Below are 56,655 nucleotides of genomic sequence, written 5' to 3'. Positions count from 1 at the left end.
GCCGGTTGTGCGGAGCGACTCGTGGTCGGCCCGTTCGGGCGGGCGGGCGGGCCGGAAGTCGGCTGGGTCTACTTCTCACCCGTGCCCGTTGTCGGCCGGTGGGTCGGTGCCGTGTCCGGGGAGGCCGGAGCGGCTCGTGGGTGGCTCGCTCGTACGGGTGGGCGCAGGAAGTCGGAGGGGTCGACTTCTGCCCCGTTCCTGGCCGGGTGGCTGAGCGGGGCGCCCGGTGGGCGCAGGAAGTCGGTGGGGCGACTTCCTGCGCGGGTCAGGCGGCCTGGCCGCGCCAGCGGCGGTAGGCGGGTTCGAGGCCCGACAGGATGGTGTCGAACCGGCGCGTGCTGGTCGTCGAGTCGACCTGGAGCCGGCTGATCTGGAGCGGGTGGGAGGGGAGCCGCGGGCCGAGGCGGTGGTCGGAGAGGAAGCCGAGCCGGTAGCCCAGTTCCTGCAGGACGCTCTCGGCCCGGTCGTCGTGGCCGCCGTCCGGGTAGGCGAAGGCGATCGGAGGCTCGCCGAGCCAGCGGGTGAGGGCCTCGTGGGCGCCGGTGATCTCCGCCCGGACGGTGTCGTCGTCGCAGCGGCCGAGGCACGGGTGCCCCTGGGTGTGGTTGCCGATGGCGACCCCGCCCTCGCGGAGTGCGAGGAGGTCCGCGGGGGTGAGCTGCTGCTGGCCGGGCGGACGGCGGTCCGCGCTGACCCGCAGTTCCTGGAGGCTGCGCCGGCGGTCGGGGTCGGGCATCGCCTTGAGCCGGCGGAGCAGCTGCGAGGGGTGGCCGCAGTCGAGCGAGCGGGCCCGCCCGCCGTGCCGGGCGAGGAAGTCGGCCTCGTGCCACCAGAACGGCCGCTCCGTCCCGATCAGCTCGGAGATGACGAAGGCGGCGGCCGGGATGTCGCGTTCGATCAGCGCGGGCAGCGCGTGCGTCAGGACGCTGCGGTCGGCGTCGTCGAAGGTCACCAGCACACTGCGGGCGGGCAGCGGGCGCTGCTCGGCGACGGCCTCCTGCACGGCGGTCAGTGAGACGGGTGTGGCGAGTCTTCGCAGCCGGTCCAGTTGCGCGCCGAACGACCGCGGGTCGGTCACCCCGTGGTAGGCGAGCACGGCGAGCCGCTGCGCCGCCCGGGCCCGGAACAGCGGCTGGACGGGGGCGAACCGCAGCCAGGCGCCGCGCGCGTCGGCGGGGCAGTCGGCCGGCTGGTCGGTCGGCTGGTCGGCCCGGTCGGAGGGCCGCCGCCCGGGCGCCCTGGCCGGGGCCGGCGCGGGCACCGACGCGGGGGCCGGCGCCGGAGCCGGTACGGGTGTCGGCGCCGGCGCCAGGGCCCGCGCGGGCCGGGAGCAGATACGGGTCGCCGGAGCCCGCAGCCCCCGGCCGCCCGGCTGGGTGCCGACCGGCTGCCCGTCGGTCGGCACGGCGGGCGCGGCCGTCGGGCGCGCGGTGACGGGCCTGTGCGGCGGCACGGCGGTCGGCGGTGGCCGCAGGTCCGACAAGGCGGTCACCACGGCCCTGGTCCGGGCCGTGAGGTTGGAGGTCGATGTCGTGGAATGGGACTGCGGCACGGTTCCCCCTCGGTCGCCGATGCGGCGTGGCGGTACCGCCGGAGGACGGAGCCCGGCCTCCGACTCCAGGGCACGGCGGCTCCGCCCCCTGGGTATTTCCGGTCCACGGCGGGGACTCCCAACCCGCACCGCGGACGGCTCCTGGATCGCTCAATGTAATGGAGACAGCTACGCCCCGTTGATGGTTGTACCGGACCGGCAAGGTTTTTTCGGATGGTGGGAACAAAGCCGGGACCAAGCCGGAACAGAGCCGGGACGACGCCCGATCGGGCCCCGGAACGGGCGCTCCGGCGCACGCCGGGAGCGCGCCGGAGCGGGGCACGTCCGGACCTCGGACAGCCGGACCGGCGGTGGCCGAGAGTGGTCGCCCGGTCACGCGCTGCGGGCTGCCCCGGCGGCGGCTCCGGGGTACCTTGGGCTCATGGCAGACGCGGAACGTGATCACCACCATCTGCACGGTGCGACCCGGATGCGGCGGTTCTGGCACGGTGGTGCGCTGGTCACCCACCAGGTGCCGCTGGCACTGGTGGGGCTGGGCTGCCTCGCGCTGGGCATCGTAGTGGCGGTCGTGGTTCCGGACAGTGACGGTCCGGCCTGGGCGATGGCGGTCGCGGGCTGTCTCGCGGCCGGGGTGCTGCTGCTCGGCCGGATCGCCGTCGCGCTGTTCCGCCGGCACCGCCGCGCGGCGACCTGAGCGAACCCACCCGAGCACACCCGCCCGAGCAAGCCCGCCTGAGCGAACCCGCCGGACCCGACGGCCCCGCCGAACGCACCGTCGACGGCTTCGCCCGCCGCGCGCGTTTCGCCGAATTCCGTCGGAACCGATCACACGCTGATCGCCGGTCGAGTTCAACCGGTCAGATCGGCCGATTTTCGGCCCATCCGCCAACTCCTTCTCGCTTCTTTCACAATTCCGGGGCACCAGCCCCACAGTTCCCCCTACTGTGATGACCGTCCGGGTCGCCGACCGCGCCGGATGCGAGGCCGTACGGAGGCCATGCGAGGCCACTTGCCGGCGCCGGGGAGGGCGCCGCAGAGGGGGGAACGATGAGCGGCACCGCCGCGCCCGGAACGGCCCCGGTCGCCGGGGGGATCCGGGCCCAGGTGAAGCGCCAGCTGGCGCGCGGGGTCGGGCGCAGTCCCGGCGAGGGCGCCACCGTGCTGATCTACCACCGGGTCGGCGGCGGGAGCCCGGACGAGCTGGACGTCGCCACCGCCGACTTCGCCGCCCAGGCCGACCTGCTCGCCGCCCTGCCGCCCGGCCGGGTGGTCTCGCTGGACGAGGCCACCGACCGGATCGAGGCCGGCCGCCGCACCCCGGGCGTCGTCCTCACCTTCGACGACGGCTTCGCGGACGTCTACGAGAACGCCTGGCCGCTGCTGCGCGAGCGCCGGCTGCCGTTCACCGTCTACCTGGCCAGCGGCCACGTCGGCGGCGAGATGCGCTGGGAGGGCTCGACCGCCAAGGCGGCCGGCGCCCCCGCGCTCAGCTGGGAGCAGCTGCGCGAGATGACCGCCTCCGGCCTGTGCACGGTCGCCAACCACACCCGCACCCACGCCCGCCCCGAGCTGCTCTCCGTCGCCGAGCTGGACGCGTGCAACGACGAGGTCGAGGAGCACCTGGGCGTCCGCCCCAGCCACTACGCCTACACCTGGGGCGTGCCGGTCCCGCACATGGAGCCCGCACTGCGCGCCCGCTTCCGGACCGCCGCGACCGGCGAGGTCGGCCGCAACCTCCCCGGCGTGGACCCGGTACGGCTGCGCCGGGTGCCGGTCCGCCGCACCGACCCGATCGACTTCTTCCGCGCCAAACTCCACGGCCGGCTGATCCCCGAGCGCGCCTACGCCCGGATCGTCGCCACCGCGAAGGCGGTGGGCGCCCGTGCCTGAGCACCCGCCGCCCGCCGCCCCCACGCCCCGGCTGCGCGGCCCCGGCGGCCGGCCGCTGCGCGTCGCCCACCTCACCACCGTCGACATGAGCCTCCAACTGCTCCTCGCCACCGAGCTCAAGGTCGACCTGGAGGCCGGCTTCGAGACGTACGGGATCAGCGCCCCGGGCCCGTACGTCCCCGAACTGGCGGCGATCGGCGTACGGCACGAGCCGCTGCACGCCCTCACCCGGGCCTGGGAGCCGCGGGCCGACGCCGCCGCGGCCCGCGAACTGCTCGCCGTGCTGCGCCGGATCCGCCCCGACGTGCTGCACACCCACAACCCCAAGACCGGCGTGCTCGGCCGGGTCCTCGGCCGGCTGGCCCGCGTCCCGGTCGTGGTCAACACCTGCCACGGACTCTGGGCGCAGGCGCACGACCCGCTCGGCAAGCGCGCCTTCGTGCTCGGCGCCGAGGCCCTCGCGGCCCGCTTCTCGCACGCCGAGCTCTACCAGAACGGCGAGGACCGCCGGACCCTGGCCCGCGCCGTCCCGGCCCGCCGCTCGCGGGTGGTGGGCAACGGGGTGGACCTCACCCGCTTCGCCACCGACCCCGGCGAGCGCGCCCACACCCGGGCCCGGCTGCGCGGCGAACTCGGCCTCGGACCGGACGAACTGCTGGTCGGCGGGGTCGGCCGCCGGGTCGCCGAGAAGGGCATCCGGGAGTACGCCGAGGCGGCCCGCGCGCTGGCCGGCAAGGCCCGGTTCGTCTGGATCGGCCCCGACGACCCGGACAAGCCGGACGCCCACGGCGCCGAGTCCGGGGTCACCTTCCTCGGCCCGCGCGCCGACATGCCCGCCGTCTACGCGGCGCTCGACGCCTTCGTCCTCCCCTCCTACCGGGAGGGGTTCTCCCGCTCCGCCATGGAGGCCGCCGCCGGCGGCCTGCCGATGGTGCTCAGCGACATCCGCGGCTGCCGCGAGATCGGCACCCACGACGAACACCTGCTGCTCGCCCCGCCCGGGGACGCCCGGGCCCTCACCGGCGCGCTGGACCGGCTTCTCACCGAGCCGGGCCTGCGCGACCGCCTCGGCACGGCGGCCCGCCGCCGAGCCGAGGCGACCTTCGACCAGCGGGCGGTCGCCGCCGTCTCGCTGGCCACCTACGCGGCCGTCGCCCGCGCCAAGGCACTGCCCTGGACGGTCGGCTGAACCCACCCACGACCACACCACCGCATCAGGGGGAAGGACCGTCATGAAGCGAGGGGGGGACCTCGCGATCACCGCGCTGACCGGGATCGTCGCGATTCCGCTCGGTCTGCTGATCGCCCTGCTGATCCGCTGCACGATGGGCGGACCGGTGCTCTTCCGGCAGACCCGGACGGGGCTGCGCGGCAAGGAGTTCGAGATCCTCAAGTTCCGCACCATGCGGGACAAACGTTTCCCCGAGGAGCCGGACGCTCCCCGGATCACCCGGCTCGGGGACCTGCTCCGCCGGACCAGCCTGGACGAGCTGCCGCAGCTGTGGAACGTCGCGCGCGGCGAGATGGGGGTGATCGGGCCCCGGCCCACGCTCCCCGAGCAGGTCGTCCACTACTCCCGCCGGCAGCGCGGCCGGCTCGACGTCCGGCCCGGCCTCACCGGCTGGGCCCAGGTCCAGGGCCGCAACTCCATCACCTGGCCCGAGCGGATCGAGCTCGACCTCTGGTACGTCCGGAACCGCTCGCTCCTGGTGGACCTGCGGATCCTCCTGCTGACCGTCAAGGTGCTGCTGCGCCCGGCCGGGATCACCGCCGCCGGCGGCGTCAACCCGGGCTTCCCGGCGCCGACCGAGCCGATCGAGAGCACCCCGGCGGCGCCCGCGGCACCGGTCGGGCCCGCCGCCCCGGCGGCGCCCGCGCCGGAACCCTTCCGGACCCTCAGCCTGCCCCGGCAGGCCGCCGGGGCCCGGCTGGCCCCGCCGGTCCCAGTCCGCGCCGCCGTCGAGGAGGCGTCCTGACTCACGAACCCGGCAGGATGGCCCCCATGCCCTCCGCAACGGACCCGTCCGCAACCGAGCCGCCCGCGCCGGACCCGTCCGGACTCTGGATCGCCGGCGCCGGGGGCGTCGGCCGCGAGGCGCTGGACACGGCGCTCGCGCCCGGCGTCCCGGTCGCGGGCTTCCTCGACGACCGGCAGCACGGCGCCACCGTCCGCGGCCTGCCCGTCCGCCGGCCCGCCGAGCTCGAACCCGGCGCCCGCTACCTGGTCGGCATCGCCGACCCGGCCGTCCGGCAGCGGCTCGCCGCCCTGCTGGACGGCCTGGGCGCGGAGCCGGTCACCCTGGTCCACCCCCGGGCGCTGATCGCCCCGGAGACCCTGCTCGGCCCGGGCTGCCTGGTGATGGGCGGCGCGTACGTGTCCAGCAGCGTCCGGCTCGGCGCGCACAGCCAGGTCCACTACAACGCGACCGTCGGCCACGACGCGGTGTTCGGCGAGCGGGTGACGGTCTATCCGGGCGGAAACGTCTCCGGCGCCGTACTGCTGGCGGACGGCGCCACCGTCGGCTCCAACGCCGTGGTGCTCCAGGGCCGCAAGATCGGCGCGGGCGCCTTCATCGGCGCGGCGGCCGTGGTGACCAGGGACATCCCGCCCGGCGCGGTGGTGGTCGGCTCCCCGGCCCGCCCGCTCCGCGGCGCCTGACCGCGCCGCCCCGCCCCGCCCGGGGCCGGCGCGGCGCCCGTGCCCCGATAGGCTGCGGCGCATGGCGATTCCGAAGTTCCTGGCCGACCTCCGCGCGGTGGTCGGCCCCCGCAAGCTCTGGCTCAGCGCGGCCGCGGCCGTCGTCCTGGACGACGACGGCCGGGTGCTGCTCGTCCAACGCGCCGACGACGGCAACTGGGCGCCGCCCGGCGGCATCCTCGACCCGGGCGAGCAGCCGGCCGACGGAGCGGTCCGCGAGGTCCTGGAGGAGACCGGGATCGTCACCGTTCCCGAGCGGCTCGTGACGCTCACCGTCTCGCCGGACATCACCTACCCCAACGGCGACGTGACGCAGTACCTGGAGGTCGTCTTCCGCTGCCGCCCGGTGGGCGGGGAGATCCGGGTGGACGAGGACGAGACGCTCGCGGTCGGCTGGTACGCGCTGGACGAGCTGCCGCCGATGGGCGAGCGGGAGCTGGCCTGGATCGACCGGGCGGTGTCCGGCCCGGCCGAGACGGGCTTCGCCTGGGAGGGCGCGCAGCTCCCGTAAGGCAGGCCGCAGGGCCCTAGAGGCCGCGGAACCAGTCCGCCGTCCGCTCCAGGCCCTCGCGCAGCGGCACCGGCCGGACGTCCGGGAACAGCTCGCGCAGCCGCGCGTTGTCGGCCTGCGAGTCCCGGACGTCGCCGGGCCGCGACTCGGTGTGCGCGACCTCGACGGGGTGGCCGAGCACCGACTCCAGCTCGCCGACCAGCTCCAGCAGCGAGGTGCGGGTGCCGAAGGCCAGGTTCACCGGGTCGGCGTGCACGACCCGGCGCAGCACCGCGTCGGTGATCACCTGGGTGACGGTGCCGACGAAGGTGAAGTCCCGGCTCTGCCCCCCGTCCCCGTGCACGGTCAGCGGCCGCCCGGCGAGCGCCGCGTCCAGGAAGGCCGGGACGACGGCCGCGTAGGCGTGCCCGGCGGGCTGCAGCGGGCCGAACACGTTGAAGAACCGCAGCGGCAGCACGCCCAGCCCGTAGCAGTGGTGGTAGGCCGCCAGATAGGCCTCGGTGGCGAGCTTGCTGACCGCGTACGGGCTCATCGGCGCGGTGCGCATGGACTCCCGCTTGGGCAGCTCCCGGTTGGCGCCGTAGACCGAGGAGGAGGACGCGGCGGCCACGTAGAGGCCGCCCGCGCGGCGGGCCGCCTCCAACACCTCCAGGGTGCCGGTGGCGTTGGCGTGGTGACTGGCCAGCGGGTCCGCCACCGAGCGCGGCACGGAGGGCAGCGCGGCGAGGTGCACCACCGCGTCGGCGCCGGCGAAGGCCTCGTCCAGCAGCGCCGGGTCGAGGATCGTGCCCTCGTGGAGCACCGCCTCGGTGCCGGCCAGGTTGGCCTTCCGCCCGGTGGAGAAGTTGTCCACGACCCGGACCTGGTCCACCTCGGGCCGGGCCAGCAGGGCCCGGACCAGGTTGGCCCCGATGAAGCCGGCTCCGCCGGTGACGACGACGCGCATGGTTGAGGTTCCCCCCTCAGGACGACCCGGCCCGCGCGGCCGGCCCAGCGCCGATGGTAGCCGCGCGGTCACCCGCCGTGGGGCGGAACTCCGAGAACGGCCGGAAGCGGCCGCGCGGGGCCGTCGTGGGACCCGCCGGCCCGGTCAGCCCTTGGGCTGGCGGTAGGCCTCCTCGGCGGCGTCCAGCACCGCCGAGAGGTCGCCGCCGGCCGTGGCGGTGGCCACCGCGGCCACCGCGCCCTCGACGAACGGCGCGTTCGCGAACCGGACGGGGAACGGCAGGCCGTGCTCGTCGGCCTCGGCGAGCAGCGCCCGGACGGTGGTCACCGCGCCGCCCAGGTCGGCCAGCACGACCACGCCGTGCCCCTGGTCGACCCGGCGGGTGGCGGCGGCGACCAGTACGGCGCTGATGCCGGGGCCGGAGACGAGGTCCCCGCCGGTGCCGGCCACCGGGGCGGGGGAGTCGGAGCCGGCCAGCGCGAGCGTCAGGGCGCGGACGGCGTTGGCGAGTTCCTGGCTGTGCGAGACCAGGACGACCCCGACCCGGCCGTGGGCGGGCGGCCGGCCGGGGGTGGGCCGGGGCCGTGGGGCGGGCTCGGGCGGGGTGCGGGGCGCCGGGGGGTGCGCCGAGGGGGCCTCGGAGATGGGGATGACATCGGCGCGGGTGCCGTCCCGGCGGCTCATCGGCTGCTCCTCGGGGCGTTCGGTGGGGGGCTCCCCACACTCTGGCAGTTCGCCCGCCGCGCGCCCGCGCGGGACACGCGCCCCCGGGGTCGCGCCGGGGCGCGCGACGGACCCGCACGGGCGCTCCACAGGCCCTCCAGGCGTGCGGCGGGCGTTGACGGCCCGTCGGTCCCCGGCCGGGGGGTAGTCCTGGTGATCCCGCTGACCGGCGCGGCAGCGGTGACTAGGCTGGGACCGTTCAGGCCGTCGGGAGGAGAGACCAACAGTGGCAGCCAACAGTGGGACCGGGGTGGAGTCGACCGAGGTGGTGGAGCTCGCCGCGAGCGGGAAGCCGAAGGTGGACTTCACCGGGGCGACCTGGCTCTGCAGCAGCCAGGGCATCGGGGACGTCCAGATCGCCTTCGTGGACGGGTACATCGGCATGCGGGACGGCCGTCAGGAGGACGGCCCGGTCCTGGTGTTCACGCCGGGGGAGTGGCGGGCCTTCGTGCTCGGCGCGCGGGACGGCGAGTTCGACCTCACCTGAGGCTCCGGACAGCGGGTGCCGGTCCGGACCGCCGGGCCGGCACCCGCGGCATTCCCGGCATTCCCTGCACTTCCGGCGTTCGGGAGTGCCGTTCAGGGGGTCCGGAGGCGCCCGTACGGCTCCGAAGGTCTCCGCCGGTCATCGTTCCGATCACATTTGAGCGTGCGCAGTCATAATTTCTGTTGACTGCTGGACAAACGCAGCTCAGAGTATGAACACAGGCAGACGCCGTGCCCACCGCCCCCACGCGGCCAGACACGGCGCCTGCTGTGCAACCCGGCAGCGTTGCCGAGTCTCCTCCCAGTCATCCCTCTGCGCACCGGGGGTGCGTCGGCCGGTCCCGGCCCACGAGGGGCCGGCAGTCGCCGGGAGGATGGCACCGCAACCGAGAGCGACTCGGAGGCGACGCCGTGCTCGGGACCCGCACGCCCCCACGCGGCGGCGTCCCGAGCAGATCCGCGGGAGCGACGGGCCGGGGCCCCGCGGACCTTGCTTGTGATGCGTGGAACTGTTGGCTTCTGTGCTGTGCGGTGTGCGTCGGCGAAGCTGGGTGCTCGGCACGGCGGTGTGCACAGTGAGGGAAACGCGTGTAGGGCCGCGTTGCGACAGGCCGTCCCCCCGAAGGGTGAAACCCAGAACGGCTGTCGTGCTGAACCGAACGTAGCCCGGACGGTTGCTCAGAGTCAACATTGGTCTCTGAGCGTGGATCTCCGTCCGGTGCCCCACCCACCCCGCGAGCGCGGTGTGCCGGGCACGTACGATGTTCCCATGTCTTTTCTCCGCCGTCGCTCCGGTCAGCCCGCAGGCCCGGACTTCGACGTCCTCGCCATGGACCCGGGCGACTGGCCCGGCGACTTCGGTGCAGCCATGATGACCGGCCCGGACGGCTCCTGCCAGGGGATTTTCCTGCGCTACGACCTGTTCGGCGGCAGAGGCCCGGCGATGTTCATCGGCAACCTCCCCGAGGGTTCGCCGGCCCGCGAGACCGGCGACAGCGTGCCCTTCGAGGTCCGCCAGCTGCTCGCGGCCCTGGAGAACGAGGAACCGGTCGAGTTCGTCTCGGCGGAGGACTTCCCGGTCATGCTCGGGGACGACCTGCTGATCGTGAAGAAGGTCAAGGTCAGTGAGGGCCGGGTCTTCTGTGCCCAGTTCGGCCGGAGTGACGGCGTGCAGGTCACCATCGCCTCCTGGGACCGGCCGATTTCGGACGATCTCTACCAGCTGCTGAAGCCGCTTCCCGCGGACATGTTCCAGCAGGGCTGACGAGGCCGGAACCAGGGGCCGGATCAAAGGGCCGGATCCGGGCCCCGGAGGGCGGCGTTCCGCTCCCGGCTCTGCCGCTCGCCCGGGTTCCGCGCTCCGCCCGTTCCAGGCCTCGGGCACTGCTTGACGGTTTCGATCACAGGTTCGTAAGGTCGCGAACATGCCGTGCCGTCTCCCGCTGCTGACCCGTCGCAGCTACCTCGACCTGCGGCGCACCGCCAGCGCGGCGTGTCCGGGCCACTGAGGGGATTCGTCCCCGAGGGCGGCGGGCCGCCGACCGAAGGGTCGGCGCCGATCCGGGGGCGGCCGTTCCGCCGTACCCGGGTGCCGGGGGCGGGCATCGAGCCGAATTCCCGGGCCGCCGTCCGTCCCGCGCGCCCGTCCCGGCGCGCCGCCCGCAGAGCCCACGCTGCCGCCCGGAGGCCCCAGCCCGATGAGCATCACCGACCAGTCGCCCGCCACCCCGTCCCCGGTCGCGGCCGCCCTCGCCGGACTGCCCCGGGTCGTCGACCTGCTGGCCGCCCGGGCCGAGGAGCACGACCGCGACGCGACCTTCCCGTACCAGGGCATCGAGGCGGTGCACGAGGCCGGACTGCTCACCCTGACCGTGGACCGCCGGTACGGCGGCCCCGGCGGCACGCTCGCCGACACCGTCCGGGTGCTGGCCCAACTCGGGCGCGGGGACGCCTCGGTGGCGGTGGTCACCGCCTTCACCCTGCTCCAGCACGCCGAGCAGGCCCGGACTTCGGCCTGGCCGACGGCCGGTTACCGGCGGCTGCTCACCGAGTCCCGGCGCGGTCCGGCCCTGGTCAACACCCTGCGCGCGGAGCCCGGGGGTCGCGGCGGCGAACCGCCGGCCACGGTGGCGCGATGGGACGGCGAGGCCTGGCGGTTGACGGGCCGTAAGACGTACTGCACCGGCGCCGAGGCGCTCGCCTGGATGGCGGTGACCGCCCGGACCGAGGAACCGCAGCCCCGGATCGGCACCTTCCTGGTACGCGGCGAGAGCGAGGGCCTGGAGGTCGACCCGACCTGGGACCAGCTCGGCCTGCGGGCCAGCGCCAGCCACGACGTGGTCCTCGACGGGGTGCGGGTGCCGACCGAGCTGGCCCTCGGCCTGACCCCGCCCAGGGGCGGGGCCGGAAAGGGCACGGCCGGTTCCGCCGCCGCTGCCGCCGCTGCCGCCGCTGCCGCCGCTGCCGCCGCTGCCGCCGCTGCCGCCGAGACCGTCCCGCCGGCCGAACTGGCCAGGGCCTGGCACGATCTGGCGCTCTCGGCGGTGGCCGTCGGGGTCGCCCGCTCGGCCCAGGACTGGCTGGTGCGCTTCCTGCACCAGCGAACTCCGGCCAATCTGACCGAGCCGCTCGGCAGCCTGCCCCGCTACCGCTGCGCGCTGGGCGAGATCGAGGCCCAGCTGATCGGCGCCGAGGAGTTGGTCGACGGGCTGGCCGCGCGGGTGGACCGGGCCGATCCGGCGGCGGTGGCCCGGACGGGTCCCGCCCATCTGCTGGCCACCCGGGCGGCGACGGCCGCCGTCCAGCAGGCCGTCTCGCTCACCGGCAACCCGGGGCTGAGCCGGCGTCACCCGCTGGAGCGCTACCTGCGGGACGTGCTCAGCAGCCGGGTCCACCTGGCCCCGGACGAGACCGTCCTGGAGGCCGCCGGCCGAGCCGCCCTGGAGCGCGGCGCCCGGCACTGAGCCGCGCCACCCCCCCCGCCGGCCGGCCGGAGGGGCCGTCAGGGACGGGCCCCCGCCGGGCCGGACGGGGCGGCGCTCACCTGGTCCCGACCGCCGCCCGGACCGCGCGGCGGGCCAGCGCGGCGTCGTCGTACAGCCGGCGGATCATGATCCGCTGCTCCTCGCCGGCGCCCGGCACGTCGTACAGCCGGATCTCCCGCATCAGTACCAGCACCAGGTTCACCAGGAACGCGTCCCGGGCCAGCGTGCCCCCGCTCTGCGCGAGCTGGCTGATCTGGCGACGGGCCGCGGTGTCCCCGGAGAGCACGCTCCAGAGCACCGCCAGGTCGTAGCCGGGCAGGTACCAGCCGGCCTGCTCCCAGTCGACCAGCACCGGCCCGGACGGCGCCAGCAGCATGTTGCTGAGCAGGGCGTCGCCGTGGCAGAGCTGGAGCGGGCCGTGGCCGAGGCCGTGCAGCAGACCGCGCAGGTCGCCGGCGTCCCGGTCGGTGAGCTGGCCCACCGAGTGGTAGCGGGCGATCTCCAACTGGTAGTCCAGCCGGGGCTGGAAGACGTCGGTCGGCGGGCGCCACAGGTTGAGCGTCCGGACGGCGGTGAGCAGCGCCCGTACCTCGCCCGGGGTCGGCGCGTTGACCGGGTGGCGCTCCCGGGCCGCCGGCCGGCCGGGGACGCGCTCCATGACGAGCACGCAGCGGTCGTGGTCGGCCGCCACCAGCCGGGGCAGCCGCACCGGCGGACGGTGCCGCACGAACGCCCGGTAGACCGCGACCTCGTGGTGGAAGTCGGCCACCAACTGCTCGAAGTACTCGCTCCGCACGGCCTGCGGGGCGAGGCACTTCGCCACCACCGGCGCCCGGCCGATGGTGCCCGCCACCAGGATGTGGCGGCTCCCCTCGCGCAGCACCTGGCGGGGGGTGAAGGCGGGGCATATCCGCGAGACCCCGGCGAGCGCGGCCCGCACGGCCGGCGTCTGCAGCGCCGAGGGGTCGATCCGTTCCTGGGTGACGGGCTGGCCCGGCCGGGTCGGCGGGCGCAGCAGCCGGCCGTCGCCGGGGCGGACGGCGGGGATCCGGGCTCCGGGGAGGCGGTTGCCGGCCGGAGCGGCCTCGGGCGAGCGGAGCCCCAGCGCCGTCCGGGCCGCCTGGCCCCGCGGGTCCACGGGCCGGCCGTCGGCGGCGCCGCGCGGGGCGACGGGCCGGGATGGCGGCGGGACCTGCTTCGGACCGGGACGGCCGACGGCTGCGGTGGGGGGGCGCAGCGCGGTGCGGGTCGTGGTCGGCGTCGGGGAGGTCGCTGAGGAATACATGGGGTGAGGGAGGTCCCTTCCTGTGTCCGTCTGCGGATGCGGCCCCGCGGGGGGTGCGGGGAGGGCCGGTGCCGCGTGGTTCCTGGCGTGACGGCGGCCCTTGCTCGGTCTGGCGGTCTGGCGGTCTGGCGGTCGGTCTGTCGGCCGGGTGGTGCGCGGGCGCCGGGCACGGACGCCGGGGCCGGAACCCCGTGCTGCGGCGGTTTACCGGCCGTCCGCACCCTGGGGAATGCGGTCGGCCGGTACTGCCGTGGCCGTGCCCGGCGCCCCCGCGCCACCCGGCCGCGCCACCCCCTCGGGTGAGGACCGGGGACGCCCCGTCGACCCGTACGGGGGAACCCCGAACCGGCCTGGGACGCCGCCCGACCCGGGGGGCGAGGTGGCGCACCTCTACATCACACCCGGATGCCGGTGGTTGGTAATGTGGCGGACCCTGGCGAAGCCTGGCGAATGCTCGCCCGGCACATGACGGACCCTCTAGCCTCGAACCAGCCGAGGAACCTGGGGGCTTCACGTGAGCAGGGGACCCAACACCCGACTCGCCGATCTGTTCGTCCTGACCGGATGGTCCAAGGGCGAACTCGCACGGCTGGTCAACAGACGGGGTGCCGCGATGGGCCAGCAGCAGCTGTCCACCGACACCTCGCGGGTGCGGCGCTGGATCGAGCAGGGGGAGATCCCGCGCGATCCGGTGCCGAGGGTACTGGCAGCCGTGTTCACGGAGCGGCTCGGCCGTGTCGTCACCACTGAGGACCTCGGTCTGGAACGACACCGGCCCACCAGGACCGGAGCGGCGCAGTCAGCCACCTCGTCACGTTGGGAGCCGGATCGAACGGCCGCGGTCCTCACCGAGTTCACGGGAATGGACCTCATGCTGAACCGACGTGGATTGGTGGGCGCGGGTGCCGCGCTCACGGCCGGGGCGGTCATCGCCGACTCGCTGAAGGGCTGGCTGGGCGGGGACGCGGTCGCGTACGCGGCCTCGGCGCCCGGCCCGAGGCCGGTGCTCACCCAGGGCGGTGCCGGCCCGGTGGTGGACCTGTACGACGCGGGCCCGGTCGGGCTCGACGAGGTGGAGGCGCTGGAGCGCTCGGTGCTGGTGTTCCGGGCCTGGGACGCCGCCCGCGGCGGCGGCCTGCAGCGCAAGGCGGTGGTCGGGCAGCTCAACGAGGTGGGCGGCCTGCTGACGCACCGGCACAGCCCGGCCGTGGAGCGGCGGTTGTGGATGGTCGCCGCCGACCTCGCGGTGCTGGCCGGCTGGATGTCGCACGACGTGGGCCTGGAGCCGACCGCGCAGAAGTACTTCATGCTGGCGGCCGAGTCGGCCAAGGAGGCCGGCGACCTGCCGCGCGCGGGGGAGGCGATCTCCCGGGCGGCGCGTCAGATGGTGCACCTCGGGCGGGCCGACGACGCGATCGACCTGATGGCCGCGGCGAAGGCGAGCGGCGGCCGGATGCTGCCGAGAACGCGGGCCATGCTGAACACCGTCGAGGCCTGGGCGCACGCCTCGATCGGGCAGTCGCAGGCGACCTGGCGGCTGCTGGGCGAGGCGGAGGACCTCTTCGCCGAGGGCCTGGACGGCCCGCCGCCGTCCTGGATGCAGGTCTTCGACGAGGCGGAGCTGTGCGGGATGCAGGCGCTGGTGCTGCGGACGCTCGCCGAGCACGACCTGGCGGCCGCCGAGCCGGCCCGCCGGCACGCCGAGCAGGCCATCCGGATGCGGGAGGGGACGGGGCAGCTGCGGTCGGCGCTGTTCGACCGGATCACCCTGGCCTCGGTGCACTGGATCACCGGGGAGCCGGACGCGGCGGATACCCAGTGCAAGCTGGCGATGAGCGCGATCGGCCAGAACTCCTCGCACCGGACGTGGGACCGGCTGCGGGAGATGTACCGGCTGACCGCCCGCTACCGGGGGGTGCCGGTGGTGGACCAGCTGCGGGACGAGCTGGGGCGGGAGCTGCGGGCGGCGGGTGCGAAGAACCGGCCCGCGCGCGGCTGACCCGGGCGCGGTTGATCCGGGCGCGGCTGACCCGGGCCCGGTGGGGTCAGCCTGCTAGGAGGGGTTCGCCGGGCGCAGCAGCATGCGCAGCGCGGTGACGGTGCCGTCGGTGCCCAGGACGGGTTCGCCGGCGCACTCGACCATGCCGTGCCCGCCGTCGGGCCGACGCACCTGGAGGGTGCCGAAGGCGTACCGGCCGTGCACCAGTGCGTCGGTCATCATCCGGCGCAGCTGCGGCCGGTCCGCCTCGCTCAGCCGGTCGGGCAGCCGGTCCAGGCTGAGCGGTCCGTGCCCGGGGTCGCAGCCGAGCAGCCGGTAGGCCTCGGCGGACCAGCGGACGTCGTCGGTGAGCAGGTCCCACTCGGCGGAGCCGATCACGGCGGCGCCGGTGGTGGTCCGGATCGTGCCGTCCACTCTGTCGCCCACCGGCCCCTCGCCGTCCGTCGCGTCCTCGGTCGGGGACGCGGCGGGTGGTGGGCCTGACGTGGGCGATTCGAGCATGCGGGTCCAGTGCTCCGTTCGTGGAGAGCGGCCGGTGCGTGGTGGGATCGACTGTGGCACAGCGGTGTCACCCCTGTGGGCGATTTGGACAGATCGCCGACAAAGTTCCCCCGGCATATGCCACTGCGCACAAAGGGTCGGTCGCCCTGTGTGCGACGGGCTGCCCGAGGCGGTAACCTTCGGTAATTCCGGCGCCCGGGCGCCCACCGCAGTACCCACCAGAGACCCCGGCGACGGAAATCCCGTTGCCACTACGACCGCCGCAACGGATGCTGACCTCATGTTCGAGCCAGTGATAGCACCCAGTGCCAGCCTCCTCGGCCTCCTGCAGCGAGGTCGCGGTGACGGGCAGCTCCATGCGCTGGCCGCCGACCGCACCGAGGCCATCGCCGCGTTGGAGGAGTGTGTCACCAGGGACCCGCGGGCCGACTGGCAGGTCGAGAACCGTTCCCTCTACTACGCGCGCCTCTACATGGAACTGGAGGCGCCGCTCGACGGCATCGAGGACCATCTCCACTCGCCGGAGGACCTCCTTGAGGAGGACGAGGCCCGCACCGGCCTCGCGCTCTCCGTCCTGGGCCACCTCGCCGCGTACGGCCGGCGGGACGCGCTCCTCATGCTCCGCGAGTACGCCGCGACCGGCACCAACTGGGCCTGGGCCCTGGACGAGCTCGCGCTGCGCGACGACGACCGCGGCCTGCTGCTGCTCGGGATGGCCGTGCTGGACCGCTTCCCGCCGGGCCCCGAGGGCGACGCCGAGCTGCGCGAGACCATCCGGAGCGCGTACGAGCCCCGGCCCTGGCGGCTCTGGGCGACGTACCACCCGAGAGTCGCGGCCGCCGCCGAGCAGTCCCCCTTCGACGTGTGGCAGCGCCAGCTGAACCGCAGCGGCGCGACCCCGGGCTGGTCCACCGCCGACGTACTCGCCTGGGCCGACCAGGGCGAGCTCGGCGGCCTCGGCGCCACGGCCTTCGCCGGCGGCCCGGTCCGCCCCGAGGCGTCCCGGGACGGCGTACCCGGGCCGGGGCCCGACGCGGTGGACCGCCGTGCCGCCGCGGCCGCCCGCTGCCTGGCCGCCGTGGTCCGGCCCGAGGACCGCCCCGCCGACCTGGAGGCGGCCCGCACCGGGGTGCTGGGCGCCCGCCGGGCGGCCCGCTTCCACCTCGTCGACCGGCGCGACCCGGCCGCGGCCGAGCTGATCGAGGCCGCCGCGGCCGAGGTCGACGACCGGCTGGTCCGGTTCGCCCTGGAACTGCTCGGCCGGATGCGCGGCCCCGAGGCGCTGGCCCAGGCCCGCCGCTGGGCCGACCCGGCCACCGGCGGCGCCGACAGCGCCCTCGGCGAGGCCGCCGTCCGGCTGCTGGCCGACGCGGGCGAGCCCGGCGACGGCCCGCTGGTGGTGGCCGGGCTGCGCCGCTGGGTCTCGCTGCACGGGGTGTCCGGCGCCGACGCCGGGCTCGGGACGCTGGTCGACGGCGCGGGGCGGCTGACCGCCACCGAGGCCGTCCCGGTCCTGCGCCACATCTACGGGGAGGCCGTCTCCTCGGAACTGCGCGGCCGCGCCGCCCGGGCGCTCGCCGCGACCGACGTGCACTTCCCCGAGGGGCCGGCCGTCGAGTGCCTCTGGGACTGCGAGGAGTCCACCCGGGAGCTCGCCGCGAGGCACGTCGCCACCACCGGCGACGCCCGCGTGCTGGAGCGCCTGCGCCGCCTCGCCGCCGACCCGGCCGAGGAGGCCGAGGTCCACGCCGCCGTCCGGGGCCGCCTGACCGCCGTCCGCGAGCGGCGCCGGTAGCCGCCGCCGTTCGGGAACGACGAAGCGGGCCGGTCCACCACGGGGGTGGATCGGCCCGCTTCGTCGTTCGCATCGTTGGTGCGGGGTGGTGCCGGTGGTGCTGGTGGTGGAACGCCGTTCTACTTGGCGACCACACCGGCGTCCGGGGCCAGGGTGCCGACGGACACCAGGGCGATGATCAGAACGCCCAGCGCGATGCGGTAGATCACGAACGGCATGAAGCTGTTGTTCGAGATGTACTTCAGGAACCAGGCGATCGCCGCGTACCCGACCACGAAGGCGATCAGGGTGGCCAGGACGGTCGGCCCCCAGGCCGGCGCGGGGCCCTCGCCGATCTTGAACAGCTCCAGCAGGCCGGAGGCCAGCACCGCCGGGATCGCCAGCAGGAACGAGTACCGGGCCGCCGCCTCGCGGCTGTACCCGAGCAGCAGACCGGCGCTGATCGTGCCACCGGAGCGCGACACGCCCGGGATGAGGGCGAGCGCCTGGGCCATGCCGTACGTGGCCGCGTGCGGCAGGGTCAGATCGCTGATCGGCTTGGCGTGCCGGACCGCCCGGGTGCGGTCGGCGACCGCCAGGACGACGCCGAAGACGATCAGCGTGGTGCCGATGATCCGCAGGTCGCGCAGGTCGTGCTCGATGGTGTCCTGGAACAGCTTGCCGAGGATGCCGATCGGCAGGGTGCCCATGATCACGAACCAGCCCATCCGCGCGTCCTGGTGCGAGCGGAGCGCGGGCCGGAACAGCGAGAGCGTCCAGGTCTTGATGATCGAGGCGATGTCGCGGCGGAAGTAGATCAGTACGGCGGTCTCGGTGCCGAGCTGGGTCACCGCGGTGAACGCCGCCCCCGGGTCCTTCCAGCCCAGCAGGGCGGGGAAGACCCGGAGGTGGGCGCTGGAGGAGATCGGGAGGAACTCGGTGAGCCCCTGGATCAGGCCGAGGACGGCTCCGTGGAACCATTCGATCACCGGACACCCGCCCGGGGTATCCGTCGGTCGATGCGCATGAAGTGTTCCTTGGTGGTCGGTGCGGGAACAGTCCTGCGAACCGGCCGACGCGGTCCAACGGCGCGGCCCGATGGCAGGCGAACCACCGGCCCCGCCCGGCGCTCGGGCCGCGCGCGGGCCCGGCGTCCGCCTGATGCTACGCCGTTCGGGTGAAGGCCTGTCCTCCGCCCCCACCCCGGGCGCACCGTCCCGCCACCTGCTCCTTCCCGTTCCTTCCCGTTCCTCCCCGGTTCTCCCCGGAGTGCTCAGCCGGCCACCGGGCGGGCCCGCACCCAGGTGCGGTCCTCGGTCAGCCAGGCGTCGACCGCCAGTCCGGCCTCGGCGAGCGCCCCTTCGAAGTCAGCCTGGCTCATCGGGCGGGACGGGAAGGACTGGGTCCACTTGGCGTCCGGGAACTCGTACACCACGTGGACCAGGTTCACCCCGTCGCCGACGGGTGTGGCGGATTCCACCCGCACCAGGCCGTCCTCGCCGAGCGGTCGCTCGCGCGGCAGGTCGGTCTGCCAGTCCTCGCCCTCGCGCTGGATGAGCACGCAGCCGTCCGGGGTGACGTGCCGACGGCAGGTCTCCAGCAGGCCCCGGCGGACGTCGAGGCTGGGGGCGTGCACCAGGAAGGAGGCGAGCAGGACGACGTCGAAGCGCTCGTCGAGCTCCAGCCGCTCGATCGGGGAGCGCACTGTACGCGCCCCGCGGACCCGTGCCAGCATGTCGGCCGACTCGTCCACGGCCGTCACCCGGAAGCCCAGCTCCAGCAGCGGGCGGGTCATCCGGCCCACGCCGCAGCCGAGTTCGAGCAGGCTCGCGCCGGGCGGCACCGCGCCCGCGATTACCTCGGGCTCGTCGCCGATCGGCAGTCGTTCGTACACCTCGACCGCGCAGCCGTCGGGGGTGATCGCCCCCGGGCCGGTGCCGTCGTATCCCTCGCGCCGTTCGCCGGCCGGTCGTGCCTCGGTCACTCGATCGTCAGTCATGCGAACCATCGGAGCACGGCGGGGCCGCGAGCGGAAGACCGCGTGGTGATCCATGCTTGGAAGATACCCCCTGGGGGTATACAGTCATCGACAAGCCGGGCAGCACGGCGAAGGATCGAGTACGTGGAGGACGACATGGCACACCCCGCGCAGCACGAACAGCACGTCGGTCACGCGCATCACTCGGGCCATGGGCACCACGGGGGCGGCGTGACCTGGGCCGCCGCCGCGCAGGCGACCCTGCACTGCCTCACCGGCTGCGCCATCGGCGAGATCCTCGGCATGGTGCTCGGCACCGCCTTCGGCCTGCACAGCGGCGCGACCGTGGTGCTCTCGGTCCTGCTGGCCTTCGTCTTCGGCTACGCGCTGACCATGCGCGGGGTGCTCAAGGCGGGCCTGGACGTCCGCACCGCGGTGAAGGTCGCGCTGGCCGCCGACACGGTCTCGATCATCGTCATGGAGATCATCGACAACAGCGTGATGGTGACCGTGCCCGGTGCGATGGACTCGGGCCTCGGTGACGTCCTGTTCTGGATCGCGCTGGCCGGCTCGCTGGCCCTGGCCTTCGTCCTGACCGTCCCGGTCAACAAGTGGATGATCGGCAGGGGACGCGGTCACGCGGTGGTCCACGCCTACCACCAGCACTGACCGGCCCGCCGGAGCTGCCCGTCACACCGCGCGCCGCGGCCCGCGCCCACCCCTCCGCCGGGGTCGGCGCGGGCCGCGGCGTTTGCGCGGACGGATCTGCGGGCCGGTTCCTGCTCAGGCCGCCCGGTCGAGCTCCGTGAGGGTGGTGCGCAGCCAGTCCAGCTCGGCGGTGGTGGTCGCGCGGGCGATCAGCAGCATGCCCCGGCGGAACGGGTCCGCCACCTCCTCCGCGCCCACCGGCCGGTCGCCGTCGTAGAAGAAGCTGGCCGGTTCGCTGAGGAAGGCGAGGCGGCGCCGGAGCACGGCGGCCTGCGCGGCCGGCTCGCCGTCGAGGTGGCGGAGGAAGGCGAGCACGGTGAACCAGCGGTTCTCGTCGCTGACGTCCAGGTCGTCCGGGGTGCGCAGCCGGTCCAGCAGGGTGGCCCGGCCGGCGTCGGTGAGCCGCAGGGTGTGCCGGGGGGCGGCCGCCGCGCCGGGTTCGGTCGAGCGGACGAGCAGTCCGTCGGTCTCCAGTCGCTTGATCGCCGGGTAGAGCGTGCCGTCGCTGATCGGTCGCACGTGGCCGGTGAGCGCGGCGAGGTGGCGGCGCAGTTCGTAGCCGTGCAGGGGCCGGTCGTGGAGGAACCCGAGGATCGCGAGCTTCAGCATGGGCCCACTCTGTCAGATCCGAGCTCAGATATATCGGTGTTGCTATACCTCGGAGTCGAGGTATCGTCATGGCGTCGCCCTGGCCGAGAGCCGGGGCCGCCGCCCCCGGGAGCGTCCTGCCGGGGCCCCGTACCGACGTCAGAAGGAGCACGACCGTGCGCGACGCCACCGTCACCCCGAACGGCGACCGGATCCGCTGGGTGGAGGTCCCCGGCAAGGAGCCCGTCCGCCTCTACCTGCACGGGCTCGGCTCCAGCTCGCCCGTCTACTACGCCGCGGCCGCCGCGCACCCGCTGCTCACCGGCCACCGCTCGCTCCTGCTCGATCTGCTCGGCTTCGGCATCAGCGACCGCCCCGCCGACTTCTCCTACACGCTGGAGGCGCACGCCGACGCCGTCGCGGCGGCCGTCCGGGCGGCGGGGGTGGAGCGGGCCGAGGTGATCGGCCACAGCCTGGGCGGCGCGGTCGCGATCGTGCTCGCCCACCGGCACCCGGGGTTGGTCGCCAAGCTCGTCCTGGTCGACTCCGTGATCGATCCGGTCGACCCGAGTCGCAGCGCCATCGCCAGTCAGACCGAGGAGGAGTTCCTGGCGGGCGGGCGGGAGCGGGTCGAGCAGTCGGCCGGCCCGTTCTGGTGGGCCACCATGCGGCTCGCCGGTCCCGAGGCGCTGCACCGCACCGCCGTCCACCGCTGCCGGGGGACCGTCCCGACCCTGCGCGAGCAACTGCACGGACTCGACCTGCCGCGCACCTTCCTCCATCCCGAGGCCGACGGCGAGGTGGACGGCGCGGCGCGGCTGCGGGAGTCGGGCGTGCTGGTGGAGGCGGTGCCGGACTGCGGGCACAACATCATGATCGACAACCCGGACGGCTTCGCGAAGGCCGTCGCCACCGCCTTGGCGTAGCGTCGTCCTGTCCGTCCGTCGTCCGCCGTCTGCCGTCCGCGTGTCGCCCGGTTCCCGTGAGGAGCGTGCCCGTCATGCCGATCCAGGTCCCCGAGGCGCTGGTCGCCTCCCTCGTCGAGTACCGCGGCGCGGCCGGTCGCAGCTGGGCCGACGGACTGCCCGCGCTGGCCGCGGAGTTGGCGGAGCGCTGGGAGCTGAGCATCGACGGCCCGCCCGCGCACGGAATCGGCGGCCTGGTGCTGCCCGCCCGGCGGGCCGACGGCACGGGCGCCGTGCTCAAGCTCCAGGACGTGGACGAGGAGACGGCGGGCGAGCCGCTCGCCCTGCGTACCTGGGGCGGCCGGAGCGCCGTCCGACTGCTCGACCACGACCCGGCCACCGGCTCGATGCTGCTGGAGCGCCTCGACCCGGCCCGCTCCCTGCTCGCCGTCCCCGACGACCGGGCCGCCACCGGCGTACTCGCCGAGCTGCTGGCCGAGTTGACGCGGCATCAGGCACCGCCTGGTGTACGGACCTTGGCCGAGATCGCGGACGGCATGCTGGCGAGGGTCCCGGCCGCGCACGCCGGCCTGGCGAGGGAGGAGGACCGCCGACTGCTCGCGGACCTCGCGGCCGCCCTCCGCGAGGTCCGGCCCGAGCCGGGCGACCGGCTGCTCCACTGGGACCTGCACTACGGCAACGTGCTCGCGCCGCTCGCCCCGAATGCCCGCGCCCGCTGGCTCGCCATCGATCCCAAGCCACTGGCCGGCGACCCGTGCTTCGAACTCCTCCCGGCCCTGCAGAACCGCTGGTCCGACCTCACCGCCACCGGCGACCTCCCGCGCGCGCTGCGCCTCCGCTTCGACCTGATGGCCGACCGCCTCGGCCTGGACCGCTCCCGGGCGATCAGTTGGACGCTCGCCCGCGTCCTGCAGAACGTCCTCTGGGGCGTCAAGGACGGCGAGCGGCACATCGACGCCACCCAACGGGCCGTCGCCGAGGCGCTGTTGGGGCGGTAGCGGTAGCGGGAGCGCCGGTGTCCGGATCGTCCGATCAGCCCGTCGGACGCGGAGCGCCCGGGTGGACGGTGAAGCGGACCGGGGTGCCCGGGCGGGTCTGGGCCGCGGCGGCGAGGTCGGTGGGCGGCACGACGCCCACGACGGGGTAGCCGCCGGTGGTCGGGTGGTCGGCCAGGAAGACCACCGGCCTGCCGTCCGGCGGGACTTGGACGGCGCCCAACACCATGCCCTCGCTGGGCAGTTCGCCGTCCCTGGCGCGGAGCAGGGGCGGGCCGTCGGTGCGCAGGGCGATCCGGTTGCTGGCCGGGGCGGCGTGGTAGGTGTCGCGGGCGAGCCGTGCGACGGCGTCGGGGGCGAACCAGTCGGCGCGCGGACCGAGCCGCAGCCGCAGCACCAGCACCGTCGGGGGAGCGGGCAGCGGGACCAGCTCCGGCGTCGGCCGGCGGGGCGGTCGCGGTCCGACCGGCAGGAGGTCGTCGACGGCCAGCGGGGCCGGGCCGAGCCCGGAGAGCAGGTCGGCCGAGCGGCTGCCGAGCACCGGCGGGACGGCGATCCCGCCCGCGACGGCCAGGTAGGCGCGCACGCCGGCGGTCGCGGCGCCGACGTCCAGCACCGCCCCGGCGGGCACCGCCACCGGGGCGCCCCAGGCCGCGGGCCGGCCGTCCACCCGGACCGGCGAGGGCGCGCCGGCCACCGCGACCAGCAGCGGCCGGGTGGCCCGCACCGCGACGCCGCCCAGGGTGGTCTCCAGGGCGGCCGCCCCGGGGTCGTTCCCGACCAGGCGGTTGGCCGCCCGCAGCGCCGGTTCGTCCACCGCCCCGGCCCGCGGCACGCCGAGGTGCGCGACGCCGCGCCGCCCGAGGTCCTGCACCGTGGTCAACGGGCCCGGCCGCACCACCACGAGGCTGCCCGCCCCGGCCGTCACGGCGTGCCTCCCCGGACGGCGGTGAAGCGGACCCGGGTGCCCGGGGCGAGCAGCGCGGCCGGGGTCCGGGCGGTGTCCCAGAGCGGGAGGGCGGTCCGGCCGAGGAGTTGCCAGCCGCCGGGGGAGGAGCGCGGGTAGACGCCGGTGTACGGGCCGGCCAGGGCGACCGAGCCGGCCGGGACGGCGCTGCGCGGGGTGGCCCGGCGCGGCACCTCGTACCGGGCCGGGAGGCCGGTGAGGTAGCCGAAGCCGGGGGCGAAACCGCAGAAGGCCACCACGTACTCGGGGGCCGTGTGGATCCGGACGGCCTCCTCCGGCGGGACGCCCCAGAGCGCGGCGACCTCGGCGAGGTCCGCGCCGTCGTAGACGGTGGGCACCTCGACCAGCGGGCCGGCGGCGGTGGCGGCCGGGTCCGGGCGGGCGGTGCGCAGCAGCCGGGCCAGTGCGGGGAGGTCCGTCACGCCGTCCAGCAGGACGGTGTGCGCGGCGGGCACGATCTCCTCGACCGGCGGCAGCTCGCCGGCCGACTGCCGTGCGCGCAGCCAGCCGTACAGGGCGGTGACGGCGTCGGGGTCGGCGAACTCCACCAGCAGCGCGTGCTCGCCCACCGGCCGTACCACTGGACCAGCATCCGCGCCGCCCGCCGCCGTCATGCGAAGGCCTCCACCCGGACCCCCGCCGAGGCGAGCGCGCCCCGGATCCGCCAGGCGAGCTGGGCCGCGCCGGGGGTGTCGCCGTGGACGCAGAGCGAGCGCGCCGCGACGGCGATCCGTTCGCCGCCGACCGCCTCCACGACGCCGTCCCGGGCGATGCCGACCGCGCGGGTGATGACCGTCCCGGGATCGTGCACCACCGCGTCCGGTTCGCGGCGCGGGACGAGGGTGCCGGCCCAGGTGTAGGCGCGGTCGGCGAACGCCTCGGTGACCACCGGCAGCCCGACGTCCTCGGCGACGGCCAGCAGCCGGGAGCCCGGCAGGCCCAGCACCGGCAGCGGTCCGTCGCAGACCGCCCCGGCCCGCAGGATCCCGGCGACGACGGCCTCGGCCTGTTCGGAGTCGGCGACCACCCGGTTGTAGAGGGCGCCGTGCGGTTTGACGTAGGAGACCCGGGAGCCGGCGGCGCGGGCGAAGACCTGGAGGGCGCCGATCTGGTAGGCGATCTCGTCGGCGAGCTCGTCGGGCGGCACGTCCATGGCCCGGCGTCCGAAGCCCGCGAGGTCGCGGTAGGAGACCTGGGCGCCGATCCGGACGCCGCGCTCGGCGGCCAGCGAGCAGACCCGGCGCATGGTGGACGGGTCCCCGGCGTGGAAGCCGCAGGCGACGTTGGCACTGGTGACGACGGAGAGCAGGGCCTCGTCGTCGGTCAGCGTCCACCGCCCGAACCCCTCACCGAGGTCCGCATTGAGATCGATCACCGCATCGGCCACGCCCGTCCGCCTCCCAGCAGCTGTTGAGGCCGATGGTAGGGCCTGCGCCACCGCCGCCGCCCCGCCCACCCGCCCGGCTCCGGTCAGCCCATCGCCGAGGCCGCCCCGCCCTCCACTCCCGCGGGCCGCCGGGCATCCGCGTCCCGTTCCTCCCGCGCGAGCCGCGCGGCCTCCCGGGCGACCCGTGCGGCATCCCGTTCGGCCCGTTCGACCAGCGGCCGCAGCGCCCGCAGCACGATCAGCAGCGGCACGACGCCCACGATCCCGAACGACATGTCGATGAAGCGCCAGTACAGCGGGATGCCCCGGAGCGGCCCGCAGATCAGCGCGAGCGGGATGATCGCGGCGCAGGCCAGGACCGCCCAGCGGATCACCCAGACGTTGCGCACCGGGTCCTTGAGCGGCCCCAGGAACGCCGCCGCGATCACCAGGTGGGCGAAGGCGAGCCAGTCGGTGCCGTAGGCGAGGAAGGGGTAGCGGGCGTTGGTCTCGACGAGGCCGTCGCGGACCCGCTCGATCCACTCCAGCAGAGCGGGGAAGCGCTCGGCCACCGGGGCGCCGGGGCCGGTGGCGAGGTCCGCGAGCCAGCGGGTCTCGCTCTCCAGCGGGAAGGCCGTCAGTCCGCTCAGGACCAGGCAGACCACGAAGATCCAGAGCCATCGCCGCACCCGCCGCAGGGCCGCCCGGTCGTTGTCGGTCGCGTCGTTCATCTGCGTCCACCCCATGCCGAGGAGGCAGGCCGGGCTGTTCCCGCCTGCACGGGAGTGACTGTAGACCGATGAATTGAACGCGTTCAACTCGATGTTCCGAGGGAGCCGGGACGGCGTGCGGGCCCGGTGTCGACGGCAGGGCCGCGGGCACTGCCGCACGGTGCGCCGGATTCGTTCTCGGAAGGCGGGCGCGGGTCGGCCGGGGCGGGTCGGCTGTAAGAGTGGCAAGCCTTTCAGGATATCTTAAGAATCTAAGTAGCGTGGTGAACGTAGTCAGTTGTTCATCAATACTTTGTTTTTCTGAAACGGTTGCTGATCACAGTTCTCGGCGTGACAGCAACGACCACCGCCCGGCCGCTCGCCGCGCCGGGCCGTCCCGCCCGCCGCCGGAGCCAGGCCCGTGACTTCCGCACCACCCGATGGGGCTGGGCCTACTCGGCTCCGGCGGTGCTGATCTTCGCCACCTTCGTCATCGTGCCGACCGGCTACACGTTCTACGTCTCGCTCTGGAAGTGGAACGCGCTCAATCCGGCGATGTCCACCTTCAAGGGGGTGGGCAACTACCAGCGGCTGTTCGCCGCCACCCAGCCGACCTTCCTGTCCAGCGTGTGGCACTCGCTGTACTTCAGCGGGGCGATGGTGATCGGCGGGACGGCCGTCTCACTGGCCATGGCGCTGCTGCTGCAGCGCGGCGGCGCGCTGCTGAACGCCTCCCGGGTGGCGCTGTTCGTGCCGCACGCCACCCCGGTGATCGCCACCTCGATGATCTGGGTCTGGATCTTCAACCCGCGCTTCGGGCTGGCCGACTGGGTGCTGCACAGTCTGCACCTGCCGACCTCGGACTGGCTGCAGTCGTCCGGTTCCTCGATGCCGGCGGTGATCATCTACAGCCTCTGGCACGAGATCGGCTTCACCACCGTGGTCTTCCTCGGCGGGCTCGCCACCCTGCCGAACGAGCTGAGCGAGGCGGCCCGGGTGGACGGCTGCTCGGCCTGGCAGGAGTTCTGGTACATCACCTGGCACCAGCTGCGGCCGGTCACCACCTTCGTGGTCGCGATCACCGCGATCACCTCGCTGCAGGCGTTCACCCAGTTCTACGCGCTGTCCGGCGGCGGTCCGGTCTACGCCACCACGACGCTGAGCTACCTGGTCTACCAGGAGGCCTTCGTGCTGAGCGACACCGGCTACGGAGCCGCGCTCGCCGTGGTCCTGTTCGCCATCACCGTGCTGTTCACCATGGTCCGCCGGCGCACCGCCGCCGGTTCGGAGTCCTCGCTCGTGTGAGCTCCCACGCACGTCCCCGCACGCCCCCGCTCGTCCCCGCCCGACCCGCACCTCCCGCACTCCCGCACCGTCCCGCACAGAACAAGAACGGACCCCCTCCCATGCGTGTGCGCCTCGCCGCCGTCGCCGCCATAGCGGCCCTCAGCCTCTCCGCCTGCGCCGGGGGCGGCACCCCCGCCGGCTCCAGCTCCGCGGCCGCCCCCTCGGGCCACGAACTTGAGGTCCCCACCACCCCGGTGACCATCACCTTCGAGGAGGCGATGACCATCGGCACGCTGAAGCCGGCGATGGACAAGCTGGTCGCGGACTTCCAGGCCAAGTACCCGAACATCACCGTCAAGCTCCAGGGCGACCCGGACTACGCGACGATGTACACCAAGGAGAAGGCCGAGGTCCAGGCGGGCAACGCGCCGACCATGGGCCAGGTCTACGAGAGCTGGGCGTCCTACTTCCAGTCCGGCGGCGCGATCACCCCGATCAGCGAGCTGGCGGGCACCGACACCCCGCCGCAGATGGCCGGCTTCTACAAGGGCATCCAGAAGGACCTGGCGCTGGGCGACGGCAAGAACTGGATGTGGCCGTTCAACAAGAGCGTGCTGATCCTGTTCTACAACGCCGACATGCTCAAGGCCGCCGGCCAGAGCGAGCCGAAGACCTGGGACGACTACGCCACCGCGATGAAGGCGGTCTCCACCAACGGCGTCACCGGCTCGACCATCGACCCGGGTTCGGCCGCCGGTGCCGCCTTCGGCACCCAGTGGTTCGAGATCCTCAGCAAGGCCAACGGCGGCGCGCTGTACGACGCGGACGGCACCCCGCACCTGAACGACGACGGCGCGGTCAAGGCGATGACCTACCTGAAGTCGCTCAAGGACGCGCACGCGCTGGCCACCGGCAAGAACTACCCGGGCGAGACCGCGCTCGGCGCGCTCAAGGGCGCCTTCGACATCTCCTCCGCGGCCGGCTACGGCTTCGAGAAGAAGACCGTCGGCGACAAGCTCACCCTGGGCATCTCGGCCCTGCCGGCCGGCCCGCAGGGCGCGGTCAACGAGCTGACCGGCACCAACATGGTGGTCTTCAAGAACGCCACCGCCGACCAGAAGGCCGCCGCCTGGGCGTTCATGAAGTTCATCACCAGCCCGGAGGAGCAGGCCGGTTGGGCCGCCAACTCCGGCTACCTGCCGGTCACCCCGCAGGCGCTGCCGCAGATGCAGGACTTCATCGCCCAGAACCCCTACGAGACCGCCGCGGTCTCCCAGCTCGACACCGCCTTCACGCTGCCCCCGTACAACTGGATCTTCAAGTGCCAGGGCTACGAGGCGACCGCGATCCAGGACGTGCTGGACAACGGGGCGGCGCCCGCCGGCGCCCTGAAGACCGCGCAGGACGCCTGCGCCACCGCCAAGACCCAGGGCTGATGATCCGATGAAGACCGCCTCCCGTCAGGGAAGGAGGCCGGCCTTCGGTGGAGCCGGCCGCGCCGGGCACTACGCCCGGCGCGCGCTGGCCCTGTTGATCGGTGCCGCGTTCGTCTTCCCGTTCTACTGGACCGTCGTGATCTCCCTCGGGAAGCCCGGCGAGTTCAGCAACTTCCCGCCGGCGCTGTGGCCGCACTGGCAGTGGTCCAACTGGTCGCGCGCCTGGGACGCGGCGCCGTGGGTGCGGCTGTTCGCCAACACGGTGCTGATCGCCTCCGGCACGGTGCTGCTCTGCCTGGTCACCTCGCTGCTCGCGGGCTTCGCCTTCGGCGTGCTGCGCTTCCCGGGGCGCAAGGCACTGACCCTGGTGGTGCTCTCGGTGCTGATGATGCCCGGGACGGTGCTGATCATCCCGGACTACGTGCTGGCCAACGACCTGCACCTGCTGAACACCTACTGGATCCAGATCATCCCCTGGGGCGCCAGCGTCTTCGGGATCTTCCTGGTCCGGCAGTTCTTCCTGGCGATCCCGCAGGAGATCCTGGACGCGGCCTCGCTGGACGGCGCCTCCCGGCTGCGGGTGCTGCGCTCGATCGGCATGCCGATGGTCCGCCCGGCGCTGCTGATCATCGCCGTCAACGTCTTCCTCGGCTCGTGGAACTCCTTCCTGTGGCCGGTCATCATGACCAGCAGCACCATGGACTCCTCGAACACGGTGCAGCCGGTCGAGGTCGGCCTGTCGATCTTCTCCTCCGCCGAGGGCACCGACTTCCCCGGTCTCGCCGCGGCGGTCACCTTCACCACACTGCCCGTGATGGTGTTCTTCCTGGTGCTGCAGCGGCAGTTCATCCGCGGCGCCCTGTCCGCCGCCGGAGGCGTCCGTGGCTGAGCTTCAACGACCGATCATCGTCTCCGACTTCGACGGCACGGTGTACCGCAGCGACGAGCCGATCCGGTTCTACGCGCGTCAGGTGGCCGGTGCCCTGGACGGCGCCGAGGCGGTGCGGTTCCTGGACGTCTTCGAGCGCTACCTGGCCGAGGGCGTCGCCGCCGCCGAGGGCGGCGCGGACCAGGCCGAGGCCGCGCTGCTGCGCGCCGCCGAGGACGGCTGGGGCGTCGTCCAGGCGCTCGCCGACGGCCACCGGATCGACCCCGACACCGTGCAGCGGGCCTTCCTGGCCAGCCGGGTCCACATGCTCGACGAGGCCTGCTCGCTGGAGCTGGTCGAGCCGCTGATCGCGCTGTACGCGCAACTGCGCGGCGAGGTGCGGATCGTGCTCGCCACCAACAGCCCTGCCGAGGGCCTGGCCCCGCTGCTGGCCCGGATGGGCCTGGCCGACGCCTTCGACGAGGTGGTCCCCGGTGCCGCCAAGCCGGCCGGCCTGCGCCGCTGGATCGGGGCGAACCTGGCCGACCGCCCGGCCGAGCTGCTCCTCTCGATCGGCGACCACTACCGCAACGACATCGAACCGGCCGCGGCGCTCGGCGCCGCCACCGCTTACATCGACCGATTCCGTCGCGCCGACGGCCCCGCCACCGCGACCGGAGACCGCGCCGAGGACCTGCTGCCCGCCCTGACCGCTTGGGCGCACCGGGCCACCTCCCGCAACGCACCATCCATATAGGAAGAGACGTTTCTTTTGAGCACTGTTGAATTCTGGGGCGGCGTAGGCGTCATCGGCTCCAGCAAGATCATCGTCACCGACGGCGGCCACCGGGTCATGCTCGACTTCGGCATGGACGTGCCCGCCGGAGCCGACCTGTTCCGCGCCCCGGTCGCGGTGCGGCCCGAGCGCCACCTCGCGCAGCGCCTGCGGATGGGCGCCGCGCCGCGGATCGGCGGGGTCTACGACCCGGCCCTGCTGGACGACGGCGACCCGCTGGCCGCCGAGGTGATGCCGACCGCGCTGTTCCTGACCCACGGGCACATCGACCACTGCGGCCTGGCCGGCTTCGTCCGCCCCGAGGTCCCGGTGCACGCCTCGCCCGAGACCATCGCGCTGCTGACCGCGCTCACCGAGGCCGGCGACGGCCTGCCCGGCGGCGACCCGGTCTGGCACCCGGTGGCGGCGGAGACCCCGGTGACGGTGGGCCCGATGACGGTCGAGCGGATCGACGTCGACCACGACACCCCGGGCGCCAGCGGCTACCTGGTCACCACCAGCGACGGCGTGCTCGCCTTCACCGGCGACATCCGGTTCCACGGCCGGGCCGCCGAGCGCTCCTGGCACTTCGCCGACCGCGCCGCCGGCTGCGACCTGCTGATCACCGAGGGCACCGCGCTGGGCCTGGGCCTGCCGGCCGGGCCGGCGCGCAACGAGGACGACGTGGCCGGCGACTTCGCCGCCGCGCTCACCGCGGCGGGCCAGGACCTGCTGCTGCTCGGCCTTTACCCCCGGGACCTGGAGCGGGTCGCGGAGTTCCTGGAGATCGCCGGCGCGGCCGGACGCCGCATCGTCTGGGGCGACCGGGTCGCGGCCTTCCTGCGCGCCACCGGCATCGAGGGCGTGCTGTCCTGGAGCGAACTCGGCCTGGCGGCGCTGCGCGCCGAGCCCGGCGCCTTCGTCTACCAGCCGGACATGGGCACCCTGAGCGACATCGCCGAGCTGGCCGACCTGCCGATCGGACCCGGCACGGTCTGGCTGCACGCCAACGGCGAGCCGCTCGGCCCGTTCGAGTCGCGCTGGCAGCTGTTCACCGAGTGGCTGGACGGGCTGGGCGTGCCGCTGCGCCGGATCGGCTCCTTCGGCCACGCCACCGCCGACGACTTGCACGCGCTGGTGCACCGGGTGGCGCCGAAGATCGTGGTGCCGATCCACACCCAGGCGCCCGACCTGCTGCACCCGACCGGCGACACCACCCGGCTGATCCCGCGGTTCGCCCAGAAGTACCGGATGGACGGCAGCAAGGCCTGATGGATCGTCACATCCCGGTGCCACCTCGGTTCGTAGCCACCAGGCCGCGACCCGGGGTGGTGCCGGGAGGTTGCGACCCGTCGTATCCGGCGAGCCGACCTCCCACCTAACTTCCGTTCCCCGTAGGGGACTCGAAAGCGAAAATCTGCGCGCCGAGCTGAGCGCGCAGGTCATGCCTGTCTTTTTCTCCTCACCACACAAGGAGTTTGACGCATGTTCAGGATCCACAGCGGTGCCCGTCCGGTTGCCGTGGCGGCGGCCGTCGTGCTGGCCGCGGTGACCGGCAGCGGTGTGCTGCCCGCGGCCGCGGCCACCGGCAGCACCGCCGCCCCGGCCGCCGTCACGTCCGCCGGCACGTCCGCCGGCACGGCGAAGCACCGGGTGCTGTTCGACGCGAGCCACGCCGAGACGGCCGGAAACGCGGACTGGGTGATCAGCACCAGCCAGCCCGACCCGCTGGCGGAGAACGCCGACCCGCAGACGGAGGCGGACTGGACCGGGGCGATCTCGGCCTGGGGCGTCGCACTGCAGAAGACCGGCGATTACAGCCTGAAGACGCTGCCGGCCGGGAACGCCATCACCTACGGCACGGGTGGGGCGCTGGACCTCGCGAACTTCGACGAGTTCGTGCTGCCGGAGCCGAACATCCGGCTCACCGACGCCGAGAAGACCGCGCTGATGCTGTTCGTGCAGAACGGCGGCGGCCTCTTCCTGATCTCCGACCACACCAAGAGCGACCGCAACAACGACGGCTGGGACTCGCCGGCCATCATCAGCGACCTGCTGACCAACAACTCGGTGAACAGCAACGACCCGTTCGGGTTCTCGGTCGACCAGCTGAACATCCAGACCGACAACCCGCGGGCGATCAGCGACAGCACCGACCCGGTGCTCAACGGCCCGTTCGGGACGGTGACCGGCTCGATCCTGCGCAACGGCACCACGTTCACCCTCCACCCCGCCGACAACCCGTCGGTCAAGGGGCTCGTCTACCGGACCGGCTCCAGCGGCAACACCGGCGCGTTCTTCGTGACCAGCAGCTTCGGCAAGGGCCGGGTGGCGATCTGGGGCGACAGCTCGACAATCGACGACGGCACCGGCGCGCCGGGCAACACGCTCTTCAACGGCTGGGAGGACCCGGCGGGCACCGACGCGGCGCTGGCGCTGAACGCGACCCAGTGGCTGGCCGGCGGCGGCAGCGGCGGTACGGGCAGCACCGGCGGCACTGGCGGCACTGGCGGCACCGGCTCCGCCTGCACGGCGGCCCAGCTGCTCGGCAACCCCGGCTTCGAGACCGGCACCGCCGCGCCCTGGACCGCCTCCGACGGCGTGATCAGCAACTCCGGCAGCGAGAGCGCGCACGCCGGCAGCTGGAACGCCTGGCTGGACGGCTACGGCTCGGCCACCACCGACACCCTATCCCAGACCGTCACCCTGCCGGCCGGCTGCGCCAGCTACAAGCTGACCTACTGGCTGCACGTCGACACCGCGGAGACCACCACCACGACCGCCTACGACAAGCTGGTGCTCACCGCCAACGGCACCACCCTGGCCGGCTACTCCAACCTCGACCACAACACCGGCTACACCCAGCAGACCGTCGACCTGTCGGCCTACGCCGGCAAGTCGGTCACCCTGACCTTCACCGGCACCGAGGGCTCCCAGAAGCAGACCTCGTTCGTCATCGACGACACCGCCCTGAACGTCGGCTGACACGGCCCTGTCCGTGAGGCTCCTGCTCCGCCCCCTCGCTCTGCGGCGGGGCGGAGCAGGACCGTTCCCGGCCCCCTCGCCGCCCCTCCGCCGCCCGTCCAGCGCCGTTCGCCCGCCCGTTCCCCGCACCTGTCCAAAAGGTCCGTTTCGGTCGATGTCGGCGCCTGCCTCTAGTCTTGTCCACCGTGACCGTCATCGCCGACCAGCCCACCGAGCACGGCCCCCGGCCGCCCGCCGGGCCCGCCGTCGCCGCCGCGCGGCCCGCGCCGGGCCCCGCCGCCGACGAGGGCCTGGCCCGGCGGCTCAAGGCGCTGGCCTGCACCGCGCCCCTGCACGACCTGGACAGCCGCAAGGTCATGCTGGCCGGCGAGTACGGCGGCTACGCGATGGCCGAGGTCGGGCTCGCCGCGATCGACCTCGTCACCCTCAACATGGACTTCGACACCGGCGCCGACCGGGAGATAGTGCTGGCCCGGCTGCTGCCCCGGGTCGCCGCCCAGGCGCCCGGTCGCCCCGCCGCCGAGCACCAGCGGGTCGGCCGCTGGGTGCTGGAGTCGCTGATCAACGTCGGCAGCGTGGACCGCGGCTTCCGCGCCGTCTACGGCACCTTCGACGCCGAGGGCGGGTACGTCCGCCGCGACTACGACTTCAAGCTGATCGAGGAGGTCCCGGGCCCCGACGGCGGCGTCTACCTGCGCACCACCGACGAGGCGGTCAACGTCCTGGTCGGCGCGCTGGACACCGACGTCACCTCGGCCCAGATCGCCGCCGAGGTCAAGCTGGAGGTGCTGATCCGGCGCGGCCGGCTGGCCGACGCCCAGCTCGCCGCCGAGCAGGCCCGCTACCGCACCGTCCAGTACGCCGAGACGCTGCGCCGCGCCCTGGAGGCCACCCGCCGCAACGTCCGCGCCGTCGACTGGATGCAGGCGATCCCGGACCTCATCGACGAGGCGCTCGACCACATCGCCGACCGCTACCGGCACGAGAACGCGATTCTCACCAACATCCGCAAGGCCCGCGACGAGGCCGAGGACCCGGAGCACAAGCGCCGCGCCGCCGAGCTGGTCGACATCGTCAAGGACTGCATCCGCCGCCACACCCAGCTCCAGACCCGGCTGCTGGAGGCCGGCCCGCTGTTCCGCGCCGAGCAGGACCGGCAGGCCTTCGCCACCCCCGGCGCCCGCAGCGGCATCGACCTCTACGGTCAGCTGCTCGCCCCGGTGCTCCGGCTGCCGATAGCGCAGGCCGTCCGCCCCACCGGCGCGTTCTTCGCCCGCGGCACCGGTCTGCGCACCCCCGTCTCGGTGCGCGTCGCCGACCTGGTCGACCTGCTGCTCACCCCGCCCGTCGAGCGCGAGCACCTCGGCGCCGAGCTGCCCGACCCGGACCTCGTCGCCACCCCGGACGACAGCCGGTTCTCCGAGGCCCAGCTGGAGGCCGCGCTCGACCTGCTCGACCTGCCCGCCGACGCCCCCCGCCGGCTCTCCGGCCTGCTCGCCGAGGCCCGCGGACAGGACCCGGAGCTCCCGTACCTGGTCGCCCTGCTGGCCGTGCACGCGGCCAGCCCGCCGGTCGGCACCGCCTACCGGCAGGGCGAGGAGCGGCTGCTGTTCGCCGTCGACGACGGCACCCCGCTGGACGACCCGGAGTTCGGCGGCGCCGACCTCGTCGTCGGCAGCGCCCTGCTCGACGCGGCCGGCATGGCCGCCGACCGCAAGGACGCCGGCTGACGCCCGGGCCCGTCCGCCACCACCGACCCGCACACCACCCCACCCGTGAACCACCGCAACGCCCCCGAGGAGCACCGCCCGTGACGACCCACCACGACACGTCCTGGGCGCCCGAGACCGAACCGGCCGCCCCCGCGCCGATCACCCCGGCCGACGTCGCCGACGCCGCCCGCCTGGTCTCCTTCGGCCTCCAGGCCAAGCTGCTCCCCGCCCGCGACGCCGAGTACGCCGAACTGGTCCGCCGCCACCGCGAGGACCCGCCGTTCGCCCGCCTCGCCGACGCCGTCGCCACCGGCATGGGCCTGGTCGTCCTGGAGGTCTCCCCGCGCGCCGGCATGGCCGTCGCCGCCGCCGAGGACTCCGTCTTCGCCGTCCGGATGGGCGACTACTCGCGCCGCGCCGCCTCCGAGTCCACCGACCGCTTCCTGCACGGCCTGGCCCACCTGGCCGTCGCCGCGATGGCCTTCCCCCGCCCCGACGACCTCGCCGACGACGGCTACCTCGGCCGGATCACCGTCAACGGCGTCGACGCCTTCGTCCGCCAGGCCTGCCGCCGCCTGGAGGAGCAGGCCGCCGCCGACGGCGACAACACCGACCCGCAGAGCGGCGCCCCAGGACTGGAGGCCGCCTGGCGGGTCTGGGCCCGGCGCACCGCCACCGGCGCGACCAAGGACGCCCGCCGGCTCTCCGGCTCCACCATCGGCATCGTCGCCAAGGCCGTGCTGTTCCTGGTCGACTCCGGCTTCCTGCAGAAGGTCTCCGACGACTCCGGCGGCACCTACCGCACCACCGCCCGCTACCAGCTCCAGGTCCGCGACCTGGCCGGCAGCGCCGCCATGGCCGAACTGCTGGACCTCGGCATCGTGCCGGTGTCCGACGGCAGCGCCTCCCTGCTGCCCCCCGACACCGGGGACGACCTGGTCGCCGACGCGGGACTGCCGTTCCACTCCCTCTGACCCCCGCCGGCCCCCGACCGGCCCCACCGGCCCCCGCCGGACCAGCGCCTCCGACCCACCCACCCGCCTCCTGGAGAACCGCCGCACATGTACGAGCTCAACCGGGTCCGCCTCTACTCGATCGGACCGGCCGGCGCCCGCTACGCCGACACGGTGCTCGACCTGCGCGGCGTCGGCGAGCCCGTCGCCGACCCGGCGCCCCAGCAGATCGGCCTGTTCGGCGAGGACACCGACGGCCCGGTCCGCCGCCCGGCCCCGGCCGGCGTGCTCTTCCTGGAGAACGGCGGCGGCAAGTCCGTCCTGCTCAAGCTGATCTTCTCGGTGATGCTCCCCGGCCACCGCAACACCCTCGGCGGCGCCAGCTCCGGCGTGCTCCGCAAGTTCCTGCTCGCCGACGACTGCGGGCACGTCGCCCTGGAGTGGCAGCACACCGTCACCGGCGAGCTGATCGTGGTCGGCAAGGTCAGCGAGTGGCGAGGCCGCCAGGTCTCCTCCGACCCGCGGAAGTTCGCCGAGACCTGGTACTCCTTCCGCCCCGGCCCCGGCCTCACCCTCGACTCCCTCCCGGTCGCCGAGCGGGTCAGCCTGTCCGGCGACCGGAAGACCCGCGGCCGCCGCCGCACCATGAAGGGCTTCCGGGACGCCCTCACCGAGGCCGGCAAGGCCCACCCCTACCTCGACCTGGTCTTCGAGGACGGCCACGACCGCTGGACCGAACACCTCGGCGAGCTCGGCCTCGACCCCGAGCTCTTCCGCTACCAGCGCGAGATGAACGCCGACGAGGGCGAGGCGGCCGGCCTCTTCGCGGTCAAGCAGGACAAGGACTTCACCGACCTGCTGCTGCGCGCCGTCACCGACACCCGGGACACCGACGGCCTCGCCGACCTCGTCCACGGCTTCGCCGCCAAGCTCGGCCTGCGCTCCGAACTCACCGCCGAACGCGACTTCACCGCCGGCTCGCTGGACCTCCTGGAGCGCATCTCCGAGGCCACCGCCGCCCGCGAGACCGTCCGCGAGGCCCACCGCACCGCCGAACGCCGCACCCGCCGGCTCGCCCACGCCCTCGCCTCGCGCGCCGCCGCCGAACGCGACCGCGCCGAGGACCTCGCGATCGAGGTCGCCGCCGCCGCGAGCGCCGTCACCGCCGCCGAGACCGACCGCACCCGGCACACCCTGATCGCCGCCGAACTCACCCACCGGCACGCCACCCTGGCCCTCGCCGCCGCCACCACCGAGGCCGCCGGGCTGCGCCGCGAACTCATCGAGGCCCGCACCCTGCACGCCGCCTGGCAGGCCGCCGAGGCCGTGCTGCGCCACCGCGCCGCCGCCGACCGGGTGACCAGGGTCGCCGCCGCGATCCGCGAGGCCGAACTGGACGCCGCCCCCGCGCTCGCCGCCCGCGCCCGCGCCGCCACCGCCCTGGCCCGCGCCCTGGAGGCCGCCGCCGGGGCCGCCGAGGACCGCGCCGACACCGAGGAGCAGCGCGCCGCCGAGCTCCAGACCGACGGTGCCAAGGCCCAGAGCGACGCCACCGAGGCCGCCACCGCCGCCCAGAAGGCCCGCAGCGAGGCCGAGCACCTGCGCCAGCGCCTCACCGAGGTCGAGCAGGAGACCGCCGCCGACGTGGACGCCGGCCACCTCGACGCCGACGGCGACGCCGACCCGGCCCGCGCCGCCCTGCACGCCGCCGACGTCGAGCAGGCCGCCGGCGCCGCCCGCGCCCACGCCCGCACCGCCGCCGACGCCGCCGCCGCCCGGTTGCGCGAGGCCGCCGCCGCCACGGCCCGCGCCGAACTCGCCGCCGGCCGCGCCGCCGATCTCCGCAAGGCCGCCGCCCAGGCGCTCGCCACCGAGCAGCGCACCGCCGCCCTGCTCGCCACCGAGCCCCGGCTCGCCGACCTGCTCTCCCTCACCGCCGCACCTACTGATTGGAGTGAAGACGGGTCAGGCGCCGACGAGGACGCCGGCTTCCTCACCCCCACCGTCCTCGACCGCAACGCCGAGTACCTGCGCGAACTGCTCGACGAGTCCATCGCCACCGCCGAGCGCACCCTGTTCGACCTGCGCACCGCCGCCGCCGACGACTCCCGGATCCTCGCCGCGCTCGGCGACGGCGGCCTGCTGCCGCCCGGCCCGGACGTCCTCGCCACCGTCGAGTACCTCGCCGAGCACGGCATCCCCGCCCTGCCCGGCTGGCGCTACCTCGCCCAGTCCGTCGACCCCGCCGACCACGAGGCGATCCTCGCCGCCCGCCCCGAACTCGTCGACGGCGTGGTGGTCACCGACCCGAACTCCCTCGACCGGGCCCGCGAGGCCCTCGGCACCGCCGCCCTGCTGCCCCGCTCCACCGTCGCCGTCGGCGCCGCCGCCTCGCTGATCGCCCCGATCACCGACGAACCCGCGTTTTTTCTCGTCCCGCCGAACCCGGCCATGCACGACGAGTCCGCCGCCGACGACGAGCGCCGCGAACTGCGCGCCCGCGCCACCGCCCGCGAGGAGCACATCCGCGAACTGGCCGCCCGCCTCGGCGGCGACCGCGCGCTGGCCGCCCGGCTCGCCTCCTGGCACGCCAGCTGCCCGCCCGGCACCCTCGCCGAACGGGCCGCCGCCGCCGAGGCCGCCCGCGAGCACGCCGAGCAGGCCGCCGCCGCTCTCGCCACCCTGCGCGCCGACCACGACGAGGCCGAGACCGACCACGCCGCCGCGGCCGCGGCCCACGAGGAGCACCGGGAGACCGCCCAGCGCGCCCGCCGCCGCGCCGACGCCCTCTCCGGCCTCGCCTTCCGGCTGCGCGAGCGCGCCAACTGGAGCCGCCGCCAGCGCGAACTCGCCGAGGACGCCGCCGAGTGCGACCGCCGCCGGACGCTCTGCGCCGAGCGCGCCCGCACCTGCGACGAGGACCGCCGCGCCGCCCAGCGCGCCGCCGACGACGCCCGCCGCACCGCCCGCACCCTGCGCGCCGAGCGGGCCGAGATCGCCGCCGCCGAGCAGTCCGACGAGCCCGTCGACACCGCCCCCGCCGCGCTGCCCGCGCTGCGCGAGGCCTACCGCGCCGCCTCCCAGCTCTACGAGAAGGTCGGCGTCGGCGCCGACCTGCGCGCCGAGCAGGCCCGCGCCGAGGGCGACGAGGCCGCCGCCGCGACCGAGCTCGACCGCCTGACCAACAAGGTCCGCACCCGCGCCGAGGAGCTGCTGGGCAGCCCCGACGGCGCCGACGGCCCGGCCCGCCAGGCCGCCGCCGCCCGCGCCGAGGAGCTCGTCGCCACCATCGAGACCCGCGCCGCCGCCGCCAGCGAGCAGCTCGGCCGGCTGCGCGGCGAGGCCGAACGCTCCGCCCCCGCCGACGGCGAGGCGCACACCGAGCTGCCCGAGGAGCTCGTCCCCACCGACCCCGAGCACGCCCAGGTCCTGCTGCGCACCGCGACCAGCCTGCTCGCCGAGCGCCGCGAGGCCGTCGACGCCGCCCGCACCGCGCACGCCGACCTCCAGCGCACCTTCGACACCGCCCAGTCCGCCGCCGCCGACTTCGACGAGCACGCCGGCCAGCTCCGCGACGGCCTGCGCGAGCAGCAGGAGGAGGACGGCCGGACCGCCGAGCCGTACCTCGGCGCGCTCGCCGACGCACGCACCGCCGCCGCCGAGGCCCGCCGCGCCCTGCGCACCGCCGCCGGCGAGCTGTCCTCCGCCGAACTCGCCGTCCGGGACGCCTCGGACGCGCTGGTCCGGCACGCCAACGCGGCCCGCTACGAGGCCGTCCGCACCCCGGCCCGCCAGCAGATCCGCGAGCTGCCAGCCTCCGCGCTGCCCGACCACGCCGCCAACTGGGCGGTCGCCTTCGCCCCCCGGCTGCGCGTGCTGACCGACGAACTCGCCCAGCTGGAGCGCAACCGCGGCTCGATCGTCGATCGGCTGCGCGGCCTCGTCGAGTCCTCGCTGACCACCCTGCGCGCCGCCCAGCGGCTCTCCCGGCTCCCCGAGGGGCTGGGGGAGTGGTCCGGCCAGGAGTTCCTCCGGATCCGCTTCGAGGACCCGGACCACGCGACCCTGGTCGAGCGCCTCGGCGAGGTCATCGACGAGGCCACCCGCGCCGCCGTCCGCAAGAACAGCGACCTGCGCCGGGACGGCATGTCCCTGCTGCTGCGCGGGGTCGCCGCCGCGATCGGCCCGAAGGGCGTCTCCGTCGAGATCCTCAAGCCGGACGCGGTACTGCGCGCCGAGCGGGTCGGCGTCGGCCAGATGTCCGACGTGTTCTCCGGCGGCCAGCTGCTCACCGCCGCCATCGCGCTCTACTGCACGATGGCCGCGCTGCGCGCCAACGACCGGGGCCAGTCCCAGCTGCGGCACGCCGGCACGCTGTTCCTCGACAATCCGATCGGCCGGGCCAACGCGACCTACCTGCTGGAGCTCCAGCGCGCGGTGGCCGACGCCCTCGGCGTCCAGCTGATCTACACCACCGGCCTGTTCGACACCACGGCGCTCGCCGAGTTCCCGCTGGTGATCCGGCTGCGCAACGACGCCGACCTGCGGGCCGGCCTCAAGTACATCTCGGTGGAGGAGCACCTGCGGCCGGGCCTGCCCGCCCCGCAGGACCCGGACGGCCCGGCCGTCCACGGCGAGATCACCGCCACCCGGATGTTCAAGCGCCCGGCGGAGGTTCCCGCCCCGTCGTGATCGGCCTACGGTGGGTGCCATGTTGACGATCGTTCACTTCAGTGACATCCACCTCGGCCAGGACCACCACGGCGACGCGGGGGAGCGGGCCCGCCGGCGGACCGAGCAGGTGATGGCGTACGTGGACGCGCTGCCCGGCCCGCTGGACGCCGTGCTGGTCACCGGCGACCTCGCCGACCACGGGCGGCCGGACGAGTACCGGGAGGTCGCCAAGGTGCTGACCTCCCGGCACCCGGTGCTGCTCTGCCCCGGCAACCACGACGTCCGCGAGCCCTACCGCGAGGTGCTGCTCGGCGAGGCGGCGTCCGGCGGCCCGGTGAACCGGCACCACGCGCTGCCCGGCGCCGACGTGCTGCTGCTCGACTCCTCGATCCCCGGCCGGGACGACGGCCTGCTCGACGAGGAGACCCTCGGCTGGCTGGACCGCACGCTGGCCGAGGGCCCGGCGGACCGCCCGGCGCTGGTGGCCTTCCACCACCCGCCGGTCACCCTGCACCTGCCGTACGTGGACCCGATCCGGCAGTTCGGCGAGGACCGGCTGGCCGAGGTGCTGGACCGCCACCCCCGGGTGAAGGCGCTGCTCTGCGGGCACGCGCACACCGGGGCGGCCACCGTGTTCGCCGGGCTGCCGCTGCTGGTCGCGCCGGGCGTGGTCTCCACCGTCGCGCTGCCCTGCGAGGGCGGGCCGGAGATCACCTTCGACCAGCCGCCGGTGCTCGCCTTCCACCTGCTGGACGACGACGGCCGGCTGACCACCCACTACCGGGTGGTCGCCCCCGCCTGACGCGGCGCGGGCCCGCCCGGGTAGGGCGGCGGTGCCGCCCCCGGGCGCTGCGGCTGCGACGGCTGTGGTGGCTGCGGCGTCCGGGGTTGGGCCTGCGGCGGGTACGACCACTGGGCGGGCGGCGGCCCGGACGCCCCCGGTGCGCGGCTGCCGGCCATCGGCGAGGCGGAGTCGGGCCCGCGCATCCGCTGCGCGGCGACCTGGCGGGAGATCAGGATCTCCAGCAGGCACCACATCGTGCCGAACACCCCGAGCCCCATCGCCATCAGAGCCGGCGTCATCAGCCAGCTGTCGGCGTACGAGGAGAGCGCCGCCACCACGATGCCCACCAGGGTGAACGCCAGGCAGAGCATCGCGCGGACGACGGCCGTCCGGACCTCGTCGGGAAGGCGGCGGCGACGGCGGGCGGTTGGCATCGGACGACCCCCAGGCGCGGAGAGGCGGCGGACGGGCGGCGGAGAGCGGTGGAGCACGAGCGGGCCACGAGCGGGACGGGCGCCGCGAACACGCCCTCGCGCTCCACTCTGCCCCGTCGTACCCGGACTATGCGCGCGAATCCCCCGAACCGCGACCAAATCGTGTGATCCCGTACGATCTCATGCGACCTCAGGTGATCCGGCCCGACTCGTACCGAAGGGTCCGGATCGCACCGAACGGCCCGCCGGATCCCCGGCGTGCTCAGCCGAGTTGCTGGTTCAGCTCGGCCAGCGCGCCCTCGACGATGGTCCGCATCGCCCGCTCGGCCCGCTCGGCGTCCCCCGCGCAGACCGCCTCGGCGACCTCGCGGTGCAACCGGATCGCGTACGGCTCCGGCTGATGGGGCATCAGATGGTACTCGGTCCGGCCGGTCAGCACCGCACCGACGGTGTCACCGAGGTGCGCGAACATCTCGTTGCGCGAGGCCCGCAGCACGGTGGTGTGGAAGTCGATGTCGTGCTGGAGGAAGGCGGCCAGGTCGGCGGCGCGCGCCGTCACGGTCAACTCGACCGCCAGCGCGCTGAGTCGGCGCCGTTCGTCGTCGGTGGCGTGCCGCGCGGCGAGCGCCGCCGCGGCGGGCTCCACGGCCAGCCGCAGCGAGCCGAGCGAGCGCAGCTGCGCGGAGCGGTCGGCGCCGGCCAGCCGCCAGCGGATCACCAGCGGATCGAAGACGTCCCAGTCCGACCTGGGCTGCACGGTGATGCCGACCCGGCGGCGGGAGGCGACCAGCCGCATCCCCTCCAGGATCCGCACCGCCTCGCGGACCACCGTCCGGGAGACCCCGAACCGCGCCTCCAACTCCTCGGCGCGCAGCACCGCGCCCTCGGGGAGCTCCCCGGACGCGATGGCCGGCCCCAGTTCGGCGAGCAGTCGGCCGGGCAGCCCCTGGATCTCCATCCCGTCAGCTTAGGGCTTTGGCACCCGGGCCCGCCCCGGCCTCCGCAGCCCCTCTGCCCCGCGCCCCGCTCGCGCCTCAAAAGTATGACGATTTGGTTTCCGGAACTTGAATACGTCATATCTTTGAGGCGATAGTGGCGGCCGGGCAACGAAGGCCGGACAACGAAGGAGCACCACCCATGGCTCTCAGCGTCGAGAACCAGGACACCCCCCGCACCGTCGTGGTGATGGGCGTCTCCGGTGTCGGCAAGACCACCCTGGCCCGCCTCCTGGCGGACCGCCTCGGGCTGCCCTTCGCGGAGGCGGACGACTTCCACCCGCCCGCCAACATCGCCAAGATGTCGGCCGGCATCCCCCTGGACGACGAGGACCGCGCTCCCTGGCTGCGCGCCATCGGCGCCTGGCTGGGTGAGCGGACCGAGGACGGCAGTGGCGGCGTGGTCACCTGCTCGGCGCTGAAGCGCCGCTACCGCGACACCCTGCGCGCGGCCTGCCCGGGCGCCTTCTTCCTGCACCTCAGCGGTGGCCACGAGCTGGTCGAGGACCGGCTCAGCCACCGCACCGGCCACTTCATGCCGTCGTCGCTGCTCGACTCGCAGTACGCCGCCCTGGAACCCCTGGAGGCGGACGAGCGCGGCGCCGTCCTGGACGTGGGCCCGTCCCCCGAAGAACTCGTCGAGATGGCCGTGGCGCTGCTGCGGCCCGTCAATGGAGACCTCGCGTGAGAACTGCCCCCACCCTGCTGGCGGCCGCCCCACCGGTCCTGCCGCACACCGGTAGCGACTCCCAGCTGCTGGTCGCGGTGCTGCTCAGCATCGGTGCGATCGTCGTACTGATCACCAGGCTGAAGCTGCACCCGTTCCTCGCCCTCACGCTCGGCTCCGGTCTGCTGGCCGCCGTCGCGGGCGCCCCCTTCGACAAGCTGCTGAGCAGCTTCTCCACCGGCTTCGGCTCCACCGTGGCGAGCGTCGGCCTGCTGATCGGCCTCGGCGCGATGCTCGGCAAGCTGCTCGCCGACTCCGGCGGCGCGAACATCATCGCGGACACCGTGCTGTCCCGGACCGGCGCCAAGGCGCTGCCCTGGGCCATGGCGCTGATCGCGGCGGTGCTCGGCCTGCCGCTGTTCTTCGAGGTCGGTGTCGTCCTGCTGATCCCGATCGTGCTGCTGGTCGCCCGCCGCGGCAACGTGCCGCTGATCCGGGTCGGCATCCCGGCCCTGGCCGGCCTGTCGGTGCTGCACGGCCTGGTGCCCCCGCACCCGGGCCCGCTGGTCGCCGTCGACGCCCTCAAGGCCGACCTCGGCATCACCCTGGCGCTCGGCCTGCTGATCGCCGTCCCGACCCTGATCATCGCCGGTCCGCTGTTCGCGCGGCTCGCCGAGCGCTGGGTCGGCCCGCTGGAGATCCCGGCGGCCACCGCCCCCGAGGAGACGGTCAGGAACGACCGCACGCCCTCCTTCGGCGCGGTGCTGGCCACCATCTTGCTGCCGGTCGTGCTGATGCTCGGCAAGGCGCTGGCCGACGTGGTGATCGACGACCCGAAGGCGCTGCCGCAGCGGATCTTCGACTTCGTCGGCTCCCCACTGATCGCGCTGCTCGCCGCGACCCTGCTCGGCATGGTGACCCTCGGCCGGGCGGCCGGCTTCGACCGGGCGCGGATCTCCGACACCGTCGGTAAGTCGCTCGGCCCGATCGCCGGCATCGTCTTCATCGTCGGCGCGGGCGGCGGCTTCAAGCAGACCCTGATCGACGTGGGCGTCGGCAACGCGGTGAGCGAGTGGTCGTCCAAGTGGCACATCTCGGCGCTGCTGCTGGGCTGGCTGATCGCCGTGCTGATCCGGCTCGCCACCGGCTCGGCGACGGTCGCCACCATCACCGCGGCCGGCATCGTCTCCCCGCTGGCCGCGGCCATGTCCTCGACCCACGCGGCCCTGCTGGTGCTCGCGATCGGCGCCGGCTCGGTGTTCTTCTCCCACGTCAACGACGCCGGCTTCTGGCTGGTGAAGGAGTACTTCGGGATGAGCGTCGGCCAGACGCTGAAGTCCTGGTCGGTGATGGAGACGGTGATCTCGGTCGTCGCGATCGCCCTGATCCTGCCGCTGAGCCTGATCATCTAGCCGCCACGGCGGAAGCCCCAGCACCGCCGAGGGGCGGCACCTGCGCCACGTGGTGAAGGCCGGGCTGCCGGTCTGACAAAGCAGCGGGCGGGCGCCCGGGGAATCCCCGAACGCCCGCCTGAGCACCGCTACTTGCCTACTTGGTCCCGCGCTTCGCGAGGAAGGTCTCGACCTCGGCGCGGATCTCCGGGGTGTCCAGGCCGCGGACGGTCATCGTGGTGCGGCGGCGCAGCACGTCGTCGGTGGTGTACGCCCACTCGTTGTCGGCCGCGTAGGCGACCTGCGCCCAGACGTCCGGCCCGTCCTCGTGGATCGGCCGGCCGAGCTCCGGGTTCTCGTCGATCATCCGGGCGATGTCGAAGGAGAGCGTGCCGTAGTGGCTGGCCAGGTGCTTGGCGACCAGCGGCTCCATCCGCGAGCCCGGCTCCCGGTCGATCAGCAGGCGGTGCGCGACGGCGTTCGGCGCGCCGACGCCCGGCAGCGGGACGGTCGGGGCGATCGGGGACATGTCCTCGCCGAGCGAGGTGCCGGGCACGTGGGCCAGCTTCTCCAGCACGGTGCGGCCGATGTGGCGGTAGGTGGTCCACTTGCCGCCGGCGACCGACAGCATGCCGCCCTTGCCCTCGGTGACGACCGTCTCGCGCTTGGCGGCGGCGGTGTCGCCCGGGCCGCCGGGCAGCACCCGCAGGCCGGCGAAGCTGTAGGTGATCAGGTCGCGGTCGATGTGCTCGTCGCGGATCGCGTGCGCGGCCTCGCCGAGGATCTGGTCGACGTCCGCCTCGGTGGCCCGGACGTCCTTCGGGTCGCCGGTGAACTCCTCGTCGGTGGTGCCGAGCAGGACGTGGTCCTCCCACGGGATGGCGAAGGAGACGCGGTACTTGTCGATCGGGATGGTCAGCGCGGCGCGCCACGGGGAGCGGCGCTTGACCACCACGTGGGCGCCCTTGGACAGGCGGATCGACGGCGCGGCGCCGGCGTCCTCCATCTGGCGCAGGTGGTCCACCCACGGGCCGGTGGCGTTCAGCACCAGGCGGGCGTTGACGCCGAACTCGGTGCCGTCCAGGCGGTCCTTGAGCTCGGCGCCGGTGACCCGGCCGCCGGTGAAGCGCAGCCCGGTGACCTCGGCGTGGTTGAGCACGACCGCGCCGGCCTCGACGGCGGCGCGCACGGTCATCACGGCGACGCGCGAGTCGTTCATCTGGTGGTCGCCGTAGACGGCCACCGAGCGCAGGCCCTCGGTGCGCAGCGCGGGCACCTGCTGGGCGGCGTGCGCGGCGGTGGAGACCCGGCCCATGCCGTCGCGGAAGGCGGAGAGCGCCGAGTAGAGGAAGACGCCGGCGCCGAGCTTGGGGGCGCTGTGCGGGCCGCCCTTGTAGACCGGCACGAAGAAGGTCAGCGGGTTGACCAGGTGCGGGGCCACGTCGGTGGAGAGCACGCGGCGCTCCTTGTGGTTCTCCGCGACCAGCTTGACCGCGCCGGTCTGCAGGTAGCGCAGACCGCCGTGGACCAGCTTGGAGGAGGCACTGGAGGTGGCACCGGCGAAGTCGCCGGCGTCGACCATGGCGACCTTCAGCCCCGCCTGGGACGCGGTCCAGGCGACGGCCGTGCCGAGGATGCCGCCCCCGATCACCAGCAGGTCGTAGGTGGCCTTGCCGAGCAGCTCGCGGGTCTCGGCGCGGGAGGCGGTGCGGCCGGCGGTGCGCTCGGCGCCCAGGGTCGGGATGGTTGCCATGGTGTGTGTACGGCGCGCGGGTCGGGCGGCGCCGTTACTCCTCTCGGTGTGCGTACGGCCTCCTTGTGGGAGACCGGGTCGGCCCGGTGCGGCGGGCCGTGAAACACGGTGACACCCGCTGCCGGAACAGCGGGCGGCCGGCCGGGGCGGTGTGCCCCGACCGGCTTGTCGGTCAGCTGTTCTCGTCCTCCTCCACCCAGTCCATGGTGCGCTCGACGGCCTTGAGCCACTTCTTGTACTCGCGCTCCCGGGTGGCCTCGTCCATGCGCGGGGTCCACTCGGCGGCGCGGTGCCAGTTGGCCCGCAGGGTGTCGAGGTCGTTCCAGAAGCCGACCGCCAGGCCCGCCGCGTAGGCGGCGCCGAGGGCGGTGGTCTCGGCCACGTACGGGCGCTCGACCGGGGCGTCCAGGACGTCGGCGATGTTCTGCATGAGCAGGTTGTTGCTGGTCATGCCGCCGTCGACCTTGAGGGCGGTGAGCTCGACCCCGGAGTCCTTCTGCATGGCGTCGACGACCTCGCGGGTCTGCCAGGCGGTGGCCTCCAGGACGGCCCGGGCCAGGTGGCCCTTGGTGACGTACCGGGTGAGGCCGGCGATCACACCGCGGGCGTCGGAGCGCCAGTACGGGGCGAACAGGCCGGAGAAGGCCGGGACGAAGTAGGCGCCGCCGTTGTCCTCGACCGTGTTGGCGAGGGTCTCGATCTCGGCGGCGGTGGAGATGATGCCGAGCTGGTCGCGCAGCCACTGGACGAGCGAGCCGGTGACGGCGATCGAGCCTTCCAGGGCGTACACCGGGGCCTGGTCGCCGATCCGGTAGCCGACCGTGGTCAGCAGGCCGTGGTACGAGTTGACGATCTTCTCGCCGGTGTTGAGCAGCAGGAAGGTGCCGGTGCCGTAGGTGGACTTGGCCTCGCCCTCGTCGAAGCAGGTCTGGCCGAACAGCGCGGCCTGCTGGTCGCCGAGCGCGGAGGCGACCGGGACGCCGGCCAGGTCGCCGACGGCCTCGCCGTAGACCTCGGCGGAGGAGCGGATCTCCGGCAGGACGGTGAGCGGAACGCCCATCGACTCGGCGATCTCCGCGTCCCAGGCCAGGGTCTTCAGGTTCATCAGCATGGTGCGGCTGGCGTTGGTCACGTCGGTGACGTGCTTGCCGCCGTTGACACCACCGGTGAGGTTCCAGATCACCCAGGTGTCCATGGTGCCGAAGAGGATGTCGCCGGCCTCGGCGCGCTCCCGCAGGCCCTCGACGTTGTCCAGCAGCCAGCGGATCTTCGGGCCGGCGAAGTAGCTGGCCAGCGGGAGGCCGGTCTCGCGGCGGAAGCGGTCCTGGCCGACGTTGCGGCCCAGCTCGCGGCAGAGCGCCTCGGTGCGGGTGTCCTGCCACACCAGGGCGTTGTGCACCGGCTCGCCGGTGTTCTTGTCCCACAGGACGGTGGTCTCGCGCTGGTTGGTGATACCGATGGCGCGGATGTCGTCCTTGGTCAGGCCGGCCTTCTCCAGCGCACCGCGGACGACCGACTGCACCCGGGTCCAGATCTCGGCGGCGTCGTGCTCGACGTAGCCGGGCTGGGGGAAGATCTGCCGGTGCTCCTGCTGGTCGACGGAGACGATCCGGCCGTCGGCACCGAAGATGATGCAGCGGCTGGAGGTGGTGCCCTGGTCGATCGCGGCGATGTAGTTGCCAGTGGAGGTCATGAGGATCCTCGGCTCAAGAAGTGTGCGGGGGCGGGTGGGCCTGACTCTCAGGTCAGTCCCCGTGCTCGGGTGGGGCGGAAACCCGGGGGATCAGAACGCGACGTGGTAGAGGCCGCCGGCCAGCAGGCCGCCGATGACCGGGCCGACCACCGGGATCCAGGCGTAGGACCAGTCGGAGCCGCCCTTGTTGGGGATCGGCAGCAGCGAGTGGACGATGCGCGGACCCAGGTCGCGGACCGGGTTGATGGCGTAGCCGGTCGGGCCGCCGAGGGACAGGCCGATGCCGACCACGGTGAAGGCGACGATCAGGACGCCGGTGCCCGAGAGGCCGAGGCCCTTGGTGAGGCCCTGGGTGAGGATGGCGAAGCAGAGCACGAAGGTGCCGATGATCTCGGTGATCAGGTTCTGGACCGGGTTCCGGATCTCGGGGCCGGTCGAGAAGATGCCGAGGGTGGGCTCCTGGTTGGCCTGGAACTGGCCGAGGTAGGTGAGCCACACGAGGACGGCGCCGATCATCGCGCCGAGCAGCTGGGAGCCGAGGTAGATCGGCACCTTGCTCCAGTCGCCGCTCTCGACGGCGAGGGCCAGGGTGACGGCCGGGTTCAGGTGGGCGCCGGACTTCGGGGCCGACATGTAGGCGGCGATCATCACCGCGAAGCCCCAGCCGAAGGTGATCGCCAGCCAGCCGGCGTTGAGGGCCTTCGACTTCTTGAGCGTCACGGCGGCACAGACGCCACCGCCGAGAAGTATGAGGGCGGCGGTGCCGAGGGTTTCGCCGACGAAGATGTCGCCGTTGGAGAACGCGGACACAAAGACTCCCTTGTCCATATGGCCCGGAGGTGCGGGTGGGGGCAGGGGCCGGGCGATCGGGGGGCGGGTGAGCGCTCTGCGGGATCGTCTCGCACGGCCATCGTTCGACAATGTCGACCGTCATGCGGAAGCTTCCTCCCCGGGTTGCCCTCTCGTCAAGGCGAGGTTACGCAGCTGTGACCCTTCGCTCGCGGCGCTACCCGTAGTCACTGAATGGATCGCCGTAATTTTGGACAAAACGGTAAGGCGCGGACGGGCATTTCGCCCGTCCGCGCCTCAGCGTGAACGATTCCCCACGGAGCTCCGGGGAGCTCCGTGGGGCTTGGGAGGCCGCGCCCGGGGGGTCAGAACCGCCCGGCGCCCAGGTCCCGGGAGATCGCGCGCGCGGCGCTGCGCACCGAGGCGACCAGCGAGGGCTTCACGAAACCGTCCTCGCAGACCCGCTCGACCGCGCCGCTGATGCAGACCGCGCCCACCGGGTTGCGCCGCCGGTCCTGGATCAGTGCGCCGATCGAGGCCACGCCCTCCCAGGTCTCCTCCACCGCGTCCGCCCAGCCGCGCTCGCGGATCAGCGCCGCCTCGGCGTCCACGTCCGCCGCCTCGGTCAGCGTCCGCGCGGTGTACGACTCGAACGGCCCCTCGCCGAGCTCCCCGCGCGCCACCGGGTCGTAGGCCAGCAGCACCTTGCCCAGCGCGGTGGAGTGCAGCGGCTGCATCGAGCCGACCTCCAGCACCTGGCGGGTGTCGTCCGGCCGGAAGACGTGGTGCACGATCAGCACCCCGCGCTGGTGCAGGACCCCCAGGTAGACGGTCTCCCCGGACGCCCTGGCCAGGTCGTCGGCCCAGACCAGGGCCCGGGCCCGCAGCTCGTGCACGTCGAGGTAGCTCTGGCCGAGCCGCAGCAGTTCGGCGCCCAGCTGGTACTTGCCGCTCTCCGGGTCCTGCTCGACGAACCCCTCCTGCTGGAGGGTGCGCAGGATGCCGTGCGCGGTGCCCTTCGCCAGGTCCAGCGCCGTCGCGACCTCGGACAGGCCCAGGCGGCGCTCGCCGCCGGCCAGCAGACGCATGATCGCGGCGGCCCGGGAGAGCGACTGGATCGGGCCGGGCATGGGTACCTCCGCGCTGACAGGCGGTCGACAATGTCGACCGCAGTGGTGACGGCATGAGTCTGCCAGGCCGCGCCCGGTCCGTGCACCTTCCCCCTCCCAACCAGGCTCGCCGGGCGTAGGAGCGGGCGGCGCGGACGGGCCGGAAAACCATTTGCCGCAGGGTCAAGCGGTCGCTACGTTGTGCTCAGACCGAGAAGGACGGCCGCCCCGGCACGGCGGCCGACACCCGGGGGAGAGGAGCGCGCACCGTGGACACCACCGAGCAGGAGTGGCTCGCCGCCTACGACCCGCGCGACTACACCCCGGTCGCCGTCACCGTCGACGTGGTCGCCCTGACCCTGCGCCACGGCCGTCTGCACGTCCTGCTCGTCGAGCGCGCCCTCCCGCCCTACCAGGGCCGCTGGGCCCTGCCCGGCGGCTTCCTGCGGGCCGGGGAGGAGAGCCTCGACGCCGCCGCGGCCCGCGAGCTCGCCGAGGAGACCGGCCTGCCCGGCACGGTCGGGGCCGAGGCCGCCCTCAGCCGGATCCACCTCGAACAGCTCGGCAGCTACGGCGCACCCGACCGCGACCCGCGGATGCACGTGATCTCCGTCGCCTACCTCGCCTTCGCGCCCGACCTGCCCGACCCGCAGGCCGGCAGCGACGCGGCCCACGCCGCCTGGCACCCCGTCACCGCCCTCGACCTCCGGCCCGCCGGCCGGTCCGAGACCGCCGGGGCGCCCGCCGACACCCACGGGGGTGGCGTCGGCGGGCGCACCGGCCCCACCGATCCGGCCGACCTCGCCGAGGACGCGGCCGTCGGGGCGCCCACCCCGATCGAGCTGGCCTTCGACCACGCCCGGATCCTCGCCGACGGCCTCGACCGCGCCCGCGCCAAGATCGAGTACAGCCCGCTGGCCACCGCCTTCCTCCAGCACGACTTCACCATCCCCGAGCTGCGCGCCGTCTACGAGGCCGTCTGGGACGAGAAGCTCCACCCCGGCAACTTCCACCGCAAGGTGCTCTCCGTCCCCGGCTTCGTCGAGGGCACCGGCACCACCACCGAGCGCGGCGGCGCCCGCGGCGGCCCCCGGGCCCGCACCTACCACGCCGGGGGCGCGACGCTCCTCCACCCCGCCCTCCTCCGCCCCGCCCCGGGCGAGCCGACCCAGGACGCGCCCCCGGGGGCTCCCCAAGGCCCGCCCGCGGACCGGATCGCATGATCACCACCCCGCCCCCGGCCGCCCGCACTACCATCCGGCCATGACGACTCACGAGGCCGGCACCGTGCGCAACCAGCCCAACTCCCACTGCCACTTCTGCGGATCCCCCTACCCGCCCGGCACCGACGCCTGGCCCCGGACGTGCGGCGAGTGCACCGAGATCAGCTACCGCAACCCGCTGCCCGTCGTCGTCACCCTCCTCCCGGTCACCCAGGACGGCACCGCGCCCGGCCTCGTGGTCATCCGCCGCACCATCGAGCCCGGCTACGGCGAACTCGCCCTCCCCGGCGGCTACATCGACTACGGCGAGAGCTGGCAGCAGGCCTGCGTGCGCGAGCTCCGGGAGGAGACCGGCATCCTCGCCGAGCACACCGACATCACCCTGGTCGCCACCGACTCCGACACCCACGGCGGCTTCCTCTGCCTCTTCGGCCTGCTCCCCGCCCGCCCGCTCGGCGACCTCCCGCCCTCCGTCCCCACCGACGAGACCGACGGCTGGCAGCTCTCCACCCCCGAGACCCCGCTCGCCTTCCCCTTCCACACCCGTGTCTCCCGCTCCTGGTTCAACGGCGAATTCACCCGCTCCTGACCCACCAGACCACGGCCTTTCCCTGGCCCGACCACCGCCTGACCAGGCAACCCGACCCGGCCGGGAAGACCCTGGCGCACCGGCCGATCACGTGGCAGGGTCTGCACCGACAGCCCCCAACCGGACGCGGGCCCTGCCACAAGCGACCCCGTCCGCCCTCATCACCGGCCGGGAGACCACCACCGTGAGCACCCCACCCCAGGACCAGCCACTCTGGCGCCCCCACCCCGCCCGTGCCGCCGGCACCGGGATCGTGGCCTTCCAGGCCTGGGCCGCCGAGCACCACGGCGCCCCGGCCGCCCCGCTCGCACCCGCCGACGACGACGCGCAGGCCGCGGCCCGCTACGCCGCCCTGCACGCCTGGTCGGTCGAGGACCTCGACCGCTTCTGGACCGCCGTCACCCAGTGGTTCGACGTCCGCTTCACCCAGGCCCCCGACGCCGTCCTCGCCGACCCCGCGATGCCCGGCGCCCGCTGGTTCCCCGGCGCCCGCCTCAACTACGCCGAGCACGCCCTGCGGGCCGCCGAGAACCCCGCCAACGCCGACCGGCCGGCCGTCCTCCACCTCGACGAGACCACCGACGAGCCGATCGTGCTCACCTGGTCCGAACTCCGCCGCCAGGTCGGCTCGCTCGCCGCCGCCCTCCGCGCGCGGGGCGTCCGCCCCGGCGACCGCGTCAGCGCCTACCTGCCCAACATCCCGCAGGCCGCCGTCGCCCTCCTCGCCACCGCCGCCGTCGGCGCCGTCTGGACCAGCTGCGCCCCCGACTTCGGCGCCCGCAGCGTCCTCGACCGCCTCCAGCAGATCGAGCCCGTCGTCCTCTTCGCCGTCGACGGCTACCACTACGGCGGCAAGGACCACGACCGCACCGAGGTCGTCTCCGAACTCCGCCGCGAACTCCCCTCGCTGCGCACCGTCGTGCACGTCCCCCTGCTCGGCGCCCCCGCCCCCGAGGGCGCCCTCGCCTGGGACGACCTGGTCGCCGAGGACCTCGCCCCGGTCTTCGAGGCCGTGCCCTTCGACCACCCGCTCTGGGTCCTCTACTCCTCCGGCACCACCGGCCTGCCCAAGGCCATCGTCCAGAGCCAGGGCGGCATCCTCGTCGAGCACCTCAAGCAGGCCGGCCTCCACCTCGACCTCGGCCCCGACGACCGCTTCCTCTGGTACACCTCCACCGGCTGGATGATGTGGAACTTCCTCCTCGCCGGCCTCCTCGTCGGGTCCACGGTCGTCACCTACGACGGCAGCCCCGGCCACCCCGACACCGGCGCCCTCTGGTCCGTGGCCGCCCGCACCGGCGCCACCGTCCTCGGCACCTCCGCCGCCTACGTCATCGCCAGCCGCAAGGCCGGCCTCCACCCCGGCCGCGACCTCGACCTCTCCGCCGTCCGCTGCATCGGCACCACCGGCTCCCCGCTGCCGCCCGACGGCTTCCGCTGGATCTACGAGGAGGTCAAGGAGGACGTTTGGCTCGCCTCCGTCAGCGGCGGCACCGACGTCTGCTCCTGCTTCGTCGGCGGCGTTCCCACCCTCCCGGTCCACCTCGGCGAGATCCAGGCCCCCAGCCTCGGCGCCGCCGTCGAGTCCTGGGACGTCAACGGCCGGCCGCTCACCGACCAGGTCGGCGAACTCGTCGTCACCAAGCCCATCCCGTCCATGCCCACCGGCTTCTGGAACGACCCCGAGGGCACCCGGTACCACGACAGCTACTTCGACACGTACCCCGGCGTCTGGCGGCACGGCGACTGGATCACCGTCACCTCGCGCGGCACCGTCGTCATCCACGGCCGCTCCGACTCCACCCTCAACCGCCAGGGCGTCCGGATGGGCTCCTCGGACATCTACGAGGTCGTCGAGCGCCTCCCCGAGATCGCCGAATCCCTGGTCATCGGCCTCGAAGAGCCCAACGGCGGCTACTGGATGCCGCTCTTCGTCGTCCTCACCCCGGGCGCCGAGCTCGACGACGAGCTCATCGGCCGCATCCGCACCTCGCTGCGCACCGAGCTCTCCCCGCGCCACGTCCCCGACGAGGTCATCGCCGTCCGCGGCCTGCCGCACACCCTCACCGGCAAGCGCATCGAGGTCCCGGTCAAGCGGCTGCTCTCCGGCACCCCCCTGGAGCAGGCCGTCAACCCCGGCTCCGTCGACAACCTCGACCACCTGCGCTACTTCGAGCAACTCCGCCGCGACCGCGCCACCGCCGCCGAGTAGCCACGGCCCGAGCACAGCGAGGGGGGCCTTCCACCGCCACGGTGGAAGGCCCCCTTCGGACGTCCGTCGGCGACTACTCGCCCGACAGCACCTGCTGCGCCGCGGCCCGCGCCTCCTCGGCGCTGTCCGCCGCCCGCGCCGCCTCGGCGGCTCGACGGCACTGCGCCAGGGTGTACTTGGCCAGCGCGGTCCGCACATAGGGGATCGACGCCGCGCCCATCGACAGGCTGGTGACACCGAGACCGGTCAGCACCACGGCCAGCAGCGGGTCGGAGGCCGCCTCGCCGCAGACGCCGCAGCTCTTGCCGTCGACCCGCGCGGCGTCGGCGGCGAACGCGATCAGGTCCAGCAGCGCCGGCTGCCACGGGTCCTGCAGCCGCGCCAGCGCACCGACCTGGCGGTCGGCGGCGAAGGCGTACTGGGCGAGGTCGTTGGTCCCCAGCGAGAGGAACTCGACCTCCTGGAGGATCGAACGCGCCCGCAGCGCGGCCGACGGGATCTCCACCATCGCGCCGAACTTGGCGGTCAGCCCGGCCTGGCGACACGCCTCGGCGAAGTCCTTGGCGTCCTTGCGGTCGGCCACCATCGGGGCCATCACCTCAAGGTGCACCGGCAGCCCCTCGGCGGCCGTCGCCAGCGCCCGCAGCTGGGTCCGCAGCACCTCGGGGTGCTCCAGCAGGGTGCGCAGACCGCGCACGCCCAGCGCCGGGTTCGGCTCGTCGGCCGGGGTCAGGAAGTCCAGCGGCTTGTCCGCGCCCGCGTCGAGCACCCGGACGACGACCCGGCCCTCCGGGAACGCCTCCAGCACCTTGCGGTACGCCTCGACCTGCTTCTCCTCGCTGGGCGCCTTCGCCGAGTCGTCCAGGAAGAGGAACTCGGTGCGGAACAGACCGACGCCCTCGGCGCCCGCCTCCAGCGCGGCCGGCAGGTCAGCCGGACCGCCGACGTTGGCCAGCAGCGGCACCCGGTGCCCGTCCGAGGTCGCGCCCGGACCGGAGGAGGCGGCCAGCGCCGCCTTGCGCTCGGCGGCGACCCGGCGCAGCTCCGCCTGCTTCTCCTCGCCCGGCTCGACCAGCACGTCACCGGAGCTGCCGTCCACCGCGACGACGGTGCCCTCGGCGACCTCGGTCGCCCCCGGCAGCGCGACCACGGCCGGTACGCCCATGGCCCGCGCCAGGATGGCGCTGTGGCTGGTCGGCCCGCCCTCCTCGGTCACGAAGCCGAGCACCAGGGCCGGGTCCAGCAGCGCGGTGTCGGCCGGCGCGAGGTCCCGGGCGAACAGCACGTACGGCTCGTCGCTGTCCGGCACACCCGGCATCGGCACGCCCAGCAGGCGCGCGACGATGCGGTTGCGCACGTCGTCCAGGTCGGCGACCCGCCCGGCCAGGTACTCCCCGGCCGAGGCGAGCAGCGCCCGGTAGGCGGCGAAGGCGTCGTAGACGCCGCGCTCGGCGCTGCTGCCGACCGTGATCCGGCGGGAGACGTCGGCCATCAGCTCCGGGTCCTGCGCCATCAGCGCCTGGGCCTCCAGGACCGCCTGGGCCTCGCCACCGGCCAGGTTGCCGCGGGCGATCAGGTCCGCCGCCACCGCGTCGACGGCCGCCTGGGCGCGGGCCTGCTCGCGCGGAGCGTCCTCGGTCGGGATCTGGGTGGCCGGGGGCTCCAGCACCGCGGTGCCCATGTGCCGCACCTGACCGATCGCGACTCCGTGGCTGACACCCACGCCGCGCAGCGTCTTCTCCATGTCTGTCTCCGTGAGAGAGGCGGCCCCGCCGGGTACCGCTGTGTGCCGGGCCGCCCCGACCGGGAGCGGTGGGGCGGGTGTGTCGGATGGAAGGGGAGGGTCAGCTCCAGCTGAACAGGGCGTCGCCGACAGCGACCTCCCCGTCCCCGTGGACGTCGCCCAGCGCGTCGGGCGCGGCCTCCAGCGCGACGATCGGCGAGATCGGCGACTTGCCGGCGGCCTCGACGGCGGCCGGGTCCCACTTGATGACGGCCTGGCCGCGGGTGACGGTGTCCCCCTTGTTGACGAGCAGCTCGAAGCCCTCGCCGTTCAGCTGGACGGTGTCGATACCCAGGTGGGTAAGGACACCGTGCCCGTCCGCGTCGACGACGACGAACGCGTGCGGGTGCATCGACACGACCACGCCGTCCACCGGGGCAACGGCCTCGGTCTTCTCGCGGACCGGGTCGATCGCGGTGCCGGGGCCGACCATCGCACCCGAGAAAACGGGGTCCGGCACGCCGGCGAGCCCGACGACCTTGCCGGTCAGCGGCGACGTCACAGTGGTCATGGTTGAGCCTCCCAAGTGCGCAGTACAGGCGAGCGGCCGCGAAGGCGGCGGAGCGATCGACTGAAGCCTAGATCATGTCAACTTCGGACATCTGCTGACATTCCCTGGCCAACGGCCATGCCGTCCGCCTCACCAGCCGGCCATCTCGTGGACCGCCAGTGGTCTAGTCCTCTTGGCCGATGCGCCGCACTCTACAGGCATCTTGGCGAATCGGGACCATTGCTGTATATGCTCGCGAGAGCAACAAATCCGCGTCCGAGCGGGTGACCCCCGGCGCGGCTCGATTCGCGCTCGGCCCGGCGACCCGCTATGGTTGGTCGAGTCGCCGCGAGTCGGCGGTTAACACCAGATTTCAGAAACGAAAAGCACCGGTTAAGCGCCGGCAAACGGATCTGATAAGCTGGAAACACGAAAGAACGAAGCGCCCGGAGGGCCGGTGTGAAAG

49 protein-coding genes are annotated in these 56,655 nt (G+C 74.2%); 29 read left to right on the top strand and 20 right to left on the bottom strand.

Annotated features, from left to right (window positions below):
• Positions 1–265 precede the first annotated feature (265 nt).
• Positions 266–1,492 carry a polysaccharide deacetylase family protein gene (locus ACFP3U_RS22570; protein ID WP_380227426.1) on the bottom strand — a complete coding sequence of 409 codons (1,227 nt, stop codon included), beginning with the start codon at positions 1,490–1,492 and terminating at the stop codon, positions 266–268.
• A gap of 481 nt (positions 1,493–1,973) precedes the next feature.
• Between ACFP3U_RS22570 and ACFP3U_RS22565 the strand changes: the two genes are divergently transcribed.
• The 6 genes from ACFP3U_RS22565 (at position 1,974) to ACFP3U_RS22540 (ending at position 6,651) form a co-directional block, all read left to right on the top strand.
• Positions 1,974–2,246 (top strand): hypothetical protein, encoded by a 273-nt coding sequence (locus tag ACFP3U_RS22565; RefSeq protein ID WP_380227425.1) that lies wholly within the window; start codon positions 1,974–1,976, stop codon positions 2,244–2,246.
• A gap of 353 nt (positions 2,247–2,599) precedes the next feature.
• Positions 2,600–3,442, top strand: a complete 843-nt coding sequence (locus ACFP3U_RS22560; protein ID WP_380227424.1) for a polysaccharide deacetylase family protein — start codon at positions 2,600–2,602, stop codon at positions 3,440–3,442.
• Positions 3,435–4,631, top strand: coding sequence for a glycosyltransferase family 4 protein (locus ACFP3U_RS22555; RefSeq protein ID WP_380227423.1), 1,197 nt, complete (start codon positions 3,435–3,437; stop codon positions 4,629–4,631). Before ACFP3U_RS22560 ends, ACFP3U_RS22555 begins: the two co-directional genes overlap by 8 nt.
• A gap of 43 nt (positions 4,632–4,674) precedes the next feature.
• A complete protein-coding gene (locus tag ACFP3U_RS22550; RefSeq protein ID WP_380227422.1) occupies positions 4,675–5,418 on the top strand; it encodes a sugar transferase in 744 nt (247 codons plus the stop codon).
• 26 nt (positions 5,419–5,444) lie between these two features.
• Positions 5,445–6,101 (top strand): NeuD/PglB/VioB family sugar acetyltransferase, encoded by a 657-nt coding sequence (locus tag ACFP3U_RS22545; RefSeq protein ID WP_380227421.1) that lies wholly within the window; start codon positions 5,445–5,447, stop codon positions 6,099–6,101.
• A gap of 61 nt (positions 6,102–6,162) precedes the next feature.
• A complete protein-coding gene (locus ACFP3U_RS22540) occupies positions 6,163–6,651 on the top strand; it encodes an NUDIX hydrolase (protein WP_380227420.1) in 489 nt (162 codons plus the stop codon).
• Between the two features lie 16 nt (positions 6,652–6,667).
• Here the strand turns inward: ACFP3U_RS22540 and ACFP3U_RS22535 are convergent, their stop codons facing one another.
• Complete coding sequence (locus ACFP3U_RS22535; RefSeq protein ID WP_380227419.1) at positions 6,668–7,597, bottom strand: NAD-dependent epimerase/dehydratase family protein; 930 nt, start codon at positions 7,595–7,597, stop codon at positions 6,668–6,670.
• Between the two features lie 144 nt (positions 7,598–7,741).
• Positions 7,742–8,281 (bottom strand): PTS-dependent dihydroxyacetone kinase phosphotransferase subunit DhaM, encoded by a 540-nt coding sequence (locus ACFP3U_RS22530; RefSeq protein ID WP_380227418.1) that lies wholly within the window; start codon positions 8,279–8,281, stop codon positions 7,742–7,744.
• Positions 8,282–8,570: 289 nt separating this feature from the next.
• Here ACFP3U_RS22530 and ACFP3U_RS22525 point away from each other — a divergent pair, with 289 nt between their 5' ends.
• The 3 genes from ACFP3U_RS22525 (at position 8,571) to ACFP3U_RS22515 (ending at position 11,769) form a co-directional block, all read left to right on the top strand.
• Entirely contained in the window at positions 8,571–8,807 is a 237-nt protein-coding gene (locus ACFP3U_RS22525; protein WP_380227470.1) for a DUF397 domain-containing protein, read from the top strand.
• A 768-nt stretch (positions 8,808–9,575) separates the two neighbouring features.
• Positions 9,576–10,070 (top strand): hypothetical protein, encoded by a 495-nt coding sequence (locus ACFP3U_RS22520; protein ID WP_380227417.1) that lies wholly within the window; start codon positions 9,576–9,578, stop codon positions 10,068–10,070.
• A gap of 433 nt (positions 10,071–10,503) precedes the next feature.
• A complete protein-coding gene (locus ACFP3U_RS22515) occupies positions 10,504–11,769 on the top strand; it encodes an acyl-CoA dehydrogenase family protein (RefSeq protein ID WP_380227416.1) in 1,266 nt (421 codons plus the stop codon).
• A 76-nt stretch (positions 11,770–11,845) separates the two neighbouring features.
• Here ACFP3U_RS22515 and ACFP3U_RS22510 read toward each other — a convergent pair whose 3' ends face one another.
• On the bottom strand, positions 11,846–13,075 hold the full coding sequence (locus tag ACFP3U_RS22510; protein WP_380227415.1) for an aminoglycoside phosphotransferase family protein: 1,230 nt from the start codon (positions 13,073–13,075) through the stop codon (positions 11,846–11,848).
• Positions 13,076–13,589: 514 nt separating this feature from the next.
• On the opposite strand from ACFP3U_RS22510, the gene ACFP3U_RS22505 reads away from it, so the two are divergent.
• Positions 13,590–15,074, top strand: a complete 1,485-nt coding sequence (locus ACFP3U_RS22505) for a DNA-binding protein NsdB (RefSeq protein WP_380227414.1) — start codon at positions 13,590–13,592, stop codon at positions 15,072–15,074.
• A 54-nt stretch (positions 15,075–15,128) separates the two neighbouring features.
• Here the strand turns inward: ACFP3U_RS22505 and ACFP3U_RS22500 are convergent, their stop codons facing one another.
• Positions 15,129–15,575, bottom strand: coding sequence for a PAS domain-containing protein (locus tag ACFP3U_RS22500; protein ID WP_380227413.1), 447 nt, complete (start codon positions 15,573–15,575; stop codon positions 15,129–15,131).
• A 280-nt stretch (positions 15,576–15,855) separates the two neighbouring features.
• On the opposite strand from ACFP3U_RS22500, the gene ACFP3U_RS22495 reads away from it, so the two are divergent.
• Complete coding sequence (locus tag ACFP3U_RS22495; RefSeq protein WP_380227412.1) at positions 15,856–17,370, top strand: HEAT repeat domain-containing protein; 1,515 nt, start codon at positions 15,856–15,858, stop codon at positions 17,368–17,370.
• 119 nt (positions 17,371–17,489) lie between these two features.
• Here ACFP3U_RS22495 and ACFP3U_RS22490 read toward each other — a convergent pair whose 3' ends face one another.
• Entirely contained in the window at positions 17,490–18,335 is an 846-nt protein-coding gene (locus tag ACFP3U_RS22490) for an undecaprenyl-diphosphate phosphatase (protein WP_380227469.1), read from the bottom strand.
• A 287-nt stretch (positions 18,336–18,622) separates the two neighbouring features.
• Positions 18,623–19,348 carry a class I SAM-dependent methyltransferase gene (locus ACFP3U_RS22485; protein WP_380227411.1) on the bottom strand — a complete coding sequence of 242 codons (726 nt, stop codon included), beginning with the start codon at positions 19,346–19,348 and terminating at the stop codon, positions 18,623–18,625.
• 135 nt (positions 19,349–19,483) lie between these two features.
• Here ACFP3U_RS22485 and ACFP3U_RS22480 point away from each other — a divergent pair, with 135 nt between their 5' ends.
• A complete protein-coding gene (locus ACFP3U_RS22480; RefSeq protein ID WP_380227468.1) occupies positions 19,484–19,996 on the top strand; it encodes a DUF4396 domain-containing protein in 513 nt (170 codons plus the stop codon).
• A gap of 114 nt (positions 19,997–20,110) precedes the next feature.
• On the opposite strand, the gene ACFP3U_RS22475 is transcribed toward ACFP3U_RS22480, so the two are convergent.
• Positions 20,111–20,644 carry a PadR family transcriptional regulator gene (locus ACFP3U_RS22475; protein ID WP_380227410.1) on the bottom strand — a complete coding sequence of 178 codons (534 nt, stop codon included), beginning with the start codon at positions 20,642–20,644 and terminating at the stop codon, positions 20,111–20,113.
• Positions 20,645–20,799: 155 nt separating this feature from the next.
• Here ACFP3U_RS22475 and ACFP3U_RS22470 point away from each other — a divergent pair, with 155 nt between their 5' ends.
• Positions 20,800–21,549: an alpha/beta fold hydrolase gene (locus ACFP3U_RS22470; RefSeq protein ID WP_380227409.1), complete on the top strand. Its 750-nt coding sequence runs from the start codon at positions 20,800–20,802 to the stop codon at positions 21,547–21,549.
• A 74-nt stretch (positions 21,550–21,623) separates the two neighbouring features.
• Positions 21,624–22,547 carry an aminoglycoside phosphotransferase family protein gene (locus tag ACFP3U_RS22465; protein ID WP_380227408.1) on the top strand — a complete coding sequence of 308 codons (924 nt, stop codon included), beginning with the start codon at positions 21,624–21,626 and terminating at the stop codon, positions 22,545–22,547.
• Positions 22,548–22,581: 34 nt separating this feature from the next.
• Here ACFP3U_RS22465 and ACFP3U_RS22460 read toward each other — a convergent pair whose 3' ends face one another.
• The 4 genes from ACFP3U_RS22460 to ACFP3U_RS22445 all read right to left on the bottom strand — a co-directional run bounded on the left by ACFP3U_RS22460 (position 22,582) and on the right by ACFP3U_RS22445 (position 25,608).
• Positions 22,582–23,472 carry a 5-oxoprolinase subunit C family protein gene (locus ACFP3U_RS22460; RefSeq protein WP_380227407.1) on the bottom strand — a complete coding sequence of 297 codons (891 nt, stop codon included), beginning with the start codon at positions 23,470–23,472 and terminating at the stop codon, positions 22,582–22,584.
• A complete protein-coding gene (gene pxpB / locus ACFP3U_RS22455; RefSeq protein ID WP_380227406.1) occupies positions 23,469–24,125 on the bottom strand; it encodes a 5-oxoprolinase subunit PxpB in 657 nt (218 codons plus the stop codon). Before pxpB ends, ACFP3U_RS22460 begins: the two co-directional genes overlap by 4 nt.
• Positions 24,122–24,898, bottom strand: a complete 777-nt coding sequence (locus ACFP3U_RS22450) for a LamB/YcsF family protein (RefSeq protein ID WP_380227405.1) — start codon at positions 24,896–24,898, stop codon at positions 24,122–24,124. The genes pxpB and ACFP3U_RS22450 overlap by 4 nt, the downstream gene beginning before the upstream one ends.
• Before the next feature lie 83 nt (positions 24,899–24,981).
• Positions 24,982–25,608, bottom strand: a complete 627-nt coding sequence (locus tag ACFP3U_RS22445; RefSeq protein ID WP_380227404.1) for a hypothetical protein — start codon at positions 25,606–25,608, stop codon at positions 24,982–24,984.
• A gap of 330 nt (positions 25,609–25,938) precedes the next feature.
• On the opposite strand from ACFP3U_RS22445, the gene ACFP3U_RS22440 reads away from it, so the two are divergent.
• From ACFP3U_RS22440 to ACFP3U_RS22395, 10 genes are all read left to right on the top strand, one after another.
• Positions 25,939–26,892, top strand: coding sequence for a carbohydrate ABC transporter permease (locus tag ACFP3U_RS22440; protein WP_380227403.1), 954 nt, complete (start codon positions 25,939–25,941; stop codon positions 26,890–26,892).
• Between the two features lie 101 nt (positions 26,893–26,993).
• On the top strand, positions 26,994–28,310 hold the full coding sequence (locus tag ACFP3U_RS22435; RefSeq protein WP_380227402.1) for an extracellular solute-binding protein: 1,317 nt from the start codon (positions 26,994–26,996) through the stop codon (positions 28,308–28,310).
• Positions 28,311–28,317: 7 nt separating this feature from the next.
• Positions 28,318–29,199 (top strand): carbohydrate ABC transporter permease, encoded by an 882-nt coding sequence (locus ACFP3U_RS22430; protein ID WP_380227401.1) that lies wholly within the window; start codon positions 28,318–28,320, stop codon positions 29,197–29,199.
• On the top strand, positions 29,192–29,935 hold the full coding sequence (locus ACFP3U_RS22425; protein ID WP_380227400.1) for an HAD family hydrolase: 744 nt from the start codon (positions 29,192–29,194) through the stop codon (positions 29,933–29,935). The genes ACFP3U_RS22430 and ACFP3U_RS22425 overlap by 8 nt, the downstream gene beginning before the upstream one ends.
• A 15-nt stretch (positions 29,936–29,950) precedes the next feature.
• Complete coding sequence (locus ACFP3U_RS22420) at positions 29,951–31,225, top strand: MBL fold metallo-hydrolase (RefSeq protein ID WP_380227399.1); 1,275 nt, start codon at positions 29,951–29,953, stop codon at positions 31,223–31,225.
• A 213-nt stretch (positions 31,226–31,438) separates the two neighbouring features.
• A complete protein-coding gene (locus ACFP3U_RS22415) occupies positions 31,439–32,938 on the top strand; it encodes a hydrolase (RefSeq protein ID WP_380227398.1) in 1,500 nt (499 codons plus the stop codon).
• Between the two features lie 194 nt (positions 32,939–33,132).
• Positions 33,133–34,668, top strand: coding sequence for a hypothetical protein (locus ACFP3U_RS22410; protein WP_380227467.1), 1,536 nt, complete (start codon positions 33,133–33,135; stop codon positions 34,666–34,668).
• Positions 34,669–34,748: 80 nt separating this feature from the next.
• Positions 34,749–35,624: a hypothetical protein gene (locus ACFP3U_RS22405; RefSeq protein ID WP_380227397.1), complete on the top strand. Its 876-nt coding sequence runs from the start codon at positions 34,749–34,751 to the stop codon at positions 35,622–35,624.
• A gap of 87 nt (positions 35,625–35,711) precedes the next feature.
• A complete protein-coding gene (locus ACFP3U_RS22400) occupies positions 35,712–40,295 on the top strand; it encodes a hypothetical protein (protein WP_380227395.1) in 4,584 nt (1,527 codons plus the stop codon).
• 19 nt (positions 40,296–40,314) lie between these two features.
• Positions 40,315–41,079, top strand: a complete 765-nt coding sequence (locus tag ACFP3U_RS22395) for a metallophosphoesterase (RefSeq protein ID WP_380227394.1) — start codon at positions 40,315–40,317, stop codon at positions 41,077–41,079.
• Here ACFP3U_RS22395 and ACFP3U_RS22390 read toward each other — a convergent pair.
• Together ACFP3U_RS22390 and ACFP3U_RS22385 are read right to left on the bottom strand one after the other, a co-directional pair.
• The gene (locus tag ACFP3U_RS22390; RefSeq protein WP_380227393.1) at positions 41,055–41,495 is read right to left on the bottom strand and encodes a hypothetical protein; all 441 of its coding nucleotides are present in this window, start codon (positions 41,493–41,495) and stop codon (positions 41,055–41,057) included. The two genes, ACFP3U_RS22395 and ACFP3U_RS22390, sit on opposite strands and share 25 nt — an antisense overlap.
• A 262-nt stretch (positions 41,496–41,757) precedes the next feature.
• Positions 41,758–42,453, bottom strand: a complete 696-nt coding sequence (locus ACFP3U_RS22385; protein ID WP_380227392.1) for a FadR/GntR family transcriptional regulator — start codon at positions 42,451–42,453, stop codon at positions 41,758–41,760.
• A 179-nt stretch (positions 42,454–42,632) separates the two neighbouring features.
• Between ACFP3U_RS22385 and ACFP3U_RS22380 the strand changes: the two genes are divergently transcribed.
• Positions 42,633–43,178, top strand: a complete 546-nt coding sequence (locus ACFP3U_RS22380) for a gluconokinase (protein ID WP_380227391.1) — start codon at positions 42,633–42,635, stop codon at positions 43,176–43,178.
• Positions 43,175–44,569 (top strand): GntT/GntP/DsdX family permease, encoded by a 1,395-nt coding sequence (locus tag ACFP3U_RS22375; protein ID WP_380227390.1) that lies wholly within the window; start codon positions 43,175–43,177, stop codon positions 44,567–44,569. Before ACFP3U_RS22380 ends, ACFP3U_RS22375 begins: the two co-directional genes overlap by 4 nt.
• A 136-nt stretch (positions 44,570–44,705) precedes the next feature.
• On the opposite strand, the gene ACFP3U_RS22370 is transcribed toward ACFP3U_RS22375, so the two are convergent.
• From ACFP3U_RS22370 to ACFP3U_RS22355, 4 genes are all read right to left on the bottom strand, one after another.
• On the bottom strand, positions 44,706–46,301 hold the full coding sequence (locus ACFP3U_RS22370; protein ID WP_380227389.1) for a glycerol-3-phosphate dehydrogenase/oxidase: 1,596 nt from the start codon (positions 46,299–46,301) through the stop codon (positions 44,706–44,708).
• Positions 46,302–46,473: 172 nt separating this feature from the next.
• Positions 46,474–47,994, bottom strand: a complete 1,521-nt coding sequence (gene glpK, locus ACFP3U_RS22365) for a glycerol kinase GlpK (protein WP_380227387.1) — start codon at positions 47,992–47,994, stop codon at positions 46,474–46,476.
• A gap of 90 nt (positions 47,995–48,084) precedes the next feature.
• Entirely contained in the window at positions 48,085–48,822 is a 738-nt protein-coding gene (locus tag ACFP3U_RS22360; protein ID WP_380227386.1) for an MIP/aquaporin family protein, read from the bottom strand.
• A gap of 326 nt (positions 48,823–49,148) precedes the next feature.
• A complete protein-coding gene (locus ACFP3U_RS22355) occupies positions 49,149–49,913 on the bottom strand; it encodes an IclR family transcriptional regulator (protein ID WP_030307908.1) in 765 nt (254 codons plus the stop codon).
• A 248-nt stretch (positions 49,914–50,161) separates the two neighbouring features.
• On the opposite strand from ACFP3U_RS22355, the gene ACFP3U_RS22350 reads away from it, so the two are divergent.
• The 3 genes from ACFP3U_RS22350 to ACFP3U_RS22340 all read left to right on the top strand — a co-directional run bounded on the left by ACFP3U_RS22350 (position 50,162) and on the right by ACFP3U_RS22340 (position 53,916).
• Complete coding sequence (locus ACFP3U_RS22350; RefSeq protein ID WP_380227385.1) at positions 50,162–51,115, top strand: NUDIX hydrolase; 954 nt, start codon at positions 50,162–50,164, stop codon at positions 51,113–51,115.
• A 40-nt stretch (positions 51,116–51,155) separates the two neighbouring features.
• On the top strand, positions 51,156–51,704 hold the full coding sequence (locus ACFP3U_RS22345) for an NUDIX domain-containing protein (protein ID WP_380227384.1): 549 nt from the start codon (positions 51,156–51,158) through the stop codon (positions 51,702–51,704).
• Between the two features lie 184 nt (positions 51,705–51,888).
• Positions 51,889–53,916 (top strand): acetoacetate--CoA ligase, encoded by a 2,028-nt coding sequence (locus ACFP3U_RS22340; RefSeq protein WP_380227383.1) that lies wholly within the window; start codon positions 51,889–51,891, stop codon positions 53,914–53,916.
• A 73-nt stretch (positions 53,917–53,989) separates the two neighbouring features.
• Here ACFP3U_RS22340 and ptsP read toward each other — a convergent pair whose 3' ends face one another.
• Together ptsP and ACFP3U_RS22330 are read right to left on the bottom strand one after the other, a co-directional pair.
• A complete protein-coding gene (gene ptsP, locus ACFP3U_RS22335; RefSeq protein ID WP_380227382.1) occupies positions 53,990–55,660 on the bottom strand; it encodes a phosphoenolpyruvate--protein phosphotransferase in 1,671 nt (556 codons plus the stop codon).
• Positions 55,661–55,760: 100 nt separating this feature from the next.
• A complete protein-coding gene (locus ACFP3U_RS22330) occupies positions 55,761–56,210 on the bottom strand; it encodes a PTS sugar transporter subunit IIA (protein ID WP_380227381.1) in 450 nt (149 codons plus the stop codon).
• Positions 56,211–56,655: the final 445 nt, after the last annotated feature.

The organism is Kitasatospora misakiensis (assembly GCF_042656005.1).
Lineage (GTDB): Bacteria > Actinomycetota > Actinomycetes > Streptomycetales > Streptomycetaceae > Kitasatospora > Kitasatospora misakiensis.
This window is presented reverse-complemented; position numbering and strand designations above follow the sequence as displayed.

What these genes read in the sequence shown, in the direction of transcription:
- ACFP3U_RS22380 (WP_380227391.1), top strand. Translation starts at nt 42,633, where the DNA reads ATGGCTCTCAGCGTCGAGAACCAGGACACCCCCCGCACCGTCGTGGTG.
- ACFP3U_RS22390 (WP_380227393.1), bottom strand. Translation starts at nt 41,495, where the DNA reads ATGCCAACCGCCCGCCGTCGCCGCCGCCTTCCCGACGAGGTCCGGACG.
- pxpB (WP_380227406.1), bottom strand. Translation starts at nt 24,125, where the DNA reads ATGACGGCGGCGGGCGGCGCGGATGCTGGTCCAGTGGTACGGCCGGTG.
- ACFP3U_RS22500 (WP_380227413.1), bottom strand. Translation starts at nt 15,575, where the DNA reads ATGCTCGAATCGCCCACGTCAGGCCCACCACCCGCCGCGTCCCCGACC.
- ACFP3U_RS22540 (WP_380227420.1), top strand. Translation starts at nt 6,163, where the DNA reads ATGGCGATTCCGAAGTTCCTGGCCGACCTCCGCGCGGTGGTCGGCCCC.
- ACFP3U_RS22465 (WP_380227408.1), top strand. Translation starts at nt 21,624, where the DNA reads ATGCCGATCCAGGTCCCCGAGGCGCTGGTCGCCTCCCTCGTCGAGTAC.
- ACFP3U_RS22565 (WP_380227425.1), top strand. Translation starts at nt 1,974, where the DNA reads ATGGCAGACGCGGAACGTGATCACCACCATCTGCACGGTGCGACCCGG.
- ACFP3U_RS22485 (WP_380227411.1), bottom strand. Translation starts at nt 19,348, where the DNA reads ATGACTGACGATCGAGTGACCGAGGCACGACCGGCCGGCGAACGGCGC.
- ACFP3U_RS22355 (WP_030307908.1), bottom strand. Translation starts at nt 49,913, where the DNA reads ATGCCCGGCCCGATCCAGTCGCTCTCCCGGGCCGCCGCGATCATGCGT.
- ACFP3U_RS22530 (WP_380227418.1), bottom strand. Translation starts at nt 8,281, where the DNA reads ATGAGCCGCCGGGACGGCACCCGCGCCGATGTCATCCCCATCTCCGAG.
- ACFP3U_RS22480 (WP_380227468.1), top strand. Translation starts at nt 19,484, where the DNA reads ATGGCACACCCCGCGCAGCACGAACAGCACGTCGGTCACGCGCATCAC.
- ACFP3U_RS22520 (WP_380227417.1), top strand. Translation starts at nt 9,576, where the DNA reads ATGTCTTTTCTCCGCCGTCGCTCCGGTCAGCCCGCAGGCCCGGACTTC.
- ACFP3U_RS22385 (WP_380227392.1), bottom strand. Translation starts at nt 42,453, where the DNA reads ATGGAGATCCAGGGGCTGCCCGGCCGACTGCTCGCCGAACTGGGGCCG.
- ACFP3U_RS22510 (WP_380227415.1), bottom strand. Translation starts at nt 13,075, where the DNA reads ATGTATTCCTCAGCGACCTCCCCGACGCCGACCACGACCCGCACCGCG.
- ACFP3U_RS22360 (WP_380227386.1), bottom strand. Translation starts at nt 48,822, where the DNA reads ATGGACAAGGGAGTCTTTGTGTCCGCGTTCTCCAACGGCGACATCTTC.
- ACFP3U_RS22475 (WP_380227410.1), bottom strand. Translation starts at nt 20,644, where the DNA reads ATGCTGAAGCTCGCGATCCTCGGGTTCCTCCACGACCGGCCCCTGCAC.
- ACFP3U_RS22345 (WP_380227384.1), top strand. Translation starts at nt 51,156, where the DNA reads ATGACGACTCACGAGGCCGGCACCGTGCGCAACCAGCCCAACTCCCAC.
- ptsP (WP_380227382.1), bottom strand. Translation starts at nt 55,660, where the DNA reads ATGGAGAAGACGCTGCGCGGCGTGGGTGTCAGCCACGGAGTCGCGATC.
- ACFP3U_RS22550 (WP_380227422.1), top strand. Translation starts at nt 4,675, where the DNA reads ATGAAGCGAGGGGGGGACCTCGCGATCACCGCGCTGACCGGGATCGTC.
- ACFP3U_RS22430 (WP_380227401.1), top strand. Translation starts at nt 28,318, where the DNA reads ATGAAGACCGCCTCCCGTCAGGGAAGGAGGCCGGCCTTCGGTGGAGCC.
- ACFP3U_RS22495 (WP_380227412.1), top strand. Translation starts at nt 15,856, where the DNA reads ATGTTCGAGCCAGTGATAGCACCCAGTGCCAGCCTCCTCGGCCTCCTG.
- glpK (WP_380227387.1), bottom strand. Translation starts at nt 47,994, where the DNA reads ATGACCTCCACTGGCAACTACATCGCCGCGATCGACCAGGGCACCACC.
- ACFP3U_RS22370 (WP_380227389.1), bottom strand. Translation starts at nt 46,301, where the DNA reads ATGGCAACCATCCCGACCCTGGGCGCCGAGCGCACCGCCGGCCGCACC.
- ACFP3U_RS22330 (WP_380227381.1), bottom strand. Translation starts at nt 56,210, where the DNA reads ATGACCACTGTGACGTCGCCGCTGACCGGCAAGGTCGTCGGGCTCGCC.
- ACFP3U_RS22515 (WP_380227416.1), top strand. Translation starts at nt 10,504, where the DNA reads ATGAGCATCACCGACCAGTCGCCCGCCACCCCGTCCCCGGTCGCGGCC.
- ACFP3U_RS22560 (WP_380227424.1), top strand. Translation starts at nt 2,600, where the DNA reads ATGAGCGGCACCGCCGCGCCCGGAACGGCCCCGGTCGCCGGGGGGATC.
- ACFP3U_RS22445 (WP_380227404.1), bottom strand. Translation starts at nt 25,608, where the DNA reads ATGAACGACGCGACCGACAACGACCGGGCGGCCCTGCGGCGGGTGCGG.
- ACFP3U_RS22395 (WP_380227394.1), top strand. Translation starts at nt 40,315, where the DNA reads ATGTTGACGATCGTTCACTTCAGTGACATCCACCTCGGCCAGGACCAC.
- ACFP3U_RS22400 (WP_380227395.1), top strand. Translation starts at nt 35,712, where the DNA reads ATGTACGAGCTCAACCGGGTCCGCCTCTACTCGATCGGACCGGCCGGC.
- ACFP3U_RS22415 (WP_380227398.1), top strand. Translation starts at nt 31,439, where the DNA reads ATGTTCAGGATCCACAGCGGTGCCCGTCCGGTTGCCGTGGCGGCGGCC.
- ACFP3U_RS22545 (WP_380227421.1), top strand. Translation starts at nt 5,445, where the DNA reads ATGCCCTCCGCAACGGACCCGTCCGCAACCGAGCCGCCCGCGCCGGAC.
- ACFP3U_RS22435 (WP_380227402.1), top strand. Translation starts at nt 26,994, where the DNA reads ATGCGTGTGCGCCTCGCCGCCGTCGCCGCCATAGCGGCCCTCAGCCTC.
- ACFP3U_RS22535 (WP_380227419.1), bottom strand. Translation starts at nt 7,597, where the DNA reads ATGCGCGTCGTCGTCACCGGCGGAGCCGGCTTCATCGGGGCCAACCTG.